Here is a 56,431-nt window from a genome sequence, read left to right as displayed (position 1 = left end):
CCTGATCCAGTCCCACACGGACCCGGACATAGGGTGGAAGCTTCGCCCAGATGGCACCGCCATGATGCGGGAAGCCGACGTTCGGGGCCGCTTCCAGGCGGGCACAGGAAGCAACCTGGTGGAGGTCGACCAAGGTGACGTCACCTATTTCTCTCCGATTGATAACGCCAACCGGACGCTGACCGGCATCCCCTATCTGCGCTTCTCCACGCCAGACGGTGCGGGAGGCACCACGGCACCGCTCATCGCGGCCAAGCCGACCGGGGGTTTGGTGATCGGCTCGGGGCGCAACTCACCAGAGTTCGGTCGGTCCGTCATCGAGATTGACGGCCACGTCAACGCCCTGGGTGCGGACTTCACGTCTCACACGAACACGACTTCGGTCTATGCGTCGGTCGGCATCACCGGGATCGGCACCAACAACCAGCAGCTCGGAGGACTCGTCTCCTCCGGTGTCCGCACCCGGCTCCAGGGCCGCACCGCAGATAGTCACAACGCCAGAGACATGTACGTCCGCGGCGTCTCCTCCGGGTTCACTCTGACTGGTTCGGACTCGATCATGCGGATGAACTTCACCTACGGCGAGCCGACCCCCACGGGGGACCGGGTGCCGCAGGTGACATCCACGTGCGGGCTCGCCGACAACACGTCTGGGCGGATCGCGGCACTGACCGTCGGGAACATCTCAGCCTCCGGTTTCCAGTGTGCTGCCCGCCCGGTCGGTGGCGGGTCGCCTGTGAGTTACAACATCGTCTACGACGCCCTTTGGAGGTAGCCATGCTCGGAGCTGTAGTCAAAGACGACCCTCACGGGGTGCCCATCCTGGAGATCTGGGAGGCCCCCGACCACTGCCGGGTGATCCCCATGCAGGCCCTCGCCACCTACTCGGAGCTGCTGGGGATCGAGGACCCCGCCGAGGTGGCGGAAGCTCTGGTGGAGGAACAGGACCAGGACAAGGCGGAAGGGTATGTGAATCCGTTCGCAGACGCCTACCTGCTGCTGACTCACCGGGAGAAGGTCCGGGAGGAGGAGGCTGCCAGGGTGCGGGCCAAGCAACAGGACAAGCTGGCCCCTGCTGATCCTCGCAGTGTCGTGCTCGCGTCCGCGCTGGCCGCGTACCGGGCGGTCCACGTGCCCATCACCGAGGGTGAAGAGTGCGCGATGGACAGGTGCCGACGCAGAGTCCGCGAACGACTGGGGTTGAGTTTCGAACCTACCACCAAGCCCGGCGCGGTCAGCAGGATCAAGGCCACCACGGTGCGGGCGCAGGAACACCCCCTCGTCGTGGAGATCGGGCCAGAGACCTACACCCAGTACCGGCAGGAACGGCGCGCCAAGCTCTCCGAACTCCTCGGCCAGGTCACCTGGTTGGTCGACCAGAACCGTCGAGATTTCCTCCACCGCCTCACCGGCAACACCGAGAACCCGCTGGGTGACGTGGTGGGGCCCGACGAGGCGGCCCCCGAACCGACTGCCGAGGAACTCGTCGGTCGCTACAGGAACGAGGTGGTCTCATGAACACCGAGATCCCCGACCCCGGCCCGATGCCAGTGACCCGCAGGAAACGGTTCTGGGACTTCCTCGAAGAGCCACGCTCCGTCACGGGAGTCCAGATCGTGTTCACCTATTGGGCGGCGATCATCTTCGGAATCCTCACCCTTGAGCAGCCACCACGGACCACCAGCGTGATCCTCGGCGACGGGCTGGTCGTCGCAATCGCCTGGCTGATGATCACCGCCGGAGTGGTGGGCACACTGACAGCAGCGTTCGGCTGGTGGTGGGTGGAGCGACTCCTAGGCATCGGGTTCCTGATCACCGCCTGGCTGGGCTACGCCTACTCCGTCGGTGAAGCCCAATGGTTCGGAGAAGGGAGCAGGTGGCTGCAGATCGGGTTCCTGAGCATCTCGCTTTCGGGAATGCTCACCCGGTTCATCCGGATCCGGCTCGACAAATACGGACCCGGTATCTACGGGGGATAAGGAGGACTCCCGTGGAGGAGAACGTAGGAGTCCTGATCACGATGTCAGGTGCGATCGCCACCCTGCTGGGGATCTTCCTCAAAGGCCTGTGGGACTTCATCATGGGCAAACACAAGAGGGACCTGGAACAGGCCAATCACCGCCGGGACTCGATCACCCGCTACAAGCAAGAAGCTCACGACGCTGACGAGCGAGCGAACCGGGAATGGAACAAGGCCCGGCAGTTCGCGGCTTACGCCCACGACGTGGAGCAGTTCTGCATGCGCGAGCATCGCACCACCTCGGATCAGTTCCCGCCCTGGCCGGGGTAACCAGCACGGAGCCTCTGAACACCGAATACCCACTCGGAGCCTCTGACACCAGTCGGGGCTCTTTTCTATGCCAGGAGGCAGCTATGGCTCTATCCAAGGCTGTGACTCGCAGAGTCCAGCTCTCCCCGAACTACACCACCGCGAATCGTTCTCTCGCCAGCATCCGGGCGATCCTCATCCACTGGTGGAACGTCCCCAGCGCGGGCGCCACCCACGGCGGTGTCGTCTCCTGGTTCATGAACAAGGACTCGAAGGTCAGCGCCCACTACGTGTGCTCGGCGAACCTGGTCACCCAGCAGGTCCGTGAGAAGGACATCGCCTGGCACGCCGGCCCCGCCAACCGAGACAGCATCGGACTGGAGCTCAGCCCCTACTGCACCGCGGGCGATTACCAGACGGCTGCGGAGCTGATCGCGGACATCTGGAAGCGTGCCGGCCGGATCATCACCCTCGAACCCCACCGGGCGCACATGGCGACCGCCTGCCCCGGTGACTGGGATCTCGGCCGTCTGCACCGGATGGCGCTGGCGATCTACCGGACTCCCGTCGTCACCACACCTGTTATCCCCCCACCCCCCGTGCTGCCGCCGGCAGTGATCATCCCCGAGAAGGAGAAGCCCATGTCACTCACCACCCAGAACGTTCAGCAGATCGCTGATGCCGTCCTCAACGATCGGCGTCACGACCTCAACGGCAACGCGAACACCCAGTCGTTCAAGATCGCGAACACCAACAACCAGGTCAACTTCCTGCGCGCTGAAGTCGCCGGGCTCCGTGGGGCACTCACTGGCCTGGTGGATGTGCTCGAGAAGGACCACGTGGGTCTGAAGGCGCACGTCTCGGATGAGATCGACCGGGCCGTCGCGGAGATCACCGACGTGGTCGAGGAGGCCTGAGCGATGGCGCAGAAAGTCCCGAACAAGGGCATCCATTCACCCCAGACCCGCAAGTACATTTACGGTGTGGTCGCGGCCGCGATCCCGCTGCTGGTGATCTTCGGTGTGATCGCTGAGGACCAGGTGCAGCTCTGGCTCACCGTCGCCGCCGCTGTGCTGGGCTTCGGCTCCTCTGCGCTGGCCGCACCGAACACCCCCAAGGAAGTCCCGGCCTCGGGCACCTCCGAACGACAGTCTTGAGAGGCGGCTCATCATGGTTGAACTGACAGATCCACCGGTTCTGGAGCATGGGTTCGTGCAGGGCCGGTTCGTGACCGCGGTGGCGGACACTCTGGATGATGAGGACCGCTACCCGGATCTGCGCGGCATCTCTGGGAATGTGAGGTTCACGGCAACCCAGCCGGTGAACCTTGTGTCTGCTGGCACTCCGGCGACGGTGGTGCAGCAGCCGGTGGTTCTGCCACTCAACGCGGACGGCTGGCTGGTCGACGCCCACAGTGAGGACGACCCGGCGCGGACCCCTGGCGTGTGGCTGGCGGTGGGCCGATATACGGTGCAGACGATCTTCCCGTCTGCGACCCCGGTGCCGCAGTTCAGCATTGAGGTGACCTCTGAGCACACCAAGGAATCGCCGCTGAACCTGACGTTGGCTGCGCCGATCATCCTGCCGCCTCGAACTACCGAGGTGACTCGGGTGATCGACCGGCAGCTCGCCCAGGAAGCGGCTGGGGAAGCGCAGAGCCACGCTGAGGCGGCGTCCCAGGCGGCGGCCATGGTCGATGAGATCGCAGGGGGAGTCGAAGCGGGAGGGTTCCTGCTTGATCAGCGCGGCAACGTCTCAGGCACGCTCGATCTGTCTGAGGTGGCGCGGAACCACTACGTCCATCTCACACTGACCGGGGATGTGACAGTGGCCCTGCCTGAGTCTCCGATCCCGGGCAGGATCATCACCCTGGTCATGGCCCAGGACGCCACTGGTGGGCGCTCGCTCACGATCCCTGACGCCCTGTCCGCCTATGGGGTGTTGCCGGTCCCGGCGCAGGGGGCGAACGCGGTCAGTGAGTGGCACCTGGTCTTTGACGGGGTGGACTGGAAGGTCCGCGTCTCAGGCACTGACGACATGACTCCCACGGAATGGAGCGTGTGATGCAGACACCTGAAGAGAGACGTGATGAAGCAGTCGCGGCGGTGATCGCCGCCGGTGGTGTGGTGCGAGGCTCCCAGCCGATGGCGCACCCCGATGACCCGCACACGGTGGTCGCCTACCGGGTGCTGGCGGGGTCGCCGTCGAACCGGGTCCGTGACGCGGTGGAAGCCGTGCGGGCCGAGACGGAGACGAACCTGACCGGGCTGGTCCCGTGGGCACCTGAGTATGTGGAGGAGGTGGAGGAAGATGAGGTCAGCAACGCTTGACGGCAGGCTGGAGGCGGTGGCAGGGACCCCTCTTGGGATTCTCTATGGGGGCAATCAGATGACCGGTGTCCTGGGGCCGGGGGGAGACTTCCCGGTGACTTGCTACGCCGCTTTTACGTTCTTCCCTACCGCTGACCTCAGTCTCTTCCCTACGCGACAGATTGCCAGTTGGGGCGCTGCCGGAAGCACCGCAAACTCCTCCGGACAAGGATTGGTCCTGCGGACTTCGGGTACCTCAGGTGCGCAGAACGTGATTGAAGGGCGACACCAGGAACAGGGTGGGGCAATTGCATTCATGGATGGAGGAGTCGCCGTACCTCTTGGTCAGACGTGGGCGGCGTGCTTCGCCTACGACGGCGACAACTTCTACACCCATGTTCTCGGGGGCATCACTTCTGTCCGCGCCACAACGGGAACAGGCCTCGTGAACTGGGGCCTCCGAACAGCACCAGACGGGCACTTCGGCGGTAACACGCATTCGGCTGTAGCGTACTCCGGACTTCACGACGAGAACACGCGTCTCTCAGTGATGCACTGGCTCGCCCGCCGATTCTCTCTCTCTCTCTCTCTCTCTCTTAGGCCTCGCTTTTGCTGTTCTGCGTGGGAGTTGGCGGCATGAGGGCCGCAGTGGTGGAACGTCGAGACATCGCAGGCTTTCACCCCGGAAATCCCACAGGCGGAGGAAGCTGGACCTCTCTACCAGGGGCGCCCGCCTCGAATGTCTGGGAAGCCAGTCGGACATTCGACCCGCACTGGGGTGCCTCCATGTTCCCCGCCCCAGAGGGGTCGTGGTGGCAGCTGAAGGGTTGGAGCTTCCGAGCGGAAGGCGACCCAGTGCGGCTGGGCGTAGCAGGGTGGCACGGAGACAGATACGCCAACGACGCGCTGAACGGTCATCGGTTGATATGGGTCCACCCGGATCGCATGAGAGGCGACTGGGTCCACTTTCAAGTGCCCTTCCGGGTGACCTACCCTCCGGGTGGAGCTCATCTGTTCATGCTCCGCGGGCAACGTTCAACAGCGGCGCAGGTGCCGGGCTACCTGGCAGGGTTGACCTTCACGCCGATCTAGCTGGGGCCTCCTCATGAGGGCGGCGGCGACGGATCACAGGGTGTTCCACCGAGTCAGCAACCCGGCACTGAATGCGGCATCCGTGAACGGCGTACCAGTCGGGTCGGGAGGCCTTACTGGCGAGCGTGGTCCTGATGGTCAACGGGTGTACCGCATCCAGTCGGCATACCCGACGCCTGAAAGCTGGTCGTGGGGATACTTCATGCAGTGGAACACCCCGCCAACTATGGCTGCGGGCACAGTCGTCAATATCACCTGGTCGCTAAGGGCCAGCAGGGATGTAGTCAGGCAACTGCAGCTCATTACCGGGCCCGGCGTCAACGGGACCACCTTGGGTAACCCCGTGGTCACCACCGAATGGCAGACCTTCACACTCCCTGGAGTGGTTCTTGCTCATGACGTAGCTGGCGCTCACAGGGTCCGCACGAGTGGTGTCGGTGAGCCGGGGTTCTGGATTGAGTCGACCGCGCCGCTCATCGAGATCGTCCGACCAGCGGGCTGAGCCCGCACACAAAAGCCGCCCACCTTGCCTATCGGGCAGGGTGGGCGGCTCTAGTGCGTTGATCTAGGCGACCGGCCTAGGAGGCAGCTCCGCTTGGGTGTCCCAGGTGAGCTGCGAGTTCGGGGCAAGGGCGACGAGAGTCTCCTCGATATGCCCTAGTTCGGAAGTCCACACCACTCCTTCGAGGATCCGTGAGGTCTCACCCGCATCTGACATCGTTTGGGGGTCAGTGGTGCCAGCGCAGAAGTAAGAGACGTCGTTGTCGACGGTGACTTTCTGCCGGCGCTTGATCATCTCCCGAACCTAGCAGGCTGCTTTCCCCCGGCTCTAGGACTCATCGTCCTATGGTCTCCCGGGGGCGAACCGTGTGCCGGAAGGTCAACACAGACCATGGCACGTTAAAGCTCGCTCATCTGGCGTTCTACTTCTGTGATCCGCTCCTCGAGCGTTTCCGTTCGTCGCGTCAGCTGCTCCATCGCGAGGACGATGGCCTCTCGGCGTCCGGCGAGGGTCACAATGTCCGCGACCGGCGCGTCGTCAGGAAGTGACTCTTCCGTCGACTCCACGACACCGAGATCATCGAGGAGTGTGCGCACTTCGGACTGGATCTGGCCAAGTTCCTCCTGCATACGACGCTGGTCGTTCGCACTCAGTTGGCTCGCTATCAGTGCGCTGACATCGCTGGTATCCATACGGCTATCCTAAGCACTAATACCCACGGCACCACACAGAACCGCCCCATCCTCAGTCGAGGGTGGGGCGGTTTTCACAACTTCGGAGTCTGTTCATTCTGCACGCGAGCCATGCGTAGGATCGTCGTCTACTTCGGCAGGAATGTCGATGTCGATAATGTGTTCGCGTTTAAAGCGGATCGGCTTCTCGTGCCATAAGTCAGGGATCGCGACTGGCGAATTGTGGAGAAGTCCTACATAGCCCCGTCGTGTTCGTTTGGTGACTCGGACCCACATTCTCTCCCCCCAGCCGGATCGAGTTTTGAAGCCCAGCTTCACTATGTCCCCGGGCTCAACATCGTTCTTCTCGTCATCCGTGGGGACGTAGAACTTACCGGGGTTCCTTCGATTCATCTTGACCCCGTCGGTGAGGGACCAACCCTCAGTTACTTTGCGGGTCCACAGCCATCGAATGCGTCCGCCAAAGCCTTCGATAAGGGCCACCTCGAACTGCTCGGCCACAAACAGGGGGCGGTCTTTGTACGGGACCGCGTCCAGTTCGCCCAGCACCTCGTCGCGACGAGGGTCGCCACGCGGGAAGGCGAGTACCAGGAGGCGCAGAATCAGGCGAGGAGCAAAGCCGAAAACCAAGAGCGCTAGGACCAGGAGTGGCCATGGTGTGGCAAGAAGGTCGAGGAGTTCCATCAGGCAGTAGCGGGGCGGAACCTAGGAGACGGGGCCAGGCGGGCCTGCGTCCGGTGTGCCCTAACGGCGGCACCCAGCTCAGATTTCCCTTGATCCGTCAATACGTAGTACCGACGAAATCGCCCCTTCGGCGCCCTAGGGGGCGTCTCGACCCAGCCATCTTCGAGATAACCGGCATTGAGCATGTCCCACAGAATGGGATAAAGGGCTCCGGAGCGCATGCGCAGTTCCGAGCGCAGATCGGCTACCCAGTGCTCCTTTTCCTGAGACGTGATGAGCTCCACGGCCACTCTCAAGTATTTCTTTGACCGCTTCATGCCTCCACTCTACCGATGCGCCGGGATTCGGACATAGCCTTTTGAGACACTAATCCCTGAGGTCGTATGGATCCTGCCATGAGGACTCTGCCCGGCTGATCCTGTTTACCCATTCTGCGGGCACCCACGCGCTGCGTCTGTCGTGCGCGGCGTCATCCCACACGATCATCACCCGGGTCGGAGTCCAGCGGCGGACCTTCGCGTCCACGGTGCCAAGGTCGGGGAGCTCCACTCGCACGTAGGGCTCGCGCCGGTACGGGGCCGACTGAACCTCGTCAGGCGTGATGTGGTGCTCGCCGTAGATCAGCAGGTCCGGTCTTGGTCGGGGTTCATTCACGGCACCAGGATGCCATGGGGCTATGACTCGACGGCCGGCATCACGGTGGTGGGATTGAACGCCATCTCCGCGAACTGGGCTGCAGCGTAGTGGGCGTCCGGCTTGAGGTGCGCGTAGTGCTTCTCGGTCACCGTGACGGACGAGTGGCCGAGGTGCCGGGAGAGCTGCCAGATCTCCATACCGGCGTCCAGCATCAGTGAGGCGTGAGTGTGCCGAAGCGAATACAGGTCCGGCTTCTTGTTCAGCGCGGGGGCCTTGCCGGCGACGGGCTCGCGGAGCTTGTTCACTTGGCGTTGCCAGCTCTGGTAGAGCCGTTTCCGCCGGAGCCTGACCCGTTCGGCGCTCTTACCTGGGCCGGATGCCTGGGTGAAAAGTGGCTCGGCAGGCCTGCGGCCCACGACATGAGCCCGCAGGACCTCGGCGGCGGACGGTGGGAGACCCACCGTGCGGATCGAGCGGGGAGACTTCGGCTCGCCGATGTAGTCGCCATTCACGAGGTCCTGCTTGATCGCCTTGGTGACACGGATGGATGGCTGCCGGGCGTCGAGGTAGGCGTCCGACACGTCGAGAGCGCAGAGCTCGGAGGGGCGCAGCCCGGTTGCCAGCATGATCTTGTACGGATCCGGGGCGGTTAGCCCGGAGATGATCAGATCAACCTCGGCCAGCGAGAGGAATTGGTCGCGCTCTACCTTCAAGGTTCGAGCGCGGGGGAGTAGCCGGTCGTCCCAGGGGCTGGCGGTGATCCAGTTGTAGGTCACAGCGTGGGAGAGGATCGGGGAGAGTGAGCCGACCACGTTCCGTATTGTCTTGGGTGCCCGCTTCTTCTCTTCCATGGTCCGGACGATGGAGCGGATGTCGTCGGCGGTGACCATCGAGACAGGGAGCGTGCCCAGCGCGGGGGAGAGGTGGTTCTCCCAATAGGACTGGTAGCTCTGCTTGGTGTAGGGCGTGCCGCGGTGGCGTTCAAGCCAGTGCTCGTAGACGTCGGCGACGGTGGGTCCGGTGCGCTTGACCTTTGCCAGGTCACGGCCGGCGGCGTTTTGGTCACCCTTGTGCAGCTCGATGAGGCGCTTCCACTGCTCGGCCTCGGCGCGAGTGGGGACGGTGACGGGCTTCTGGCGGACGCCCTGCTGATACCAGGTGACCTTGAAGGATGATCCCGTTTTGTTCTTGCGCTCCTGGATGACTGCCATGAGGGCATTCTATCTGTCACCAGGTGCGATTTTCTTTGCTTGTGGTGCGATCCCCGGAACATCGTCCGTACTGGCCCGGTATTCCGGGGATCTCATGGGGTGAGCGACGGGGCTTGAACCCGCGACCCTCGCGACCACAACGCGATGCTCTACCAGCTGAGCTACGCCCACCATGCGGAGCCGAAACCGACTCCCGTACCTGTTGCGGAACCGTCATAAACGGCTGAAAGCAACGCAGATCAGTCTACACAGGTTCTGGCCGGATGTGGAAATCGGCTCAGCTCTGCTTGAAGACGGTCCTGCGGTAGTGCCGCAGCTCCTCGATGGAGTCCTGGATGTCCCCGAGAGCGCGGTGGTTGCCGGTCTTGGCCGGCGCGGACTTCTTCGCCTCCGGATACCAGCGGGAGGAGAGCTCCTTGATGGTGGAGACATCGATGAGCCGATAGTGCAGGTGCTTCATCAGATCCGGCATGGCCACCCGGAGGAACGCCTTGTCCGCGTGGATCGAGTTTCCGGCCAGCGGCGCGACGCCAGCCTCCGGGATCCAGGCCTTGACGTAGTCCAGGACCCGCTGCTCGGCGACCTCCACGGAGACCCCGTTCTTGAGGTCCGCGAGCAGCCCCGAGGCGGTATGCATCTTCTGCACTATCGGTGCCATGGTCTCCAGCCGCTCGGCGGGGTCGGGAGTGATGACCACCTGGACCCCGTCACCGAGGATGTTCAGCTCAGCGTCGGTGACCAGCGCGGCGATCTCCACCAGCACGTCGTGATCAGGGTTCAGGCCGGTCATCTCGCAGTCGATCCAGACCATCCGGCCTGCCCAGGAGCCGCCGGGGCTCACCTGGGCTGGGGCGGTGGATGAGGCGTTGGTCTCAGTCTCTTGGGAAGTCACGGCTCTCACTCTACCGACAGCCCGCCAGCCGCCGGGGTGAGACCGACCAGTGGTGATAAATTCAAGGGCGATGAGCGCTGAGGCTGGAGCCGCCGAGAACAGCCCTGCACCGTCTGGTGCCGAGGGCGCCGTCGGGCTCGGCACCTCCGCCCAGACCGCCGAGGCTGAATCCGGACCGCGCCGGCCGCGCAAGCGAGACATCTGGCTGCATATCCTGCGCTCCTCCACGCGCCCCAAGAGCGTCTGGTCCCCGATGGTCGAAGGACTGCTCGGTTCGATGCTGGTGCTCCTGGGCTCCTTCGGAGTCGGATGGCTGGTCAGCGTCTCCCCGCTGTCGCGTCAGCCGTGGATCATCGCGTTCCGCACCGAGACGGTCGGCGTCGTCGTCGCCACCATCGCCCTGACCCTGGGCTGCTGGGTCATGCTGCGCGCCTGGCTGCGGCTCGGCCGGGTCCTGGAGAATCCTGACCCGAGCCAGCAATGGCCCACCCGGTCGCTGCGCACCGTCAACGCCGCCGTCGTCCTCTGGTCGCTGCCGCAGCTGATCGCGATCCCGATCTTCTCCCGCGACGTCTTCGCCTACCTCAACCAGGGCCGGCTGGTCCTGGCTGGTCAGGACCCCTACACCACCGGCGTCTCGACCCTGGACAACTGGTTCCAGCTGGGCACCGACATCCTCTGGGCCGAGTCGGAGACCCCCTACGGTCCGCTGTTCCTCTGGCTCGAGGCCGCGGTGATGGGCGTCGCCGTCGACAATCCTGACCTCGCGCTCTTCCTCTTCCGCCTCGCCTGCGTCGGCGGAGTGGTCATGATGATGGTCTTCGTGCCCAAGCTGGCCCGGATCCACGGGATCGACCCGGCTCGGGCGCAGTGGATCACGCTGGCGAACCCGCTGTTGATCATCAGCTTCATCTCCAGCGCGCACAACGACGCGATCATGGTCGGCTTCGCCCTCGCCGGCGTCTACGCCGCCGCTCACGGCAGGGGAGTCCTCGCCACCCTGCTGGTGGTGGTCTCCATTGGGATCAAGCCGATCACGATCGTGCTGCTGCCCTTCATCGGGCTGCTCTGGGCAGGTCCGGGGGCCTCCTGGTCGCGGAAGTTCAGCTACTGGTTCCTCACCGCCGGGATCGCCGCCGCCGTGATGATCACCATCGGCCTGGTGCAGGGCTACGGCTTCGGCTGGCTGGCCGTGCTGGCCGGCACCGGCACCGGCAGCGTCTTCTGGTCCCCGATCGGCATCGCCGACGGTTGGCTCGGCACGCTGCTGCGCTCCTTCGGCCTCGACAGCGGCTGGACGCTGGAGGTGTTCAAGGTTGCCGGCCGGATCCTCTCGGTGATCGTGGTGCTGTGGCTGATGTTCCGCGGCGATGAGAAGTTCATCGTCCAGCGGATGGTCTGGGCGTTCACCGCACTGGTGGTGCTCTCCCCGATCATCCAGCCGTGGTACCTGCTCTGGCTGCTGCCGCTGTTCGCGATCACCGGGATCCGCAAGGACTGGCAGTTCAAGTGGGTCGTCTTCACGATCATCTTCTTCCTGGCCTTCGGCGCCTCGGACCAGCTCTCGATCTACCAGTTCCTCGGCCTGGACCAGCAGATGCTCGCGCTCTCGATCACCGTGTCCTGGATCTGCATCATCTGGCTGACGCTGCTGGACCGGCAGACCCGCTGGGTGGTCTGGGACGGCTGGGGCCTGCCCGCGGTCCGCTGGGAGTGGCCCACGCTGCGCGGCCGCCGCGCTGCCGAGACCCCGAAGAACACCGACGACGACGCCGCCCCGGTCCAGCTGGCTGCGGGCGCACCGGCCAAGCCGACGACAAGGCAGGTCGCTGGGCAGGTCAGCGGGCCGATCTCAGGGCCAGTCTCAGACCCCGTCGCACGAGCGACCGCCGAGCCCGGGGGAGAGGAGACCACGCCAGGTGCGCGCTAATCTCGTCTCCCGCAACGCGCTGCGCGCCCGCTCGTTCCTTGGCCAGTGGCCGCCGACCGCCTGGCTCATCGGCGGGGAGGAGGCCGCGGCCTCGCACACCGCCCGGCAGGGACTGCTCGCCTCGATCATGATCATGCTCGGCTCCTGGGGGGTCGGCTGGCTGGCGATGACCCCGCAGTCGCTGCTGGCGCTGAACCCGGTGCTGCTGCCGCTGCGCACGACGACGGCCGGCGTGGTCACCTGCACGGTGCTGCTGGTCTTCGGTGCGCTGCTGCTCCTGCGGTCCTGGCTGCGTCTGTCCCAGCGGGTGGGGTCCTGGTCCGCCCGGGCGACCCCGGTGATGCTCCGGACGCTGCTGATGTGGGCCACCCCGCTGATGTTCACCCTGCCGATCTTCTCCCGCGACGTCTTCTCCTACCTGGCGCAGGGCCGCGTGCTGCACGCGGGACTGAACCCGTATGAGGACGGGGTCTCTGAGCTTCCCGGCTGGTTCATGGAGGGCGCCGACGGGCTCTGGGCCGAGTCCCCGTCGCCCTACGGCCCGCTGTTCCTGGTGCTCGCGCAGCTGGTCTGGTTCGTCTCCGGCGGGGTCCCGGAGATCGCCATCGCGCTGTTCCGCATGTTTTCCCTGCTCGGCATCGCGCTGATGCTCTACTGCATCCCGCGCCTGGCGAAGGCCTTCGGCTCGGAGCCCTCCTGGGCGCTGTGGGTGTGCCTGCTGAACCCGATGACCCTGCTGGTGTTCATCCCGGCGGCGCACAACGATGCGCTGATGATCGGCCTGATGCTCGCCGGCACGCTCGCCGGGCTCCGCCGCAGGCGGCTGCTGTGCACCGTGCTGGTGGTCTCGGCGATCGCGGTGAAGCCGATCGCCATCGTGGTGCTGCCGTTCATCCTGCTGCTCCCGCTGCGCAGCACCGCCGCGCTGCGCGATCGGTTCCGCGAGTGGGCGATCGGCGGCACGTCAGCAGCCGTGCTGCTGGTCGCCGGCGGCGCGGCGCTGGGCATCGGGCTGGGCTGGATCGCCGCCGCGCTCGGCGCCGGGGCCGCGGTGCTGCAGGCCGCACCGGTGGGCCTGATCGGGATCGGACTCGGCGCCGCCGCGCAGGCGCTGACCGGTGTGGAGGCCGCCGTGGTCACCGACTTCGTCTACACGCTGGCGCGCGCCGCGGCCGGCGGCGTGCTCGCGTGGATGCTGCTGCGACGCACCGTCGGGAACCCGGTCCTCTGGGCCGGCTACGGGCTCACCGTGGTGGTGCTGACCTCCTCGATCATCCAGCCCTGGTATCTGCTCTGGCTGCTGCCGTTCTACGCGGTGGTCCATGTCTACCGCGGACGCGTCCTGGTGCTGGTGACCACCGTCTTCACCGTGATGGTGCTGCTCTCCATGGTCGGTCAGCTCTCGGTGGCCCAGTGGATCAACGCCACGGCGATCAACACCATCGCGATCGCGGTGGTCACGCTGTATCTGATCTATGTGGTCTTCCTGGACCCCAACACCACTGAGTTCTTCGACATGCGGCGACGCTCCCAGCGCTGGAATGCGCAGCACGGGTGGCAGCGGCTGAGAGGATTGACCCCGCCGCGCACCTCCTGGGCGGCCGAGGACATCTACGAGAAGGACACCACGTGAAGCTCCCCGGCTCCCGACTGCTCTGGCTGCTGCTCGCCGCCACCACCCTCGGCGCCGCGCTGTCCGTCGTGGCCGTGCAGTGGTGCCGGATCAACGGCTGGACCGACCCCGACCAGCACATCCACATGTGCTACTCCGACTTCTCGCTGCTGTTCAGCCAGCGCGGGCTCGCCGAGGGGCTCTTCCCGTTCGTCGACGACGTCCCGGCGGATCAGGTCATGGAGTACCCGGTGCTGCTGGTGATGGTCGCCGGGGTGCTGGCGCTGCTGGTCCCCGGGGAGGGCATCACCGACGAGCGGATCCTGGCGTTCTACGACCTCAACCACCTCGCCGTGGTCCTCTGCTGGCTCGGCGTGGTGCTGGCGACCGCATACTCCACCGCGGGACATCGCCGCCAGGACGCACTGATGGTGGCCCTGGCGCCGGGGATCATCCTCTCGCTCTCGATCAACTGGGACATGTGGGCGGTGTTCCTCGGCGCGCTGGCGCTGCTGCTCTGGGGACGGTCCCATCCGGTCTGGGCCGGAGTGCTGATCGGGCTGGGCGCCGCGATGAAGCTCTACCCGCTGTTCTTCCTCGGCGCGATCCTGGTGCTGTGCCTGCGCAGCGGACGGCTGCGCTCCTTCGCCGCGACCACGCTCGCCGCGGTGATCACCTGGCTGGCGGTGAACCTGCCCTTCATGCTCCTGCAGTTCGAGCAGTGGTCCACCTTCTACCGATTCTCCTCCGAGCGCGACGTCAGCTTCTCCTCGGTCTGGCTGTTCTTCACCTGGCTGCCGCTGGACGGTGCCGGATTCTCGCTGCTCTCCAACGGCCTCTTCCTGCTGTGCTGCTTCGGCGTGGCCTACCTCGGCTGGGCCGCCCCGACCCGGCCGCGGATGGCGCAGCTGGCCTTCCTGATCGTCGCCAGCTTCCTGCTGCTGGGCAAGGTCTACTCCCCGCAGTTCGTGATGTGGCTGATCCCGCTGCTCGTGCTGGCCCGCCCGAAGGTCCGCGGCTACCTGGTCTGGCAGATCGCGGAGGTCTACCACTGGGTCTCGGTGTGGATGATGAGCGCCAAGATCACCTCCGGCGGGGAGTTCGCCGGCGGCACCGTCCTCATCGACTGGGCGTATCATCTCGGGATCCTGGGCCACATGGCCACGCTGATCTACCTGATGGTCCAGGTGGTCCGCGAGATCCTGGACCCCGAGAAGGACATCGTCCGAACCCGGACCCGAGACCTCGAGCGGGAGCGCGCTCGGGATCGTGAGCTTGAGCGCGCCGCCGCGAACCCCGGTGCACCCGAGGACGACGTACGCAGCCTCCCTCGGCTCACCTCCGCACCGGGCGACCCGGATCTGGGGGAGACCGACCCGCTGGCCGGTGTCACCCGCGGGCGGCCCGACACGTTCGCTCTGCCCGGCCTCGGCCGGCAGGCCTCATGGAAGCTGCGCTGGTGACGCCGGCGCCCGCCACGCCCGCCACACCGGCCATGACGTCCACCGTCACCCGCTGCCACACACGAGGTCCTGATGCTTGAGATGCTCGCCGTCATCGGCCCGATGTTCCTGGTGATCGGCGTCGGGTTCGCCGCCGGGTTCGTCCCGCGCTTCCTGGGCGCCCGGGATCAGCTCAACGGGTTCCTGTTCTACTTCGCGCTGCCCACCTTCATCTACACCGCGATGGTCACCGCTCCGCCCACCGCGGGCTTCCCGTGGCTCGCGGTGGCCGTCGTCGCCGTCGTCACGCCGCTGGTCTCCGTCGGGCTCTACTACGGCAGCCATCTGCTCGGCGCCCGGGGACGGGAGGGCGCGGCGTCGACCTCGCTGGCCGGAAGCTTCGGCAATGTCGGATACTTCGGGATCCCGGTGGCGATCAGCGTGTTCGGTCCCGAGGCAGGCCTTGCCGCGGGGATCGTGCACATGCTGCACAACCTGATCTACCTCAACGGCTACCCGCTGGTCCGCACCATCGTGGCCGCCCGCACCGAGCAGTCCAGCGCGGCCGAGCAGGCCGCCGCCGAAGAGTCGACGGACGTCCCCGCTGCGGCCGGCCGATCGGGGCGCGCGCCGAAGACCGGCGGCGTCGGGCATCTGCTGCGCACCCAGATCGGGCCGATCCTGAGGCGCGCGCTGCTGCTGAACCCGGTGTTCATCGCCATGGCGCTGGCACTGCTGGTGGTCTTCAGCCCGCTGGGACTCCCGGCGATGATCAATGAATCCGTGAGCCTGCTCGGTCAGACCGCGGTCCCGCTGGCGCTGTTCTGCGTGGGTCTGGCGCTGCATCCCGCGATCGAGGGGATCCGCAGCGGGGGCGTGCCCAAGCGTCTGATCGTGCTGGGCACGCTGGGCAAGATCCTGCTCCTGCCGGTGCTGACCTGGCTGGCCGTGCTGCCCTTCTATGACCAGCTGGGACCGATCTGGGCGGGCACCCTGATCATCATCGCCGCCATGCCCTCGTCCACCACGGTCTACGTCTTCGCCCAGCAGTATGAGGGCGACGGCCGACTCGCCGCGTCGATCCTGGTGACCAGCACGCTGGCCTGCCTGCTCACGCTCCCGCTGCTGGCAGAGCTGCTGCTCTGATCTTCCCGGCGTCGATCTCGTAGACGGCGTCCACGTGGCGCAGCACGGCGCTGCGGTGGGCGATCATGATCACCGTGGCGCTGGTGGCCTCGGGCATCCGGCGCAGGATCTCCGCCTGGGTGAGCGGATCCTGGGCCGAGGTGATCTCATCGAGGATCAGCACCGGGCTGCGCCGCAGGTACCCGCGGGCCAGCGCCAGCCGCTGTGCCTGACCGCCGGAGAGCCGCGCGCCCTCCGCGCCGAGCTGGGTGTCCAGGCCCTGGGGCATCGCGTCGATGTCGGCGGCCAGGCAGGCCGACCGGCAGGCGGCGAGGATCTGGTCCTCGGTGGCCCCCGGACTGCCCAGCACCAGGTTCTCGCGGATGCTGCCGCTGATCATCACGGGACGTTGCTCCACCACGGTGATGTGCGCGCGCAGCGAGGCCAGGGAGAGGTCGCGCACGTCGGTGCCGCCGAGCCGGACCTGACCGGCCTGCGGGTCCCAGACGCGGGCCAGCAGCGAGGCCAGGGTGGACTTGCCCGATCCGCTGACTCCGACGACGGCGGCCACCTGCCCCGGCTCGATGTGCAGGTCGACGTCGTGCAGCACCTCACGCTCGGTGCCGGGGTAGCCGAAGCTCACCGCTCGGAAGGACACCGAGGCGGCGCCGTCCTGCTCGGTGCGCACCTCAACCGGGGAGGTGGGCTCGGTGACCTCGGGGGCGCTCTCCTCGAGCTCGCGCAGGTTCGCCGCGGAGGCCAGGGCCGCCGGCAGCGAGATGCCCAGCGCCTCGATCGCGGCCAGCGCCGGGGCGGTGCCGGGCACCAGGGCCAGCACCAGCAGCAGCTCGGTGTAGCCGATCACGCCGTCCTGGGCCTGCGGCAGTCCGAGCAGCAGCAGCACGAACAGGGCGAGCACCTGCCAGCCCTGACCGGCCGCCGCACGGAGTCCCAGCAGCACCGAGGCGCCGCGGGAGCCTGCGCCGATCTGTGCGCCGAGACGGTCCACCCGTTGAGCGCGCTGCTCCTGTGCCCCGAAGATCGTGATCTCTTCACGGCCGCGCAGATCGTCGCTGATCTCCTGGGCCAGCGCACCGCGCGCGCGGACCTGGGCGGTGCTGGTCGCGCGTCCGCCCCGGCGTCCGATGCCGATCAACGTGGCCGCAGCGGTCAGATAGATGACCAGCAGCGCGCCTCCGAGCGCGGAGCCGGTCAGGCTCCAGGTCAGCACGACGGCGGCGGCTGGGATCAGCACCGCTGTCACCACCGGGGCCAGGGTGTGCGCGAAGAAGACCTCGACCCGGTCCACGTCGCGGGTGGCGGCCGAGAGCAGCCGGCCGCTGCCCCGTGAGGCGGTCACGGCGGGGGCGAGCGGGATCAGCTTCTCGTAGAGCCGGACGCGCAGCTGCTCCAGCAGCGCGAAGGCCGCGGTGTGCCCGGAGAGCTGCTCGGCGTAGCGGGTGAGCCCCTTGGCGGCGGCCAGGCCGATCATCACCGCGATGACGGTGCCCAGCGGCGGGATGTCCTGATCGTCGGCGAGACGTCCGACCAGCCAGGCCGGGAAGACCAGCAGCGCGGCGCCGCAGAGCAGGGTCAGCGTGCGCGCGAGCGCGGAGAGCCCCAGCAGCCCCGCCGAGCCCTTGGCCAGCTTCAACAGGTGAGCGATCATCGGTCTTCTCCTTCGCCTGCAGTGGCCTGCGCGTAGTAGCCGGTCTGGGCGAGCAGCTCGTCGGGAGTGCCCAGCGCCGCGGTGGATCCGGCCTCGAGCACCAGCACCTGGTCGGCCCAGCGGGTGGTCGCGAGCCGGTGCGCGATGATGACCAGCGTGTGATCTCCGGCGAGGCTGCGCAGGGACTCATCGACCAGGCGTTCGGCCCGGCGATCCAGGTCAGCGGTGGGCTCGTCGAGGATCAGCAGCTTCGCGCCGGAGAGCAGGGCACGGGCGATCGCGAGGCGGCGGATCTGCCCTCCGGAGAGCGAGCCGCCGTCCTCGCCGACCTGGGTGTCCAGGCCGTGCGGCTTCGCGGCGATCTCCGCGTCCAGGCGCGCCTGCGCGAGCGCCTCCCAGAGCTGGTCCTCGGAGGCCTCCGGGCGGGCCAGGCGGAGGTTCTCCGCCACGGTGCCGGAGAAGATGAACGGCTTCTGCGGCACCGTGACCGCGGCCTGCTGCAGCGCCGCGGAGTCGGCGGGGCGTCCTTCGAGCAGCAGCTGGCCCGACGCTGCGGGGAACAGCCCCTGGAGCACCGCGGCCAAGGTGGACTTGCCGGCACCGGAGGGGCCGACGACGGCGACCGCGGCGCCGCGCGGGACGCTGAGTGTGACCCCGCGCAGCACGCTGCGTCCGCCGCGCTCCACGCCGAGATCCTCCAGGCGCAGCAGCTCGGCACGTTCGGGGGCGGGTTCGTCCGACGTCAGGCTCGGTGTCACCGTCGGTGTCTCCGTCGGCGTCTCTGCCGCAGGAAGATCCGCCGAGGCGGCACCGGGCGACGTCGTCGAGGGTGTTGTCGATGTTGTCGACGTCGGCGTCGTGAGCGTCTGGGTGAACAGGCCCTGCTGAGTCCGCCCGGCCATGGCCACGTAGAAGGAGCGGCCGAGCTTGTCGATCGGTTCATAGAGCAGCGTGGCGAGCAGCACCACGGCGAGGAACCCGCCGGCGGTGATCATTCCGCCGTCGAAGCGCCACAGGGCCAGTGCCACGGCGGCGGTGATCATCACCAGGGAGAAGAGCGCATCGTTGACCAGGATCATCAGCTGGCTGCGCTTGAGCAGGGCCACCGCCTGGACCCGCAGGGCCGCGGCGGCTTCGGCCACGCTGCGCCGGCCGGCGTCCTCGGCTCCGAGCAGCACCAGGCCGCCGAGCGAGCGCAGCACCTCCTGGAACTTCGCCGTGGCCTGCCCCGCGAGACGGCGGTAGGCCGCGGTGGGTCCGCGGAAGCGCGCGAGGAAGAACCGGACCAGCACCGGGACCAGCAGCACCAGCACCAGCAGCACGACGGCGATCACCGGGTCCACGAAGATCCCCAGCATCAGCAGCACCAGCGCCGGGGCGGTGAACGCCGCCAGTGCCGGACCCAGGAACTCCGCGCGGTATTCCGCGATCCGCTCCACGCCGCCGGTGAGCAGGTCGGCCTCACCCGTGCCGGGTCGTCCGCCACCAGGGGGCCCGCCACCGGGTCGGCCGCCACTGGGGCCGGCACCAGGTCGGGCACCGTCGGTGCGACCGTGCGGAGGCCCACCGACTGCGGCGGCGTGACCGGGGGAAGTGGGCCGCGCGGGGCCAGTGGAGGCGCCAGAGGCTGCGGCCGCCGGATCACGGTCAAGTGCTGCCCGGATGCCGCTGCCGCGCCAGCGCTGCTCCTCCACCGCCCGGAGCCGCGGCGGCACGGCCGCGGCGATGCCCGAGCAGGTCACCGCCACTGCACCTGCGACCGCACCGAGGATCAGCGCGCCGGTGGTGTCGGCTTCGTCGAGCGCGGCATCCAGGACCCGGCCGAGCGCGAGGAACAGGGTGGTCAGCGCGATTGTGCGGACCCATTGCAGGGCGGTGGTGATCCAGGCGCGCGGAGGCATGTCTTGCAGAAGCACGCCTCCGATCATCCCAGGTTCAGCGGCCCCCCGGGGGCGAGTGCAACATTCGCGAAGCGCCGCCCGATGCGCAGCTGCGCCTCGGTGTCGGGATGCAGCTGATCACTCATCGGCAGCTCGGCCTCGTCGGCCTCCCCGAAGAGCTCGAGGCCGTCGAGGAAGTGCAGCCCCGGATCATCCTCACGGCGCACCTCGACGATCTCGCGCAGCGTGCGGCGGATCACCTGCAGGGTGAGCTTGCCGGAGGCCACGTCCTCCGAGCTTCCCATCGAGGTGAAGCGACGCCCGGATTCCAGCAGCTCCATCTGCAGCGGGCCGGGCCGGGTCTCCTGGATCGCGCAGTGGAGCGGGGAGATCAGCAGCAGCGGGGTCTGCGCGTGGCGGCCCTCGCGGATGGTGTCGAGGAAGCCGTGCACCGCCGGGATGAAGGTGCGCAGCCGCATGGTGTCTCCGTTGGTGATGTTGATCCCCAGCTTGAGACTGATCACGTCGGCCTCCGCCGCGCGGATGGTCCGGGCCGTGAACGGGTCCAGCATCGCCTGACCGGCGAGCCCGAGGTTGGTCAGCCGGACCCCGGCCGTGCGGGCGGCGACCACGGGCTAGGTGCCGGTCGGGTGGGAGACCGCGAAGCCGTGGCTGATCGAGCTGCCGTGGTGCAGCCAGCGGGTCTTCCCCGCAGCGACGCTGGGGCTCAGCTCGGCGTCGGTCTCGAGCCCGATGAGCTCGGTCCGCTCCTCGTGCGGCAGCCAGATCTGCACGTCGTGGGTGCCCGGAGGCAGCGGCAGCAGCTCGATCCGGGCGTCCGCGCCGCCGGTGCTGGCGACCTCGCCGGTGATCGGGTCCCCGCGCCGGGTGGTGCCGACGCCCTGGACCGGCGCGCGGAGCTGGGCATAGAGCTCCCCGTCGACGACCACGTCGTAGACGGCGGCGTCGACGGCCTCGTCGCCGGTGAGCTCCCGCGTCGGGTGGGTGAGGAGCACGATATCGGTGGCCTCGGTGCGGAAGTCGAGGTGCACCCCGCTGGGCTCCGCCGCGACGCGCGCGACTCCAGGGTCGGTGGTCTGTCGCCGGGCGGCGGCGGGCAGCCGCCAGGGCAGCAGGCCCCGCGAGGTGACCTCGTGCTCCAGCGCGCCGTGCAGCAGCGGAGCCAGAGCCTCGGCAGAGAGTCGCATAGATGTCCCCATTCCCAAGAGTCGCGTGGGCTGAACAGTACCAACCGGTCCACCCGGTCTGTTCAACTGCTGTTAACCTTCCTGCCCGAGTGTGTGCGCTGATGACTGAGCATTCAACGGACGACGCCGGCCCCGCCGCCTCCCGACATCCCGGCACCGTCGCAGAGGTGTTCCTGGTCTTCCTCCGACTCGGACTGACCTCCTTCGGCGGCCCCGTGGCGCACCTGGCCTACTTCCGCGACGCCTTCGTCACCCGGCGTCGCTGGCTCACCGAGAAGGCCTACGCCGATCTCGTGGGCCTGTGTCAGTTCCTGCCCGGCCCGGCGTCGAGCCAGGTGGGCATGGCTCTGGGGCTGCAGCGCGCCGGGTACCCCGGGATGATCGCCGCCTGGTTCGCCTTCACCATGCCCTCGGTCGTGCTGCTGGTGGCCTTCGCGCTGGGGGTCCAGCATGCCGGCAATCTCGCCGAGGCGGGCTGGATCGACGGGCTTAAGGCCGCGGCAGTGGCGGTGGTGGCCCATGCGGTGCTCTCGATGGCGAAGACCCTGACCCCGGACGCCCCGCGCGCGTCCATCGCCGCCGCCGCGATGGTCCTGGTGCTGCTGGTGCCGAACCCCTTCATCACCGTGGGCGCGATCCTGCTCGCCGGCGTGATCGGGTTCTTCTGGCTGCGCAGCCCGGAGGCCGGACCCGAGCCGAAGGATGCCTTCCCGGTGCGGGTCTCCCGGGGCGCCTCCTGGACCGCCCTGAGCCTGTTCTTCGCGCTGCTGGCCGGTCTGCCGGTGCTTGCCGCGCTCACCGGAGCGGGATGGGCGGCGATGGTCGACTCCTTCTACCGGGCCGGGTCGCTGGTCTTCGGCGGCGGACACGTCGTGCTGCCGCTGCTGCAGGCCGAGACCGTGCCGAACCTGGTGGACCCGGAGGTCTTCCTCGCCGGGTACGGGGCCGCCCAGGCCGTGCCGGGCCCGCTGTTCACCTTCGCCGGGTTCCTGGGCGCCTCCAGCACCGGCGAGCCCTCCGGCCTGATCGGCGCCGCCGTCGCGGTGCTGGCCATCTTCCTGCCCGCCGGGCTGCTGGTCATCGCGGCGCTGCCCTTCTGGGAACGGCTGCGCGGGAACTCCTCGGCGCAGAAGGCGCTGATGGGAGTCAACGCCGGCGTCGTCGGAATCCTGGCCGCTGCGCTCTACACCCCGGTCTTCACCTCCGGGGTGCTCGAGGTGGGGATCGAGGCGCTGGTGCTCGCCGTGCTCGCCTTCGTGGCGCTGAACAGCTGGCGCGTCCCGGCCTGGGCCGTGGTGATCGCGGCCGGCCTGATCGGCGCCGTGCTGCTCTGAGGCCCGACTGGCCGGAGAGCAGACCTCAAGCCGATGGACAGGACCGAGAGGTACAGTTCTGAGGTACTTGACCGCTTTGGCGAGGAGGACCCTGCCGCATGCTGAGCTCCCAAGCTCGCGGACTGAGTCGTCTGTATGCCCTCGACGTGGCGCGCGCCGCCGCCGTGTTCGGCATGATCATCGTCAACGTCGGTCCTTATAACGACGACGGCTGGGCCTCCTGGATCGTGCGGGCGCTCAACGGCCGGGCCTCGATCCTCTTCGTGGTCCTCGCCGGGATCGGGGTGACCTTCCTGGCCCGCCGCTCGCTGACCAAGGGCATCACCCGACGCAGCACGCTGCTCTGGCGCGGCCTGCTGCTGCTGGGACTGGGGCTGGGACTCCAGACCCTGGAGCACGGGGTCAACGTGATCCTCTCCACCTACGCGGCGCTGTTCTTCCTGGCCGCGTTCATGGTCAAGATGTCCACCCGGTGGCTGTTCTGGTCCGCCACCGCCTCCGCGCTGCTGGGCCCGGTGCTCTGGATCCTGGCGCGGCAGCGCACCGATTTCCACATCGAGCCGGCCCAGATCGGGGACTCTCCGTTCGAGATCCTCGGCGCCATCCTGATCTCAGGCCCCTACCCGCTGGTGGTCTGGATCGCCCCGTTCTTCCTCGGGGTCTGGCTGGGCCGCCAGCCGCTGGGCAACGCCAAGGTGCAGCGGCGGCTGGTCTATGTGGGCGCCATCGCCGGGTTCGGCGCCTTCGGAGCCTCCGAGGTGCTGGTGCGGGTGCTCGGCGAGCCAGACACCACGGAGGTCGGATTCGACCGGATGATCTCTGCCGTCGGGCACTCCCAGATGCCGCTGTGGCTGATCAGCGCCAGCGGCACCGCGGTGATGGTGCTGGGGATCCTGCTCATCGTCGTGCCCTACTTCAACCAGCGGATCCGGCTGCTGGTCGCGGTGGGACAGATGCCGCTCACGGCCTACACCGCGCACCTGGTGGTCATCGCGCTCTTCATCTACCCCGGACCCCAGGAGCCGCTGCAGGGCTTCCTGATCAGCTGCGCGATCATGCTGGGCCTGATCCTCTTCGCCGTCGTCTGGATGGCGAACTTCCGCTACGGCCCACTGGAGGCGCTGCTGCGCAAGACCCCAGCGTTCCTGCGGGTCAGCTACCGCGTCCCCGAACGTCACCGCCGCCGGAAGCTCGCCCGCCCCTACCCCCGCCGGGCCAAGCCCGGATCATCCATGGAACAGAAGCCGACGCCTTCCTGAGGGAGACGAAACATGCAGCCGAAGAACCGCCCGCCGCACACCCACGCGCCGAGACACCACCAGAGCGGCCCGCCGTCCACCCGTCGCGCGATGGTCGCGCGGCGAGCCGCGCAGACCACCGCGCTGCTGGCCACCTTCGGGCTGCTGGCCGCCTGCGCCACCGAGGAGGAGCCGCCTCCGCCCCCGCCGCCGGCGCCCAGCGAAGAGCTGCAGGAGCCCACCAGCACCCCTGAACCGGTGGAGGACACGCTCACCCAGCAGGGGGTCAGCGCCGGGCACCCGCTCGCCGTCGAGGCCGGAGAACAGGTCCTCACCGACGGCGGAAACTCCATCGATGCCGCCATCGCCGCGGCCTTCGCGATGTCGGTGGTCGAGCCCTTCGCCTCGGGCCTCGGCGGCGGCGGCTCAGTGGTCATCGCCGGACAGAACGGCGAACCGCTGTTCTACGACTACCGCGAGATGGTGGGCGTGGACGGAGAGATCCCCGAGACCGGCATCGGAGCACCAGGCTTCGTCGCCGGCATGGGACGCCTGCACCAGGAGCACGGAAGCCTGGAATGGGATCGGCTGATCCAGCCCGCACAGCAGCTCGCGTCCGAGGGCTTCGAGGTCTATGACTTCCTGGCCAGCCGGATGACCGAGGACCTCGGCCCGGAGGCCATCGACGGGGTGGAACCCTTCGAGGTCGACGGCGAGCCCCTGGCCAGCGGAGAACAGCTGGTCCAGACCGAGCTCGCCAGCACGCTGGAGACCCTGGCCGCGGAAGGCTGGGAGTCCTTCTACACCGGCAGCCTCGCCGAGCAGCTGACCCAGGTCGAGGGCATCGACGCCGAGACCCTCGCCGACTACGAGGTCACCGCGTCTGAGCCGGTGTCCGGAGAGTTCGGCGATTACGAGGTGCTCGCCGCCGCGCCCGCGCTGCCCGGCCCGGCCCTGGTGCAGCTGCTCCAGATCGCCGAGTCTCAGGGCATCGCGGAGCTGGAACCGGGCTCCGCGGAGTACATCCAGACCCTCTCCGAGGCCTGGCTGGTCGCGGAGGAGACCGTGCTCACCGAGATCGGCGACCCCGCCTTCGTGGAGGTCCCCGTGGAGGAGATCACCGACGCGGAGTCCAACGCCGCGATCGAGATCTCCACGCAGTCCGCGCCGCAGGATCCCGACGCAGGCTCCGCCCAGGGCTCCGCGGAGCAGCAGCCCGCACCAGCTGAGGGTGATGCCCCGCGGGACGCCAACACCACGCACATCTCGGTGATCGACGACGAGGGCATCATGGTCTCGATGACCAACACCCTGACCAACTTCTGGGGCGCAGGCGAGGTCAGCGGAGGGTTCTTCCTGAACAACCAGCTCAGCCGTTTCGAGGCCGTGGACTCCCCGGCGAACCGACCAGAGGCCGGCCGGAAGTCGGTGACCTGGTCGATGCCCACCATCGTCCTCGACGACGAGCAGCGCCCGGTGCTGGGCATCGGCACCCCCGGTGGTCACCAGATCCTGAACATCATGGGCACCGTGCTCACCCAGTGGGGGCTGCAGGACGCGCCGCTGCAGGAGGCCGTGGACGGGCTGCGCTTCCGCCTCATCGCGGAGGACGAGCTTCTGGTCCTCGACGATGAGCCCGACGACGAGACCAGGGAGGCGCTCGAGGACCTCGGCTGGGAGCTGCAGGTCTGGCCCGACGAGTGGGGCGGCTTCGGCTCGGTCCAGGCGCTCGAGGTGGATTATGAGACCGGTGAGGTCACCGGTGCCGACGATGACCGGCGCGTGGGCAGCCACACCGTGATCGACTGACCTGGCACCACCCGTGGATGACCCCGTGCGGGCTCGCCGACGGTAGAGCCCGATGGGAGCCGTGCGGACCGATTAGCATGGAGCCATGAGCACCACGTCACCGCGCAGCATCCCCAACATCCTCTCGATCGCCGGCACCGACCCCACAGGTGGGGCCGGGATCCAGGCGGACCTGAAGAGCTTCGCGGCGCACCGGGGATACGGGATGTGTGTGGTGACCGCACTGGTGGCGCAGAACACCCGGGGCGTGCGAGAGATCCACCTGCCCCCGGTGAGCTTCCTGCGCGCCCAGCTGGACGCCGTCTCCGACGATGTGGCGCTGGACGCCATCAAGATCGGGATGCTCGGCACCGAGGAGATCATCACCACCGTGGCGGAGTGGGTGGATTCTCTCGGCCACGGCAGGCATGGTGACGGCGAAGATGGTGACGGCGGGGATGCGCAGGACGACGTCGACGGCTCCGGGCCCGTGCTGGTGCTGGACCCGGTCATGATCGCCACCTCGGGGGACCGGCTGCTCGACGCCGCCGCCGAGTCCGCGCTGATCGCGTTCCTGCACCGGGCGGACCTGATCACGCCCAACGTGCCAGAACTCGCCCTGCTGGCCGGGGCCGAGCCTGCCAGCGATCCCACGGGGCTGATCTCCCAGTCCCGCGCCGTCGCCGATGAGCATCAGGTCGTGGTGCTGGCCAAGGGAGGACATCTCGACGATGCCACGGCGCAGGAACACGTCGTCGACACCCTGGTCTACCCGCAGCGCGCAGGCGTGCGTCCCGCGGAGGAGCAGTTCCTCTCACCCCGGATCCACACGCAGAACACCCACGGGACCGGATGCTCGGTCTCGGCGGCGCTGGCCACCCTCGCCGCGCGCGGGCACAGCTGGTCCACCGCGCTTCCGGTGGTCAAGGACTGGATGACTTCAGCGCTTCAGGACTCTGAGCGCCTCGACGTCGGCCAGGGCCACGGCCCGATCCAGCACTTCGCGCAGCTCTGGGACTGACCTGCTTCGGAGTGACGCGCTCGGTCCGCGGGGCCGCGGCGGCCGATCCGGCGGTACGGGCCAGGTGATGCTGGGCCCGTCGATGCTGGGCCCGCGCGGATGCCTCAGCTCTGCGGGGCCTCGTGCGGCCCGCCGGCGTGCTTGGCGATGTCCTCCCACTTCCAGGTGGTCCCCATCGCGTCATCGGAGGGGAACCAGGCCCCCGTGGTCGCCCGGTCCCGAGGGGTCGGTCCGGTGGCGCCCTGTCCCGAGACCGGGGCCTGATCCTTCAGTGCGGTGACCCGGTCCCGGATCGAGGCCATCTGCTGGTCCAGCGCCGCGGCCTGGACGGCGGCGTCGCGCAGCTCGTCGAGGATGTCGCCGGGCACCTCGCCGTCATAGGTGTAGTAGATCTTGTGCTCCAGCGAGGCCCAGAAGTCCATCGCCACAGTGCGGATCTGGACCTCCACGTAGACGAACTCGGTGCGGTTGGAGAGGAAGACCGGGACCTGCACGATCACGTGCAGGCTCTGGTAGCCGTTGACCTTGGGCGTGCGGATGTAGTCCTTGACCTCGACCACCCGGAGATCGGGCTGGCTGCACAGCATCTCCGCGACCCAGTACGCGTCAGAGACGAAGGAGCAGGTGATCCGGATCCCGGCGATGTCCCGGATGGAATGGCGGATGCTTTCCAGCGTGGGCTCGGCGCCGTAGCGCTGTACCTTGTCCAGGATCCGATCCAGGGACTTCAGCCGGTAGTTCACGTGCTCGATGGGGGAGTAGTCGCGGGTGTGCTCGAACTCCTCACGCAGCACGTTGATCTTGGTCAGCACCTCATCCATGCCGAACTTGTAGTGCAGCTGGAACTCGGTGAGCTGCCGCCGGATGTCAGCCATCCGCACCGCCATGCCCGCGCCCTCCTCGCCGGCGCTGCTGTGCAGCTCCGAGAGCAGCTGACGGTAGACGTCGGACTCGCTGCGCTGGACCTTCTTCTCCGCCTGCCGGGCCAGGTCCTTGCTGGGCGGTACCCGTACCCCTGTGCTCGGCGAGATCCCCTCATCGGTGTCGAAGGGAAGAAACTGACTGTCAGTGGCAGGAGCGCGTCCAGCGGACATGGGGGAAGTTCTCCTAGGGGTTTCCGGGGCTCGCAGCCCGAGGCTGCAAGTCGGCGGTCAGGGGACCGCTGCTTCGATTCTCGACCCTAGGTGCAGTGTCTGTGAAGTCCCTCTATGCAATCGTTGTGATCACCGCGACCGCGGCACTATGGCCGGGATGAGCCGCGTCGGGCACGGAGACAGAGGCCCGTGGCCACCGAGCGCCGCTCCGGTCCAGAATGAGACCCCAAACACAACATCTGGGGAATAATGGGGCATGTAGACGCAACATCTGCCGATGTCCCGGGGCAGACACGCCGAGACACGCGGTGCTCGAAGAAACTTCTCCTTGGGAGTATCGGAGTCCACAGCTGTGGAGGAAGACCCGGCAAGGGGTCCACTTCCCCGCCATTCCAGGGGACCCGCGCTCCACAGGCCCTGTGGACGGCCGGTGGAGAACTACACGCGTGCAAGTACAGCATCTAGTGTCCGCTGACATCCGCGAACCCAAGATGTAGTATTGGAGCAACGCCTGAACGTCACGTTTGAATCGGAGATCCTCATGTCTGTCACTGTCTACACCAAGCCCGCATGCGTCCAGTGCAACGCCACTTACCGCGCCCTGGACAAGAACGGCGTGACCTACGAGACCGTCGACATCACCCAGGATGCCGAGGCCCTCGAGCGGCTGCGCGGCCTGGGCTACATGCAGGCTCCCGTGGTCATCACCGAGTCCGACCACTGGTCCGGATTCCGCCCCGACAAGATCTCCGAGCTGGCCGTTCAGCACGCTGCGATCAGCTCGGTCGCCTGATGCAGCCGTGAACACCACGGCACGGCTGATCTACTTCTCCTCGGTGTCGAACAACACGCACCGGTTCGTGGAGAAGCTTCAGCGCGGGGCAGGAGAGATCGCGAGACTCCCGCTGCGCACCAAGGATGAGACCCTCGCGGCGGAGCAGCCCTTCGTCCTGGTCCTTCCCTCCTACGGCGCCGACGGCGGAGAAGGCTCGGTGCCGAAGCAGGTCATCAAGTTCCTCAACGTCGAGTCCAACAGGAACCTCCTGCGCGGAGTGATCGGCGCGGGCAACACGAATTTTCACGAGAGCTACTGCATCGCCGGTGACATCGTCGCCGCCAAGTGCCGAGTCCCTCACCTATACAGATTTGAACTGATGGGCACACCCGAAGACGTGGCCACGGTCGAGACGGGATTGGAAGAGTTTTGGAAACAGCAATCAAGCCGCTGAACGCGGCGAGCAGCGCACAGACCCAGCACGGCAGGGACTCCATGGACGCACCGCTGGCCAAAGTCATGCCTGCCCAGTGGCAGGGTCTGAGCTACCACGAGCTCAATGCCATGCTCAACCTCTACGGCCCCGATGGTGAGATCCAGTTCGAGGCCGACCAGCTCGCGGCCCGTCAGTACTTCTTGGACCACGTGAACACCAACACCGTGTTCTTCCACAACCTGGAAGAGAAGCTGGGCTACCTGGTCGAGAACGACTACTACGAGGCCGAGACCCTGGAGCAGTACTCCAAGGAGTTCATCAGCACCATCTTCGACCGTGCCTACGCCGCGAAGTTCCGCTTCCCGACCTTCCTGGGCGCCTTCAAGTTCTACACCTCCTACGCGCTGAAGACCTTCGACGGTGACCGCTACCTGGAGCGCTACGAGGATCGGGTCACCATGGTCGCGCTGCACCTGGCCCGCGGCGACGAGCAGCTGGCGACGAAGATGGTCGATGAGATGATCTCCGGCCGGTTCCAGCCCGCGACCCCGACCTTCCTGAACTCGGGCAAGAAGCAGCGCGGCGAGCTGGTCTCCTGCTTCCTGCTGCGCATCGAGGACAACATGGAGTCCATCGCGCGCGCCATCAACTCCTCCCTGCAGCTCTCCAAGCGCGGGGGAGGTGTGGCCCTCTCGCTGACCAACATCCGCGAGAACGGCGCCCCGATCAAGCACATCCAGAACCAGTCCTCCGGTGTGATCCCGGTGATGAAGCTTCTGGAAGACTCCTTCTCCTACGCCAACCAGCTCGGCGCACGCCAGGGCGCCGGCGCGGTCTACCTCAACGCCCACCACCCGGACATCTTCCGCTTCCTCGACACCAAGCGCGAGAACGCGGACGAGAAGATCCGGATCAAGACGCTCTCGCTCGGCGTCGTCGTCCCCGACATCACCTTCGAGCTCGCCAAGAAGAACGAGCCGATGTACCTGTTCAGCCCCTACGACGTCCAGCGCGTCTACGGCAAGGCGTTCAGCGAGATCTCGGTGACCGAGAAGTACCACGAGATGGTCGACGACGCGCGGATCCGCAAGACCAAGATCAACGCCCGCGAGTTCTTCCAGACCCTGGCCGAGATCCAGTTCGAGTCCGGCTACCCGTATGTGATGTTCGAAGACACGGTGAACCGGGCCAACCCGATCGCCGGACGGATCTCCATGTCCAACCTCTGCTCCGAGATCCTGCAGGTCTCAGAGCCCAGCGAGTACGCAGACGACCTGAGCTACTCCGAGATCGGCAAGGACATCTCCTGCAACCTGGGGTCGATGAACATCGCCAAGGCGATGGACTCCCCGGACTTCGGGCAGACCATCGAGACCGCGATCCGCACGCTGACCGCCGTCTCGGACATGTCCTACATCAACTCGGTCCCCTCCATCGCTGAGGGCAACCGGCGCTCACACGCCATCGGGCTGGGCCAGATGAACCTGCACGGCTACCTGGCGCGGGAACGCGTCTTCTACGGCTCCGACGAGGGCATCGACTTCACCAACATCTACTTCTACACGGTGCTCTACCACGCGCTGCGCTCCTCGAACCAGATCTCCATCGAGACCGGTCAGCGGTTCGACGGCTTCGAGAACTCGCAGTACGCGAGCGGTGAGTTCTTCGAGAAGTACACCGAGCAGGAGTGGGCTCCGGCCACCGAGAAGGTCCGTACGCTGTTCAGCCACGTGGCCATCCCGACCCAGGCCGACTGGCTTCAGCTCAAGGCCTCGGTCATGGCCCACGGCATCTACAACCAGAACCTGCAGGCGGTGCCGCCCACCGGTTCGATCTCCTACATCAACAACTCGACCTCCTCGATCCACCCGGTGGCCTCGAAGATCGAGATCCGCAAGGAGGGCAAGCTCGGGCGCGTCTACTATCCGGCCCCCTACCTGACCAATGACAACCTGGAGTACTACCAGGATGCCTATGAGATCGGGTACGAGAAGATCATCGACACCTACGCCGCTGCGACCCAGCACGTGGATCAGGGCCTGTCCCTGACGCTGTTCTTCAAGGACACCGCCAGCACCCGTGACATCAACAAGGCGCAGATCTACGCGTGGCGCAAGGGCATCAAGACCCTGTACTACATCCGCCTGCGTCAGCTCGCGCTGGAAGGCACCGAGGTCGACGGCTGCGTCTCCTGCATGCTCTGACCCTCGGTCCCATCGGGGCTGTGATCATCACCGCCCGTCCCGGAAGCCCCTTCCTCTAGAAAGAGACTCCTGACGTTGACACCATCTAAAGCGCTCCTCGAGCACGTCGAGGCGATCAACTGGAACCGCCTCGAAGACGAGAAGGACAGCGAGGTCTGGAACCGGCTGGTCAACAACTTCTGGCTGCCGGAGAAGATCCCGCTCTCCAACGACGTCCAGTCCTGGGCCACCCTGACCGAGGAGGAGAAGACCCTCACCATGCGGGTCTTCACCGGACTCACACTGCTGGACACCATCCAGGGCACCGTCGGCGCGGTCGCGCTGATCCCGCACGCGCTGACCCAGCACGAGGAGGCGGTGATGACCAACATCTCCTTCATGGAATCGGTCCACGCCAAGTCCTACTCGCAGATCTTCTCCACGCTGTGCTCCACCAAGGAGATCGACGAGGCCTTCCGCTGGTCCAAGGAGAACGCGAACCTGCAGCGCAAGGCCCAGATCGTCATGGACTACTACCACGGCGATGACGGACTGAAGAAGCGGGTGGCCTCCACCATCTTGGAGTCCTTCCTGTTCTACTCCGGCTTCTACCTGCCGATGCACTGGTCCTCACGGGCGAAGCTGACCAACACCGCAGACATCATCCGGCTGATCATCCGCGACGAGGCCGTGCACGGCTACTACATCGGATACAAGTACCAGCGCGCCCTGGAGCGTGAGACTCCGGAGCGTCAGCAGGAGCTCAAGGACTACACCTACGAGCTGATGTACGAGCTCTACGAGAACGAGCTGCAGTACACCCACGACCTCTACGACGGCGTGGGCCTCAGCGAGGACGTGAAGAAGTTCCTGCACTACAACGCCAACAAGGCCCTGATGAACCTGGGCTATGAGGCGATGTTCCCCAAGGAGCTGACCGACGTGAACCCGGCCATCCTTTCCGCGCTGAGCCCGAACGCCGATGAGAATCACGACTTCTTCTCCGGCTCCGGGTCCTCCTACGTGATCGGCAAGGCCGAAGAGACCGAAGACGACGACTGGGACTTCTGAGCGCTTCTCTCTAGGTCCGGAGAACTTCTGGTCAGAGGCCCGGATCCGCGAAATATCGCGGATCCGGGCCTCTTCTGTGTTCACTGCGACGGGACCGGCGGGCGGGGGCACGTTCGCGGTCCAGAACAGCTTCCCGCCGGCTCTGACCTTCAGGTGACCCCGGAATCGATCCCCACCCCACTCCTGTTCCGCCGGTTAGGTGACTTTCACCGACGCGAGACTCATCTCGCCGATGCGATCCTGTGGTCATCGCCCACGACCGTGCAGAACGGTCTGCCCCGGAGGAGACCACGCATGAGCGAGTATCTGGACATCACGAGAATCCGCCCGGTCTCGACCTCCGCTGCGAGTTCGGAACGAAGGCCGCCCGGTGCCTCGGGCGCGAATCATGACTCCCCGGCGAACGGCGTCACTGCGGCCGCCGCGCTTGGCTGCCTGATCATCGGCCTCCAGGTCGAGGGCGTCACGACGCGACACACCTGAGAGGGAGACTCACTGTGGCATGGAGCACGAGCGAGATCGCGGACATGGCGTCGACGACCGTGAACACGGTCCGGCACTATCACCGCCTCGGGCTTCTCGACGAACCCGAGCGGAGAACCAACGGATACAAGCAGTACGGGGTGAGACACCTCGTGCAGCTGCTCCAGATCCGGCGGCTCGTCGGCCTCGGTCTGCCGCTGGGGCGGATCGGTGCTGTGCAGGCCGGCCGTGAGGACGGCCAGGAGGTTCTGCACCAGTTGGACGCGGAGCTGATGGCCGGCATCGAGCGGCTCCAGCAGGCGCGGACGGACCTCGCCGCGATTCTGCGCGAGGACGCTCCCGCCGATGCACCGGCCGGGTTCGAATCGGTGGCATCTCGGCTGTCGGAGTCGGATCGATCGATCCTGCACATCTCCGGCCAGCTCTACGACGCACAGGCCATGGCTGACCTGCGACGCATGGTGGAGGTCGACGAGGCGATCGACCGTCTCGGCGCGCAGATAGACCGCCTCCCGCCGGACGCCGACGAGACGAGCAGGGAAGGTCTCGTGCAGCTTCTCGCGCCGGTCCTCGCGCAGAATCTCGCCGACTACCCCTGGCTGCTGAATCAGTCCGAGCGTCTGTCGAGGAGTGAATCCGTCGTCCGGCAGACGATCTCGGAGGCGATCGCCGATCTCTACAACCCGGCGCAGCTGGACGTGCTCTTCCGTGCAAGTCTGATCGCGTGCGAACGGGTGGAGGCTCGGTTCGATGCCGCGGACGACGAACGCCTGAGCATTCCAGAGAGAACTCATGTCTGATCTGGACGAAGGCCCCCAGCGATCCGCGGAATCCACCCATGCCGGTTGACGTCGCGGAGTTCCTGCTCGCCGTCTCCGGGGTCTCGGCGACTCTGCTCGGCACGTTCATCGTCGGGGTCTTCTTCTATCTCGACCTGTCCCACTACCGGTCGGCCACGAGCACCACGATCCCGATCGACCGCTATATGCGCGTCGCCGTGCGGTGGGTCTTCGTCGCCTACTCGCTTCCGCTGCTCCTGCCGCTGGTGCTGGTCTTCGCCGAGCCGATCTGGGGTGCGCTGACGTTTCTCGCGCTGATCGCCATGCTGCTCGCCGCCACGGTCGGGACAGTGCGGCAGGTCCTGACTCGGGGCGGAGCCGGCTCATCGATGCCGCTGATCCTCAACGAATGGATCACGACCGCCGCGGTGCTCATCGCCTTCGTCCTGCCGTGGCTCATCGGCGGATGGCCGCCGGAGCCATCTGCGTACATCCCCTCACTGGTCATCGCCATCGCCGCCAGCTTCGCGAGCACTGCCGCTCTGGTGATCAGCGAATTCGACTCGACGATCGCGCTGCCGCGGCCACGTGAAGAAGCTCCCAGATCCCGGCGCGGCACCCGCCGTCGCTATGCGGAGGAATCGCGGGACACTCGCGTGCGCGCGGACCAGACCCTCGGTTGACCGGGGCACCCACCCCGGGGCGTCAGGACAGCGGAAACTCCCTCAGCTCGCGACGCGATCTGATCCCGAGCTTGCGGTAGATGCTCCGCAGGTGCGCCTCGATCGTGCGGGGGCTCAGGAACAGCTGCGCACCCACTTCCCGGGAGGTGGCTCCGGTGGCCACCTGCCGCGCAACCTGCAGCTCCTGGGCGGTGAGCTCACCGGTCGATGGCGTCGTGCGACGACGTGGGTGCTCACCGGTCGCCCGGAGCTCCTTCGCCGCTCGCGCGGCGAACGCGTCCGCGCCGATGCGCGAGAGGAGATCGTGCGCCATCCGCAGCTCCTTCCGGGCCTCCTGACGGCGGCCCTGGCGCCGCAGCCATTCGCCGTAGACCAGGTGGGCCCGCGCAGACTCGCCGGTCAGCCGTGAGTCTTCAAGATGCGTGATCGCGGCGCGGTAGTGTGCCTCGGCCGAGGGGCCGGAGAGCGTCAATGCACGCGAGCGCGCCTGAAGTCCCCGGGCCCACGGCGTCCCGCAGGCATCGGCACGGGTGCTCAGCTCCTCGAGGGCCCGGGCGGCGCTGGGCGGATCACCGGTGCGGGTGGATGCCTCGATCAGCTCCGCCAGGCCCACGCTGCTCAGTGACAGTGCGACACACTCGCAGGTCATAGTGGCGGCTCGCTGCGCCTTCTCGTAGTCGCCCAGGGCGTTGGACACCACAGCGCTGGCGTAGGCTGCCAGCGCGACCTCCGCTCCTTCCGGAGGATTGCCGCGATCCCGCACGGTGAGCTCCTGGAGCCTCGCGACGGTGTCAGCGTCACCACGCCAGGCGGCGACGATGGTTTCGGCGTGACGCATCGGCACGCCGCCGATGGATTCCGAGATGGCGATCGACCGCCCTGCCATCTCACCGGCGCGGGTGAGCTCACCGCCGAGCGCAAGGATGTTGGCGTGGAAGTTGAGCGCGCTGGCGAGTCCCGACAGCGCTCCTTCCGCCCGCGCCGATCGGACGTTCGCCTCCGCGAGTCGATAGGCCAGGTCATCGTCCAGGATGCCGACGGCAGCACGTGCCGCGAGCCAGAGCCAGGAGGGGTACTGCCCTGCCGGGGCACCGGAGGGATCGGCATCGCACACCGCTCGCAGTGCGTCGCGGAGCACAGGAACACCCTCGGCGAATCCCCGGACCATCGTGGCTGACAGTGCGCGCAGCAGCCGATCGACCGGTCGGCCGACGAGTGTGAGGGAGGAATCCGCGAGGGCCGCCTCGGCGACGATCCGCGACGTCGGACCACCGATGACCAGAGCCGCATCGAGGGCGTGGAGATGTGACTCGTGAGCCAGGTCCGGATCAAAGGCGGCCACATCGCGTGCGGCACCCAGGAGCATCTCCGGAACCGTCTGATCCCGGCTCAGATGGAAGCTGATCTGCGCGCGCAGCAGGGAAAGCCGTGCGCGCTGAGCGGGATCGAGCGGGCCCGCTTCCGCCGTCGTGAGAAGATCCAGCGCGGTGTCGGAGGCACCCGACTCGTGCACGGCGTGCGCCGCCTCCAGGGCGCGTGCTGCCCGGACGGCCGGATTCGGGGTCAGCTGGGTCGATCGCAGCAGGAACGCTCCCGCGGCGGCATAGCCTCCACGCGCCCTGGCGCGGGTGGCTGATCGCTCGAGGTCCCCGGCGACGCGCTCGTCGACCCCGGAGGTCGCCTGGGCCGCGTGCCAAGCCCGACGATCCGGCTCCGAGGTCGGATCGGTGACAGCCGCCAGAGCCGCGTGCGCGCGGCGACGATCGGCCGGGTCCGCCGCCCGATAGACGGCCGATCGCACGAGGGGATGCCGGAAGCGCACCCGGGGACCGATCTCGAAGAGCCCCGCCGACTCGGCGGGAAACGCCGAGCCTTCCCCGATCCCGGAATGCTCGGCGGCGCGCTGGAGCAGGGTGGGATCCCCGGTCGGATCGGCCGCGGCGAGCAGCAGCAGCCGCTGACTCTCCTCAGGGAGCCCCTGCGACCGATTTCGATACTCGGTCTGCACCCGACTGGAGACGTCCGAGAGGTCCGGCTGCTGGAACCCGCCGGCAAGTCGGGCCGGCGGGGTGTGGGAGGGAAGCTCGACCAGGGCGAGCGGATGTCCGCGAGTCTCCGCGATGATCCGTTCCCGGACCTCGTCGTCGAGGGGAACCGGGACGACCGAGTCCAGCAGCAGACGGGCATCCGTGTCGCCGAGTCTCCTCAGAGGCAGTTCGGGCAGGCCGGCGAAGACCGCGCCTCCGGGCTCGTCGTCGCGAACGCCGAACACCATGGCCACCCGTTCGGCCCCGATCCGGCGTGCGACGAAGGCGAGCACCTCGGCCGACGCGGGATCGAGCCACTGGGCGTCATCGACGAGACACAGCAGCCCGTGCTTCTCGGCCGCCTCGGAGAACAGCCCCAGAGCTGCCAGGCCGACCAGGAATCTATCGGGCGTGGACCCGGCCTCGCGACCGAGCGCGACGCCGAGGGCCAGCTGCTGCGGCTCCGGCAGCGAGGGCATCTGGTCGAGCAGGGGAGCACACAGCTGATGCAGACCCGCGTACGCGAACTGCGTCTCCGCCTCGATGCCTGTGGAGGTATCGATGCGGAAGCCGAGCTCCTCGGCGCTGGTGTGCAGGTGCTCCAAGAGGGCCGTCTTGCCGACGCCGGCCTCGCCGCGCACCACAAGCGCGCCGCTGCGCCCGGCTCTCGCCTCACCCAGCAGCTGCTCGACCCGACGGCACTCGGCGTGCCGACCTAGAAGCAACGGTCGTCTCCTTCCTCTCAGGAACGACCCGCATCAAACCCTGTGCCTACAACAGTCATTATGACCGGTCTGACGGAACCCGGCTCAGAAATCTCTCTGGTCTGCCTTCAGCCTCGCGGGGATGAAGCAGCGCGTCACCCAGATGCGTCCGCTCATGTCGGACCTCAACTTCAGCATCGAGGTGGGCCCCATCGTCGACGGCGACCTGGTCGTGGTGCGCTGGGCGGCCACCGGACACTACGGCGGAGGAGTACCTGGGGCCGCCGCCCCGGGGGGCACGGCAGTGCTGTTCCACGGCACGGACCTTCTGCGAGTCGCAGATCATCTGATCGTCGAGTACTGGCTCAACGCCGACAGCCTTTCGCTCATGACCCAGCTGCAGGTCGGCGCCGGCTGAGGTTCGTCCGGTCGAGTAAACTGGCATGTCCTCCCAGTTCACGACCCCCAAGCGACTGACACCCACCATGACGAACCTGACATGACCATGCCGGAGCAGCTCCAGGTCTATCGGCAGCACACGAGCCGCGGCGCCGAGGCTGATCTCGAGCGGGCACTGGCTCTGCTGAACCGCACTCGGGCCGCAGCACGCTCCCGGGATGCTGAGCGCCCGGCCGACGCTGGGGTCGCCCCGCTGCTGCGGCTCTACCGGCCGGAACCCACGGTGGCCTTCGGACAGCGGGATGAACGGCTGCCGGGCTTCGCGGCCGCGGCTGCGGTCTGTCGGGAAGAAGGCTTCACCCCGCTGGTGCGCCGCGCCGGAGGCCGCGCGGCGGCCTATCATCGGGGCTCCCTGGTCATCGACCACATCGAGCCGGACCCGGATCCGATCCGGCACTCCCAGGCCAGGTTCACCGAGTTCGGCGAGCTGCTGCGCGAGGCGCTGGAGATCGCGGGCGTCTCGGCCCGTCTGGGTCCCATCCCCGGGGAGTACTGCCCGGGGGATCATTCGATCCACGGAGTCTCGCGAGCGGATCCTGATCTGCGGATCAAGCTCATCGGAACCGCCCAGCGGGTGATCAGCTCGGGCTGGCTCTTCTCCTCCTCGATCATCGTCGAAGACGGCGCACCGATACGCCGGGTGCTCTCCCGGGCCTACGCTGCGCTGGGAATCCCCTGGGACCCGCTCACCGCCGGTTCGATCACCGACCTGGGCGTGGACACCACCGTGGAGAAGATCGAAGCGGCCGTGCTTGAGGTCTACCGTCGCCGCCGGACGGTGGAAGGGATCGACGAACCCTCGCCGATCCCTTCCACCGTCGCTGCACGCGGCTGATCACCTCATCAGCTGGTCACTCGCCGCGGTCGATCCATTCCTGCAGCTGCGGCGACTCGGTCCCGATCGAGGTCGACGGGCCGTGCCCGGTGTTGACCACGGTCTCGGCGGGCAGCTCCTGGAACAGTCGAGTCCGGATCGACTCGATGATGGTCTCGAAGCTGGAGTAGGACCGCCCGGTGGCCCCGGGGCCGCCGGAGAACAGCGTGTCCCCGGAGAACAGCACCGGCCGCGTGGTCCCGTCAGGGCTGGCCAGTGCCTCGGAATAGAAGCAGGTGGACCCGGGGGAGTGGCCCGGAGTGTGGATCGCCACCAGGGTGGCGTCACCCACGGTGAACACGTCGCCGTCGCCGATGTGGACATCCGGCACGGTGCCCTCATGGACCGAGTCCCAGAGCATCTGGTCCTCAGGGTTGAGGTGGATCCGGCCGCCGAGGCGCTTCTGCACCTCGAGGGCCTGACTGATGTGGTCGTCATGTCCGTGGGTCAGCAGGATCGCGCTCACGGCACGTTCCCCGACCGCCTTGGCCACGGCGTCGGCGTCGTGGGCCGGATCGATGATGATGACCTCGTGCTCGTCACCGATGATCCAGACGTTGTTGTCCACATCCCAGGTTCCGCCGTCGAGCGAGAACGTTCCGGAGGTGACGAGATTCTCGAAGCTGGTGCTCATGGGGCTCCTCAATTCTGCGGGGAGGACTGCAGCTCGACGACCGAGCGCAGCACCTCGCCGCGGTTCATCGTGTCGAATGCTTCCTGGACCTGGTCGAGGCTCACCCGTTCGGTGACGAAGGCGTCGAGGTCGAGGTTGCCGCTGCGATAGTGGCTGACCAGCATGGGGAAGTCCCGGGAGGGCAGGCAGTCGCCGTACCAGGAGGACTTCAGCGAGCCGCCGCGGCCGAAGACATCGGCCAGCGGAAGCTCCAGGGTGAGGGAGGGATCGGGCACCCCGACCAGCACCACGCGTCCGGCGAGATCCCTGGCGTAGAACGCCTGCTTATAGGTCTCCGGCCGGCCCACGGCGTCGATGACCAGATCGGCGCCGAAGCCGCCGGTCAGCTCGCGGATGGTCTCCACCGCGTCGGACTCGCTGGAGTTGATCGTGTGGGTGGCGCCGAGCTCGGCGGCCTTGGCGAGCTTTCGCTCATCCAGGTCCACCGCGATGATCGTCGTCGCTCCGGCCAGCTTCGCGCCCAGCACCGCGGCGGTGCCGACCCCGCCGGCGCCGATCACGGCGACGGACTCGCCGAGCTTGACCTCACCGGTGTTGATCGCGGCACCGATGCCGGCCATGATCCCGCAGCCGAGCAGGCCGACGGCGGCGTATGACTCTGCGGGGACATCCTCGATCACGGTGCACTGTCCTGCGGCGACCAGGGTCTTCTCGGCGAAGGCTCCGATGCCCAGGGCCGCCTCGAGCGGAGTGCCGTCGGTCAGCGTCATCTGCTGCTCGGCGTTGTGGGTGTCGAAGCAGTACTTCGGCTCACCCCTGCGGCAGGCGCGGCATTCGCCGCAGACTGCGCGCCAGTTCAGGATCACGGTGTCGCCGACCTTCACGTTGGTCACACCCTCACCGATCTTCGAGACCCGGCCGGTGGCTTCGTGGCCCAGCAGGTAGGGGAAGTTGTCGCCCACCTCACCCTGCTGGTAGTGCTGATCGGTCTGGCACACGCCGCAGGTGAGGACATCGACCACGACCTCACCAGCGATCGGGTCCGGCACGATGATCTGCTCGAGAACGGCGGGACCGTTCTTCTCTTTGACGACGACGGCACTTACGGTCTGGGACATTGCCAGCTCCTAAATATCTGCAGGTCACACGTTCGGCGAGTCTTGCACGCCGGTTTCCACGATATCTCAGGAGGGCCGGTCGGCGCCTCAGCCGGTGAAGGCCTGAGGGAACTGCACGATGATGCTGCCCAGCACCACCAGGTAGATCAGCACGATGAACACCCACCACCAGTCAGCAGAGAACTTCTGCAGCCCGGGACCGGCCGGCAGCGCGCCGGTGGCGATGTTGCGAGCCGTGACGATGACGAACATCGGGATGACCGCCGCCCACACGACCATGCAGTAGGGGCAGAGCGCGCCGATGACGAACACCGCCTGGGACCACAGCCAGATGCAGAAGGCCAGTGCGAAGGTGACGCCGGCCTGCAGTCCCAGCCAGTACCAGCGCGGCAGCTGCACCCGGCCCAGGATGGTCACTGCGACCAGGATCGCCATCGGGAACCCGATGACGCCCAAGAAGATGTTCGGGAAGCCGAAGCTCGACGCCTGCCAGGAGTCCATCACGAGCCCGCAGGAGACCCATGGGTTGATGTCACAGGCCGTGGTGTAGTCAGCGTCCTGCCAGAGCTGGATGCGCTCATACATGAGCAGTCCGCTGGCCACCGCGCCGATCACGGAGGTCAGCAGCAGCCAGAGTCCCACCGATCGCGTGGAGGCGACGCGGGGGCGAATCAGCTGATCAGTTGGGTGTAGGGCCATGCGGGGATTCTACGCAAGATAACTGGAGGGGTATGCGATACTGAGTTGCATCGGCGAGCGGACCACACCCGCAGACCGAGAAGGCTTGCATGACGTCACCCCAGCCTCAGAGACGCCGCCGTGAGAAACGTTCACAGCATGAGGACAGGGGAGCGATGAGCATCCACTGGAAGGCCGCGCAGAGCGCGCTCCGAGAAGCATCGGAGCAGCGCCCGGAAAGCCGGTGGAGCTTGGAACATAGGTTTAAGACAAACACCAATACGTGGAACGAGCAGGTCGCACCCTTTGTGAGAGCCAGGGTCAACGCGACCGGCTGAATCCACCTAAGCAGAGCCGCAGACGCGGTGAGTGTGGCACCGTGGGAGCGGTCAGGAGCAATTCCATAATGTCCCACCCCGAGACCCCCGAAGACGACGCCGCGGGCAGCAACGACATCTTCAATCCGTTCAGTGCTCCGCAGCCGTCGAAGGAGAGCTCCGAGCCCTCCCGCGGCGACGCTGATGCCAAACAGCCCGACGCCAAAGATGCAGAGGCCCCCCGGGCAGCCGTCCAGGACGACGCCGTGAGCGTCCTCTTCCAGGCGCCGGATCTGGCCACCGTGAAGGCCCGGACGCCGTCGAAGCGTCGCAGCGCCGACACCGACGACTCTGCTGATCAGAACGACGACGAGCCCGAGTCCGGATCGCGACGTCGCGGTTCGCGGCGCAGCGGCTCCGCCGCCGGCAGCCCGTCCAAGGGCGACGCGGCAGGCTCCGACACGCAGAACAGCGACTCCCGGAACAGCGACACCCGGAGCAGCGACTCCGATGGCGGCAGCTTCGGTGATCAGGATGCCGAAGACGAGGATTCCCAGGGTTGGGACTCACAGTCCGAGGATGACCAGGACGGTGACGGCCCGGGCCGTCGCTCGCGCCGGAAGCGTCGGCGCGGCGGGCGGAACAAGAACCGCAGCTCCGATGACTCCCAGGACGGCGATTCCGGGTCCTCTGACTCCCAGTCCTCCGGCGGGAACGGAGACTCCCGAAACGCTGACTCCAAGAACGATGACTCCGAGGACGCCGACTCCAGCGCCTCGGCGAAGAACGGATCCAACTCGGAGAACCGCGCCGAGCGCCGGTCCAGCTCCGCCGATGATGACGAGCCGGTGATCCGCAAGCGCCGCCGTCGTCGTCGCGGCAGCGCCGATCTCGAGGTCGAGTCCAACGAGGACGACGCCCACACGGTCACTCGGGTGCGCGCCCCGCGCGAATCCGCCGAGGCCCCGGTCTCGGACAAGGTCACCGGGCTCAAGGGCTCCACCCGGCTCGAGGCCAAGCGCCAGCGCCGTCGGTCCTCCCGGGACACCGGTCGCCGCCGCCAGGTCATCACCGAGGCCGAGTTCCTGGCCCGCCGTGAATCTGTGGACCGCAAGATGATCGTGCGCCAGCGCGGCGAGCGGATCCAGATCGGCGTGCTCGAAGACGGCGTGCTCGCCGAGCACTACGTCTCGCACACCACCCAGGATTCGCTGATCGGCAACGTCTACCTCGGCAAGGTCCAGAACGTGCTGCCCTCCATGGAGGCCGCGTTCGTGGACATCGGTCGCGGCCGCAACGCCGTGCTCTACGCCGGTGAGGTCGACTGGGCCGCATCCCGTCTCGGCGGTGGTCCGCGCAAGATCGAGAACGCCCTGAAATCCGGGGACTCCGTGCTCGTCCAGGTCACCAAGGACCCGGTCGGACACAAGGGAGCCCGGCTGACCAGCCAGATCTCGCTTCCCGGGCGCTACCTGGTCTTCGTCCCCGGCGGTTCCATGACCGGCATCTCGCGGAAGCTGCCCGACACCGAGCGCGCCCGGCTCAAGAAGGTCCTGAAGGACCACATGCCGGACAACGCCGGCGTGATCGTGCGCACCGCCGCGGAGGGCGCCTCCGAGGAGGAGCTGACCAACGACATCAACCGGCTGCGTGCGCTCTGGGCCCAGATCCAGCGCCAGTCCGATGACAAGAAGGTGCTCGCCCCCGAGCTCTTCTACGCCGAACCTGACCTGACCATCAAGGTGGTCCGCGACGTCTTCAACGAAGACTTCTCCTCCATGGAGGTCCAGGGCGAAGAGACCTGGGACAACATCGAGGCCTATGTCACCTACGTGGCGCCGCACCTGCTCGACCGGCTCCAGCAGTGGATCCCGGAGGAGCAGCAGACCAACGACATCTTCTCCCACCACCGGATCGACGAGCAGCTGAACAAGGCGCTGGAGCGCAAGGTCAACCTGCCCTCCGGCGGCTCGCTGGTCTTCGACCGCACCGAGGCCATGACCGTGGTCGACGTCAACACCGGCAAGTTCGTCGGCTCGGGCGGCAACCTCGAGGAGACCGTCACCAAGAACAACCTCGAGGCCGCCGAGGAGCTCGTCCGGCAGCTGCGGCTGCGCGACATCGGCGGCATCATCGTGGTCGACTTCATCGACATGGTCCTCGAGGTCAACCGGGATCTGGTGCTGCGCCGGCTGGTCGAGTGCCTGGGGCGTGACCGCACCAAGCACCAGGTCGCCGAGGTCACCTCGCTGGGTCTGATCCAGATGACCCGTAAGCGGATGGGCACCGGCCTGCTCGAGGTCTTCTCGGAGGACTGCGAGCACTGTGCCGGACGCGGCGTGATCACCCACGCCGAGCCGATCGAGCACGGCGCCTCCTTCACCTCCCACGGCGACCCGCAGAAGGCCCGGGCGCCGAAGAAGCGCCGCAGCAAGGCCAAGGGTCGGCGCCCCGAGGACGAGAACGACTCCCAGCAGTCCACCCCCGAGGTCAGCGCCGAGGAGAAGGAGCGCCAGGAGAAGGCTCGCCAGGCTCTCGCCCAGGTCGCAGCCGCCACCGCGTCGAAGCACGCCGAGGAGGAGCAGCGCTCCGCCAGCGGCGACACTGCCCAGGGCACCGCGCGGGACGACGACGGCGACAGCTCCCGCGAGGACGCCCAGGCGGGCGCCGCCACCGGGTCCGGCTCCGGCTCAGGGTCACGCCCGGCACGCCGTCGAGGCCGCCGCAGCGCCAGCCAGCCCGCCGGCAGCGCGGGTCAGAACGCGGCTCAGGGCACAGCCCAGAGCACTAAAGGCCAGACCGAGACCGCCGGCTCGGCCGGCAACTCGGGCTCAGGTTCGAGCTCTGCCAAGCAGGGGTCCGGCACATCCGACGCGACGGCTCCGGCCGGTGCCCCCGCCGAGCAGGTGCTCACCATCGGCGGCGAGGAGGTGCCGCTGCCACGCGCCGAGAAGCGCGAGCAGAAAGCACCGTCCTCGGCGGGCGCTTCAGGCCAGGACAAGCAGGCCTCACTGGACACCCTGGGCCAGGCGCTGGACTCGCGTGAACCGCGCAGCCCGGCACCGACCCGTCGCCGTCGTCGTGCCGCTGGATCCGTCCAGGGCGCCTCCGGTGAGGTTCAGCAGATCGCCGCGGCGCAGAAGCCAGAAGGCAAGACCTTCTCCTCGGCCCAGGCCGAGCAGGGCGCTGGCGAGACGCGCACGAAGAAGCCGGCGAGCGAGCCGGTGATGTTCGGCGTAGGGGTCAAGGCCGAGGAGATCGTCCGCCCCGAGTAGCCGGCTGGCCGAGCCCGTCACCCCCGCCGGGGGAGCGGGTTCGGCCAACTTGCTGTACCAGGGGTCCTCGCGTAAGGTTGACCCTTGGTGTTATAGGCACCAACATGTCTTCCGCGCAGATCGGCGGGAATCTCCCGTGAGGAGGATTCACCGTATACATGCGCGATTGGTTTAGTCCGTAATGATCATCGAGAGAAGTGAGTCCCAAGTGGTGTACGCGATTGTCCGCGCTGGCGGCCGCCAGGAAAAGGTTTCCGTCGGAGACCTTGTGACCGTTGACCGTCTTCCGGGCGCGGCAGGCAGCACCATTAAGCTGCCGGCAGTGATGCTGGTGGACGGGGACAAGGTCACTACCGCAGCAGATGAGCTCGCCAAGATCACGGTTGAGGCCGAGGTCCTGGAGAACCTGCGCGGTAAGAAGATCGTCATTGAGAAGTTCAAGAACAAGACCGGCTACCGCAAGCGCCAGGGTCACCGTTCTGAGCTCACCCGCATCAAGGTGACCTCGATCGCCTGAGGCGATCAAGGTTCGCAGATTCCCCGTTCTTCCCGAGAGGTAGGCAGACCCAATGGCACATAAAAAAGGTGCGAGCTCGACTCGCAACGGCCGCGATTCCAACGCACAGTACCTGGGCGTGAAGCGCTTCGGCGGCCAGAACGTCTCCGCTGGTGAGATCCTGATCCGCCAGCGCGGCACCAAGTTCCACCCCGGCGTCAACGTCGGACGCGGTGGCGATGACACCCTCTTCGCACTGGCAGAAGGCGCCGTCGAGTTCGGCAGCCGTCGCGGTCGGAAGGTCGTCAACATCGTCCCAGCAGCCTGATCCAGGCCTGCACAGACGTTTCGCACGTAAAGTCGAGGGTGGGCCCACTTGATGGGCCCACCCTCGACTTGTCTTAAGTCAGAATATTCTTCAAGGAGTCTCCAGCCATGGCACATTTCGTCGACCGAGTGGTCCTCCACACCACGGGCGGTAACGGTGGCCACGGCTGCGTCTCCGTGCACCGCGAGAAGTTCAAGCCCCTCGGCGGGCCCGACGGCGGCAACGGCGGTGACGGCGGTTCCGTGGTCCTCGTGGTCGACCCGCAGACCACCACGCTGCTGGAATACCACCACCGGCCCCACCGGCACGGCGAGAACGGGGGAGTGGGTCAGGGCGATCTCCGCCACGGCACCCGCGGCCCCGTGCTCGAGCTGCCCGTCCCCGAGGGCACCGTGGTCAAGGACCGCGACGGCCGCGTCCTGGCCGACCTGGTCGAGCCCGGCGCCCGCTACACCGTCTCCGAGGGCGGACAGGGCGGCCTCGGCAATGCCTCGCTCGCCTCGAAGAAGCGCAAGGCCCCCGGCTTCGCGCTGCTGGGCACCCCCGGCGAGGCCAATGACATCGTCCTGGAGCTGAAGTCCGTCGCGGACATCGCCCTGGTCGGCTTCCCCTCCGCCGGCAAGTCCAGCCTGATCGCCGCGATGAGCGCCGCGCGGCCCAAGATCGCTGACTACCCCTTCACGACCCTGGTGCCCAACCTGGGCGTCGTCGAAGCCGGCGACACCCGCTTCACCGTCGCCGATGTGCCCGGGCTCATCCCCGGCGCCGCCGAGGGCAAGGGTCTGGGCCACGAGTTCCTGCGCCACGTGGAGCGCTGCGCCGCCCTGGTGCATGTGCTCGACTGCGCCTCGCTGGAGAGCGACCGCGATCCGCTCGGTGATCTCGACGCCATCGAGGCCGAGCTCGCGGCCTACGCGCCGGACAAGGTCGAAGGAGCCGGCGGCACCGAGGACAACTCCTCCAACGCCGTCCCGCTCAACGAGCGGCCCCGCCTGATCGCGCTGAACAAGACCGACCTGCCCGACGGCGCCGCGATGGCCGAGATGGTCCGCGCCGACCTCACCGACCGCGGCTATCGGGTCTTCGACGTCTCTGCGCTGAACCGCGACGGACTGCGCGACCTCGGCTTCGCCATGGCCGAACTGGTCCTCGAGGCCCGCGCCCAGCGCGAGATCGAGCCGGCTCCGGTGCCGGTCACCGTGCGGCCCCGCTCGGTCAACCGCAAGCAGTTCACCGTCACCGCCGAGTCCAAGGGCGGCGAGCCGCTCTGGCGCGTGCGCGGAGACAAGCCCGAGCGTTGGATCCTGCAGACCGACTTCGGCAACGACGAAGCGGTGGGCTACCTCGCCGACCGGCTCGTCGCCGTGGGCATCGAGGACGAGCTCTTCAAGCAGGGCGCCAAGCCGGGCGAGGCCGTGGTCATCGGCTCCGAGGAGGACGGCGTGGTCTTCGACTGGGAGCCCACGATGGCCGCCGGCGCCGAGCACCTCGGCGGTCCTCGTGGCACCGACCTGCGCCTGGACGACCACTCCCGCCCCACCCGCGCGGAGAAGAAGCAGGAGCAGGCCGACCGCCGCGCCGCGAAGGTCGCCACCCGCGCCGAGATGGATGTGGAGTACCGCACCCAGAACGGCGTGCCGACCAAGCGCAAGGACGACGGGGCGCCCACCAGCGTCACCGACGAGGACGGCGTGGAGATCTTCTACCCGCACGGCAACCCTGATGATCTGCAGGACGAGGGCTTCGGCACCGATGAGGCGGAGGCCGACCGGCCATGAGCACGCCGCGGCTGACCGAGTCGATGGTCACCTCTCGCGCCGATCTGGTCAACGCCAGGCGCGTGGTGGTGAAGATCGGGTCCTCCTCGCTGACCACCCTTGACGGGGGGATCTCCGTGGATGCGCTGAACCGGCTGGTCGCTGACCTGCAGGTGCTGCGCGACCGCGGCACCGAGGTCGTGCTGGTCTCCTCCGGCGCGATCGCCGCCGGGCTCGCGCCGCTGGGTCTGGGCACCCGCCCGGCCGACCTCGCCACCCAGCAGGCCGCGGCCGCCGTCGGCCAGGGGCTGCTGCTGGCGCACTACACCCGGGCCTTCGCGCAGTACCGGACCACGGTCTCGCAGGTGCTGCTGACCGTGGAGGACCTGATGCGGCGCACCCAGTACACCAACGCGCTGCGCACCCTGGAGAAGCTGCTCAGCCTCGGTGCGGTCCCCGTGGTCAACGAGAACGACGCGGTGGCCACCCATGAGATCCGGTTCGGCGACAACGACCGGCTCGCGGCGCTGACCGCGAACCTGCTGCGCGCCGACGCGCTGATCCTGCTCTCCGACGTGGACGCGCTCTACGACGGCCCCCCGGAGAAGGGCGGCTCACCGGTCTCCCACGTCTCCGGCCCGGAGGACCTCACCGGGGTGACCCTGGGCCGCCGCGGCAAGGCCGGGGTCGGCACCGGGGGCATGGTGACCAAGGTCGAAGCCGCGCAGATCGTCGCCTCCAGCGGCATCCCAGCGCTGCTGACCTCCGCACCGAACGCCCGCCGGCTCTTCCACGGCGAAGACGTGGGCACCTTCTTCGAAGCCCGTGGACGACGCCGCGGCGCCCGGTCCGCCTGGATCGCGCACCTCGCCCACCCCAAGGGTCAGCTGAGCATCGACGACGGGGCGGTCGCCGCCGTCGTCGAGGGACGCCGTTCCCTGCTCCCGGCGGGGATCCTCTCGCTCAGCGGAGACTTCGAAGCCTCCGACCCGGTGGAGATCATCGACCGGGCAGGCGCCGTCCGGGCCAGGGGACTGGTGGGGTATTCCTCCACCGAGCTTCCGCAGATGCTGGGCCGGTCCACCGCGGAGCTGGGCACCGACCTGGGTCCGGAATATGAACGTGCAGTGATTCACGCAGATGACATCGTCCGCATCGAGACTAGGCTGTGAGCATGGCAGAAGATCAGCAGACCCAGCAGACCGAGAACGCCTCGACCGAGACCTCCTCCACGGAGGACGTCGCCGAGGGCATCCGCAAGGTCGCCGAGCGCGCCCGCGAAGCCTCCCGGGGGCTCCGCGGCCTTGACCGCGAGCACAAGGACCGGACGCTCGCCGCTGTGGCCTTCGGCCTGCGCGAATCCGTCGCCTCGCTCACGGCGGCCAATCAGGAGGACCTCGACCGAGGCCGTGAAGCGGGTCTCAGCCGATCGCTGCTGGACCGGCTGGCGCTCAGCGAGGACCGCATCGAGGCTCTCGCCGCCGCCGTCGAAGAGATCATGGGTCTCAGCGACCCGGTCGGCCGAGTGCTGCAGGGCCGGACCCTGCCCAACGGGCTGCGCCTGACCCAGGTCAGCGTTCCGCTCGGCGTCATGGGCGTCATCTACGAGGCCCGCCCCAATGTCACCGTGGACATCGCCGCGCTCGGGCTGAAGTCCGGCAACGCCGTCATCCTGCGCGGTGGATCTGCCGCCCAGAAGACCAACGAGATGTTGCTGGCGATCATCCGCGAGGCGCTGCGCACCACTGCGGTGCCCGTGGACGCGGTCCAGTCCATCGACGGCTTCGGACGTGAGGGCGCGACCGCCCTGATGACCCAGCGTGGATCCGTGGACGTGCTGATCCCGCGCGGGGGCCACGAGCTCATCCAGCACGTGGTGCAGAACTCCCGGGTGCCGGTCATCGAGACCGGTGAGGGCAACGTCCACATCTACATCGACGCCCACGCCGACGCCGAGACCGCACGCAACATCGTGGTCAACGCGAAGACCTCCCGACCCAGCGTCTGCAACGCCGCCGAGACGCTGCTGCTCCACGCCGACGCCGCCGACGCCGGCCAGGAGGTGCTGCGCGGGCTGCTGCGCAGCGGCGTGAACCTGCATGTCGACGCGCGCGCCCGGGAATGGCTGCCCGCCACCCAGCCCGAGAGCCTCACCGAGGACCCGGTGAAGTTCGGCACCGTCACCGAGGTCACCGAGGACGACTACGCCACCGAATACCACGATCTCGAGATCGCGGTCGGAGTGGTGGACTCACTCGATGACGCCATCGCCCACATCACCCGATTCTCCACCGGCCACACCGAAGCCATCGTCACCGACTCGGTCACCAACGCCGACCGCTTCGTCGCCGAGGTGGACGCGGCCGCCGTGATCGTCAACGCCTCCACCCGCTTCACCGACGGCGGGCAGTTCGGACTCGGTGCCGAGGTCGGCATCTCCACGCAGAAGATGCACGCCCGAGGCCCCATGGGCATGGCGGAGCTGACCACCACCAAGTGGGTCGTGCGCGGCGAAGGCCAGGTCCGCGCCTGATCCGGCGTACACTGGGGACCGATAAATCCACGTTCATCCCATATGAGGGAGAAGCATGCTCAACCTGCACGTCATCGCCACCGTCCTGGGCGCAGAAGCCGAGGAGACCAGCGCGCTGCCCATCGATGCGCTCTGGTTCGGACTGATCATGTTCGCGCTCCTGATGTTCCTGCTGCTGATCACCGTGAGCTTCGCCAATAAGGGCCGCGAGCTTCCCGCCGCACCCCACAGCGATCACTGACCCTCTTGGCTGAACGTCACCCGCGCGCCGCCGCGACCTCAGAGCGTGCATCAGGTCGGCTGCGACTGGGAATCATGGGTGGCACCTTCGACCCGATCCACCACGGGCACCTGGTCGCGGCCAGCGAGGTGGCCACCGAGTTCGCCCTCGACGAGGTCATCTTCGTCCCCACCGGTGAGCCCTGGCAGAAGGTCGGACGCGAGGTCGCTCCCGCCGAGCATCGCTACCTGCTGACCGTCGTCGCCACGGCGGCGAACCCGCGCTTCACCGTCTCCCGGGTGGACATCGACCGCGGGGGAGCGACCTACACCATCGACACGCTGCGCGACTTCCGTGAGATGTATCCGGATGCCGAACTGTTCTTCATCACCGGCGCCGATGCGATGGCTCAGATCATGTCCTGGAAGAACGTCGATGAGCTCTGGGAGCTCGCGCACTTCGTCTCGGTGACCCGTCCCGGCTACGTCTCCGAGGATTTCGGCCGGACCAAGGAGATCTCCCTGATGGAGATCCCGGCGATGGCGATCTCCTCCACCGACTGCCGGGAGCGCGTCCGCGAGGAGAAGCCCGTCTGGTACCTCGTGCCCGACGGCGTCGTGCAGTACATCGCCAAGCACCGGCTGTACCAACCAGATTCTGCTGACTCAGCGCGTTGAGTGCTTCGCACCCTCGCGCCGCGGCATACGATGGACACCGGTGCTCCATCGTCGAGACCGAATTGATTCAGGGACATGTTCCGACTCGGACAGCTTTGTCTGACCAGGAACTTCAGGAGGCTGCACGATGACCGCAGAGAACACCGAGCCGAACGACGCGCCAGGTGGCGATGATCTGCGCGCCCGCTACCTTCCGGTCTCGCGCAAGGAGCTGCGTCGCCGCCGGGAAGCCGAACTCGGCCAGCTGCGCCGCGGGAAGTCCAAGAAGGCCGCGGCCCAGGAGGTCGACCAGCCGTCCGTCGATGAGGCGACCGCGGATGAGCCGAGCGCCGATGAGCCGATGCTGGATGACTCGGTCCTGACTGGCAGCGCAGCTGATCAGGAGACCGCCGCGGAAGACGATGCCGCTGCTGACACGGTGGATGCTGACGCGTCCTCGCCGGGCTCAGAAGCTGCCCACGGCTCGCGCAACCCCCTTTCGTTCAACGCCTTCCCCGCATTCACCACCGGCTCGGAGTCCAGCAGCGGATCCACCTCCAGCAGCGCACCGGTCGCACCCTGGGGGTTCTCGCTGCCAAGCTCGGCCGCGGACCCGTCGGCGGCCTCGGCCCCCGTGGCCGCCGCCGAGGCAGACCTGACGCACTCCCAGGAGGCTGAAGAGTCGGAGTCCATCGCTGCCCAGCAGGGCGGAGAGCGCGACGCCGCGACCGAGGCTGACTTCACCGACGCGGACCGCCCTGAGGCTGACCTGGACGACGCTGACTCCACCGACGCTGATCTGGCCGAGGCCGATGTCGCCGCCGAATCGGCAGAGCAGAACCTCACCGAGACGCCGGGCCTCACAGAGCCGACCGACGACCAGCCAGGACCCGAGTCCGAAGACTCCTCCATCGAGGAGATCGATGCCGAGGCGTCCTGGACCGACGAGTCGGAGACCGAAGAGCCGGTGGCAGAAGGCCCCGCGACCGAGCTCGATGACGTTGAAGACTCAGAGGTCGACGATTCCGACACCGACGGCGTCGACTCGGAGGAGCCTGAGTCGCGGTCCTCCGAAGCTGACGCTCTCGATGATCACGTTCTTGCAGACCAGACCCCAGATGATCAGACCCTTGAAGCCGAGGCCCTCGAGGATCACGGTCCTGAGGATGAAGTTCCGGAAGAACAGACGCTCGACGGCGAGGCTGCCGAGGATCAGGATCTGGACGGCGAGGACACCTCTGCCGCCGGCGCGCATGTGAGCCTGCCGGAGCCCCCGCGGATGAGCTCTCCCGACACGTCCTCGCGTCCCCAGGACCTGCCGGGCACCGAACGTGATGACCAGGACGACGCCCCGGTCCCCGCGTCACGGAAATCACGCCGTGGGCTGCGGGTCACCGAGAACATCGCGGTGCTCTCCGATGACAAGCTCGCCGAGCTTCAGGAGCTCAACGCGGCCGTGGCCGCCGCGGATGATCCGCACCGCGTGGACCCCGAGCTGCTGAAGAAGCAGCAGGCGCTTGCCGCACGGGCGATGCAGGCGAATCAGGAACGGCTGCGCAAGGAACAGGTCGAAGCGGACCGGGACGCGAAGGAACGACGCCGTCGTCTGCGCCCCGAGTCCGAGATCATCACCCGCAAGGCTCTGCGGGCCCACATGGAATCTGACGAGACCCCCGAGCCCTCCGACTACGCCACCGGTTCCATCGAACCGATCCAGGCGCGCGGAGCTCACGGTCTCGAAATCGACGCGATGGTCGAACACAGCACGCGTCAGGGAGCGCGCCAGTCCATGATGGGCTGGCTCGTGATGATCCTTGCCCTGCTGCTGATCATCGCCGTCGGCGTTGTACTCTCATTCATCCTCTAAGCTTGGACGTCATGGCTATCACCGAACTTGTGCTCTCTGAACTCCGCACCGCGGCCTCCGCGGCCGCGGACAAACTCGCGACGAACATCGTCGGGCTGGACGTGGGCGAGCGACTCGGCATCACCGATGCCTTCCTGGTCTGCTCCGCCCCTTCTGAACGGCAGATCGGCGCCATCGTCGATGAGGTCGAGCGCCAGCTCAAGGAGGTCCACGACTCCTCGCCGCTGCGACGTGAAGGCCGCGGCACCGGCACCTGGGTGCTGCTGGACTATGGACATATGGTCGTCCACGTCCAGCACGAGGAGGAGCGCGCCGTCTACGGACTCGACCGGCTCTACGCGGACGTCGACAAGGTCGATCTGCAGCTTCCCGACGCACCCTGAAGCCGGCCGTATAGCTCCAGGTCAGCGACTGGGCCGGGCGATTCTCCTGCAGCTGGACGCCGATTTGCGCAGCGATTCGGGTTCACAGTACAGTAGGGGAGTTGCCGCGGCGCAGATGCTGAGCCGGGGTGATGATCTGGGGGTATGGCGCAGCTGGTAGCGCGTCCGCATGGCATGCGGAAGGTCAGGGGTTCGAATCCCCTTACCTCCACAGATAGCCCGTATTCACGGTTTTACCCCGTGAATACGGGCTTTTTTGTGCCCTGAACTGCTACACAGAGTGCTACATTGCGAGCATGGGTGAGAAGGGCAAGAAGAAGAAGCCGCAGTTCCTGGGCTATGGCGGCGGTTCGCTCTACAAGGTGCGCGACGCCAACACAGGAAAGTTCCTCTACTGGCGGTATGCGAAGTTCGAAGAGGTTCATGGGCAACCGAAGCGCATCACCGCCACGAGCAAGCAAAAGAAGAAGCAAGCTGCGTTCGCAGATGCCTTGCCGCGCTTCCACAAGAACTTGGAACGCGCACGAGGCGCTGCACCCGCCGTGAGAGGGCGCGCGGGACTTACCTTGGAGGAGTACAGCAAGCACTGGCTCCAAGAGCGCTCACAGGGCAAGGAGGCGCTCTCAGAGACGCAGCAGCGAAAATACCGGCAGATACTCCGAGACCACGTGTGGGCGGAGATTGACGGCGATAGCGGCAAGCCGTTCGGGGAGCTTGCGGTCGGTGCTATCACCACTGGTCAGGTGCGCAAGCTCTTCACGCTGAACCTTTGGGACAAGGAGAACGACATCGGAAAACGGCTTCTGGGAGACCACGCGCGCTACAACGTGCTTGCTGTGCTGCGCCAGGTGTTCAAGTGGTCAATAGACCGCGAGGAACCGCCGTTGAGAGGGAATAATCCCGTGCTCTCTGAGTTTGCGCCGAAGAACACCAGGGGAGATGCCGCCGAGATTGAAACTGTGCCTCAGAGAGTGAAACTCGCTCTGGCAATGCTTCGCAAGGAGAGCGAGGGAGACCCCTTCACCTATGTGTGGCTTTTGATGAACTTCGTTATAGGGCTCAGGAGAGGCGAACGCGGGGGCGCACTATGGAGCAACGTTGTGAACCTTACGAAGCCGGGAGAGGCTCGCTTGAAGGTGCGCACGCAGTATGTGTGGGACGCGGGGAAGGGCTACCACCTGAAAGATACGCTGAAAACTTCGCACGGACGGCGAGATATACCGCTGGATGAGGATTTCCGGAAGGCTCTGCTCGCGTGGAAGAAGCAACAGGAACAGTGGCAGAAGGAACACGGCTGGGAGTTTGAAGAGGGGCAGGATTTCATCCTCACTCACGAGAACGGCAAGCCCTACACCGGCAACGACGACACCCAGTTCTGGCACGACTACCGCGAGAGCTTCTTCACCGCTGAAAAAGACCTGCACCACCGGGAAAAATGGCGAGGGCACCTGAACCGCTGGATATGCGCAACGCTCCTCCACCTGAACGGCATAGGCTTGGAACAGGCGAAAATGGTGCTTGGGCACGGCAGCGCAGAGATGAGCCGGTACTACACGGTTTCGAGCTACAAGGCGATCCAGCACCCTATGTTGAAAATGGGGGAGTGGCGCACGCTCACGCCGAAACAACAGAAGGAACTTGAAGTGGAGGCACGGAAGTTCACGGATGGCGCGAAGGCTCAGGCGTAGAGCTTCCCCGCGTTCACCGCCAGCACGAGGGCATAAAAATAGCCCCTGCTGATTTTTCACCATCAACAGGGGTTATTTCGTGGTTATTGCGCTCATGGCGCTTCTCCTACCGTGGGAGGGTGTGAACGTTCCTCAGAAAGACGCTAAGACGCGCTTGAAAGCTTCCTCGCGGTCGTAGCTGCCAGTGTCGCGGTAGACCTGACCGAGCGTCATCGACGCTTCGTAGGAAGCAGTTTTCCACCCTGCTCCAAGCTCCTCTACCGCTTTCAACAGCGCATCGCCGGTATTCAACTCCGGGAACTCCATTGCCCAGCTCAGCACGTCAGCAACCGATATCAGCTGATGGAGCCGGTCGTTCTTCCAAGTGCCGGGGTGAGCAGCAAGCATCATCGATTTCTGACGCATAAGAATGCCCTGAGGGACATTTACTCCCCAAGAGCGAAGATTAGCGTGATGCTGTTCCTGTGCACTCTGCTTCTTCTCTCGGTTTGCCTTGTTCTTGTGGTTGCTTCGCTTTCCCATGATTTTCTCTTTTCTCCGGCAGTGCCGGTGTTTAGTGTTGCGTTAGCTTTTCCTCTCGGTTCGGAATGGCTGTGACACAAACATAGCACACGCGTTCAATCAATGTCAACATGAAACGGCATATTCTTCAATATTCTTTTCTGTGGTCTTTCGAGCGTGGAGAAGCCCCCCTTCCAACATAGGCGTGAATGAATGCTGAAAGAGGGGCGTTTAGAGGCGGCGGCTCAATGCCCACAGGAGCGCCGCCAATGGGAGAGCGGTAGTCAAGCGCTCAGGCTTTTAGAAGGCGCTTAGAAGCAAGAGGGTGGGTTGCAAGCCTCACTGCTGGCGTCGTGGACTTCAAGCCCGCAGTGAGGGCAGGGCTTGTGAACCTCGCTGAGTGCGGCGTTGTGTGCGGCTTCTTTCGCTCCACCAGCGTTCCTACATGAAAATAAATCTTGTTGAATAGCTTGGTTGTTGTTCACGGTTGTTTCTCCTGTTTGGGGTTGTGCTGAGTTTTCTAACAGGGAGGGGCTGGGAGCGGCTGTGGGCGGTGTTCAGGGCTCAGGCGTTGTGGTTGCTGGGTGCGGGTGCCAGGGGCGCTTAGAACGGCTCTCACGGGTTCTCTGTGAGGGGAGGAATGAGGCTGAGGCTCTGCGCCGATGCTCTCAGCACTGTTTCAAGCGGTATAGGGAAGGGCTGAGACGGGCTCTCAGGGCTCAGGAGCAGGAGAGGGAATCTGAGGGGAGCTGTTGACAGGTGCTCTCAGTGCCTCCAAGAGCGTGGCGGCAGTGGTGGCAACTGTTAGCAGTGGTGCTTGGGGAGAGTGCGTGAGAGGGAGGAGAGGGGAGTACGGGCTTTCCCTTTGGAATACCCCCCCTACCCCCCAGAGAACCTGGGGTGCTGCGCTTTGCCAAGCAGCTCGCTAACCCTTGCGGGTTGGGGATTCCTCTCCCCGGTGCTTCATGGGGGTTTGACGCCCGTCAGCGGTGTTGGCTCCTGAGAGCCCCCGGCATACCTGTATTTCCCCCTTAGGGCTCCCGCTGCCTCCGGTAATCACTTTTCGCCTCTTCGGATGAGGGCTGGCGCTACCAGCACGGCTTATTATTGGCGTTTGCTTCGCGTTCCCCAGCATTGTATTTATGCTCTGTACGTGGTGTTCAAGAGGGTTGGTTTCTTTTCAGCCTGTGTTATTACTCCAACAAACCGCAGGCACTTTTTCTTTTCAACACTGGCAAGTGGTTCCAGCGCTCAGCGGTTTTAGCTTCTGTTGAGCGAAGCGGTTTAGTTTCACTTCGCGGGGTTGCTCCCGCGCTCTTCGGTTGAACTGCTCTGCTCGTTCAGCCGGTTGGTTTCCGGCTTACCTTGTGCGGAGGCTTGCGCTCGTTCCTTGCCTCATTTTCTAACAAGGGCACGACGCTGAACTTCTTGCGCTCTTCTAAACGGTCGCTGAGTGAACCTTCCCGGAGTTCTGAGAGCCTGCCGAACTCGGGGTTCTCAGCCTGTTTGAAGCGCTCCCACTCGCTGCGCATGTCGCTCATGAGTATTCGGAGGTTTGGGAGCCACCCAATATTGCCTCGGGGGGCCAGTGATATTGCCGGTGGGGGCCAGCGGCCGTCGCTGTGGAAGCCACCGGCTCCCACCGGCATCTGCTCACTACTGGTTCATGGTGGAGTGCTCCCGCATGTTGTGGCTGCCTGTATCGACCCAGACGGTGTTGTGCACGATGCGGTCCATGATCGCGTCAGCATGAACCCCGGATCCGAGTCGCTGGTGCCAATCCTTCTTAGCGTACTGGGTGCAGAACACCGTCGAAGCGGTGTCGTAGCGGCGCTCTAAGAGCTCCAACAACATGCTGCGCATGGACTCATCGGGATG

General features: G+C 66.7%; 53 protein-coding genes, 2 tRNA genes and 1 pseudogene (1 of these 56 cut by a window edge). 37 read left to right on the top strand and 19 right to left on the bottom strand.

Annotated elements, in window-relative coordinates:
• The 8 genes from BCL67_RS08725 to BCL67_RS08690 all read left to right on the top strand — a co-directional run.
• Positions 1-775 carry the 3' portion of a hypothetical protein gene (locus tag BCL67_RS08725; protein ID WP_106123061.1) on the top strand. The gene continues 1,598 nt to the left of window position 1, outside the view, so the window shows 775 of its 2,373 coding nt (coding positions 1,599-2,373); its start codon lies beyond the left edge, outside the window; its stop codon occupies positions 773-775.
• Positions 776-777: 2 nt separating this feature from the next.
• Positions 778-1,518 (top strand): hypothetical protein, encoded by a 741-nt coding sequence (locus BCL67_RS08720; RefSeq protein WP_106123060.1) that lies wholly within the window; start codon positions 778-780, stop codon positions 1,516-1,518.
• A complete protein-coding gene (locus tag BCL67_RS08715) occupies positions 1,515-1,979 on the top strand; it encodes a hypothetical protein (RefSeq protein WP_106123059.1) in 465 nt (154 codons plus the stop codon). Before BCL67_RS08720 ends, BCL67_RS08715 begins: the two co-directional genes overlap by 4 nt.
• Positions 1,980-1,990: 11 nt before the next feature.
• Positions 1,991-2,290, top strand: a complete 300-nt coding sequence (locus BCL67_RS08710) for a hypothetical protein (RefSeq protein ID WP_106123058.1) — start codon at positions 1,991-1,993, stop codon at positions 2,288-2,290.
• An 83-nt stretch (positions 2,291-2,373) separates the two neighbouring features.
• On the top strand, positions 2,374-3,186 hold the full coding sequence (locus BCL67_RS08705) for an N-acetylmuramoyl-L-alanine amidase (RefSeq protein WP_181255949.1): 813 nt from the start codon (positions 2,374-2,376) through the stop codon (positions 3,184-3,186).
• A 3-nt stretch (positions 3,187-3,189) separates the two neighbouring features.
• Entirely contained in the window at positions 3,190-3,426 is a 237-nt protein-coding gene (locus tag BCL67_RS08700; protein WP_106123056.1) for a phage holin, read from the top strand.
• A 13-nt stretch (positions 3,427-3,439) separates the two neighbouring features.
• Positions 3,440-4,333 carry a hypothetical protein gene (locus tag BCL67_RS08695; protein WP_106123055.1) on the top strand — a complete coding sequence of 298 codons (894 nt, stop codon included), beginning with the start codon at positions 3,440-3,442 and terminating at the stop codon, positions 4,331-4,333.
• Positions 4,333-4,599 carry a hypothetical protein gene (locus BCL67_RS08690; RefSeq protein WP_106123054.1) on the top strand — a complete coding sequence of 89 codons (267 nt, stop codon included), beginning with the start codon at positions 4,333-4,335 and terminating at the stop codon, positions 4,597-4,599. Before BCL67_RS08695 ends, BCL67_RS08690 begins: the two co-directional genes overlap by 1 nt.
• Positions 4,600-6,570: 1,971 nt before the next feature.
• Here the strand turns inward: BCL67_RS08690 and BCL67_RS08675 are convergent.
• The 7 genes from BCL67_RS08675 to orn all read right to left on the bottom strand — a co-directional run bounded on the left by BCL67_RS08675 (position 6,571) and on the right by orn (position 10,206).
• The gene (locus BCL67_RS08675) at positions 6,571-6,864 is read right to left on the bottom strand and encodes a hypothetical protein (RefSeq protein WP_106123051.1); all 294 of its coding nucleotides are present in this window, start codon (positions 6,862-6,864) and stop codon (positions 6,571-6,573) included.
• A gap of 93 nt (positions 6,865-6,957) precedes the next feature.
• Entirely contained in the window at positions 6,958-7,548 is a 591-nt protein-coding gene (locus BCL67_RS08670) for a hypothetical protein (protein WP_106123050.1), read from the bottom strand.
• Positions 7,548-7,769, bottom strand: coding sequence for a helix-turn-helix transcriptional regulator (locus BCL67_RS15975; protein WP_374955639.1), 222 nt, complete (start codon positions 7,767-7,769; stop codon positions 7,548-7,550). The genes BCL67_RS08670 and BCL67_RS15975 overlap by 1 nt, the downstream gene beginning before the upstream one ends.
• A gap of 145 nt (positions 7,770-7,914) precedes the next feature.
• Entirely contained in the window at positions 7,915-8,202 is a 288-nt protein-coding gene (locus tag BCL67_RS08660; protein ID WP_106123048.1) for a hypothetical protein, read from the bottom strand.
• Between the two features lie 20 nt (positions 8,203-8,222).
• The gene (locus BCL67_RS08655) at positions 8,223-9,395 is read right to left on the bottom strand and encodes a tyrosine-type recombinase/integrase (RefSeq protein WP_106123047.1); all 1,173 of its coding nucleotides are present in this window, start codon (positions 9,393-9,395) and stop codon (positions 8,223-8,225) included.
• A gap of 95 nt (positions 9,396-9,490) precedes the next feature.
• Positions 9,491-9,566 (bottom strand) — tRNA-His (locus BCL67_RS08650).
• A 106-nt stretch (positions 9,567-9,672) separates the two neighbouring features.
• On the bottom strand, positions 9,673-10,206 hold the full coding sequence (gene orn, locus BCL67_RS08645; protein ID WP_106123186.1) for an oligoribonuclease: 534 nt from the start codon (positions 10,204-10,206) through the stop codon (positions 9,673-9,675).
• A gap of 151 nt (positions 10,207-10,357) precedes the next feature.
• Here orn and mptB (BCL67_RS08640) point away from each other — a divergent pair, with 151 nt between their 5' ends.
• The 4 genes from mptB (BCL67_RS08640) (at position 10,358) to BCL67_RS08625 (ending at position 16,417) form a co-directional block, all read left to right on the top strand.
• Positions 10,358-12,217, top strand: coding sequence for a polyprenol phosphomannose-dependent alpha 1,6 mannosyltransferase MptB (mptB, locus tag BCL67_RS08640; RefSeq protein WP_181255948.1), 1,860 nt, complete (start codon positions 10,358-10,360; stop codon positions 12,215-12,217).
• The gene (mptB, locus tag BCL67_RS08635) at positions 12,207-13,850 is read left to right on the top strand and encodes a polyprenol phosphomannose-dependent alpha 1,6 mannosyltransferase MptB (RefSeq protein WP_106123046.1); all 1,644 of its coding nucleotides are present in this window, start codon (positions 12,207-12,209) and stop codon (positions 13,848-13,850) included. Before mptB (BCL67_RS08640) ends, mptB (BCL67_RS08635) begins: the two co-directional genes overlap by 11 nt.
• Positions 13,847-15,292: a glycosyltransferase family 87 protein gene (locus BCL67_RS08630; protein WP_258174911.1), complete on the top strand. Its 1,446-nt coding sequence runs from the start codon at positions 13,847-13,849 to the stop codon at positions 15,290-15,292. Before mptB (BCL67_RS08635) ends, BCL67_RS08630 begins: the two co-directional genes overlap by 4 nt.
• Before the next feature lie 72 nt (positions 15,293-15,364).
• Entirely contained in the window at positions 15,365-16,417 is a 1,053-nt protein-coding gene (locus BCL67_RS08625; RefSeq protein ID WP_106123044.1) for an AEC family transporter, read from the top strand.
• Here the strand turns inward: BCL67_RS08625 and BCL67_RS08620 are convergent.
• The 4 genes from BCL67_RS08620 to BCL67_RS15615 are packed head-to-tail and all read right to left on the bottom strand — an operon-like array spanning position 16,383 to position 21,153.
• Entirely contained in the window at positions 16,383-18,065 is a 1,683-nt protein-coding gene (locus BCL67_RS08620; RefSeq protein ID WP_106123043.1) for an amino acid ABC transporter ATP-binding/permease protein, read from the bottom strand. The genes BCL67_RS08625 and BCL67_RS08620 overlap by 35 nt on opposite strands.
• Entirely contained in the window at positions 18,062-19,981 is a 1,920-nt protein-coding gene (locus BCL67_RS08615) for an ABC transporter ATP-binding protein (RefSeq protein WP_146131117.1), read from the bottom strand. Before BCL67_RS08615 ends, BCL67_RS08620 begins: the two co-directional genes overlap by 4 nt.
• A gap of 8 nt (positions 19,982-19,989) precedes the next feature.
• The gene (locus BCL67_RS15620) at positions 19,990-20,577 is read right to left on the bottom strand and encodes a hypothetical protein (RefSeq protein WP_219886466.1); all 588 of its coding nucleotides are present in this window, start codon (positions 20,575-20,577) and stop codon (positions 19,990-19,992) included.
• A 3-nt stretch (positions 20,578-20,580) separates the two neighbouring features.
• Positions 20,581-21,153, bottom strand: coding sequence for a hypothetical protein (locus BCL67_RS15615; RefSeq protein ID WP_219886464.1), 573 nt, complete (start codon positions 21,151-21,153; stop codon positions 20,581-20,583).
• Between the two features lie 101 nt (positions 21,154-21,254).
• On the opposite strand from BCL67_RS15615, the gene chrA reads away from it, so the two are divergent.
• The 4 genes from chrA to BCL67_RS08590 all read left to right on the top strand — a co-directional run bounded on the left by chrA (position 21,255) and on the right by BCL67_RS08590 (position 26,534).
• On the top strand, positions 21,255-22,487 hold the full coding sequence (chrA, locus tag BCL67_RS08605) for a chromate efflux transporter (RefSeq protein WP_106123041.1): 1,233 nt from the start codon (positions 21,255-21,257) through the stop codon (positions 22,485-22,487).
• Between the two features lie 98 nt (positions 22,488-22,585).
• The gene (locus BCL67_RS08600; protein ID WP_106123040.1) at positions 22,586-23,746 is read left to right on the top strand and encodes a DUF418 domain-containing protein; all 1,161 of its coding nucleotides are present in this window, start codon (positions 22,586-22,588) and stop codon (positions 23,744-23,746) included.
• A 12-nt stretch (positions 23,747-23,758) separates the two neighbouring features.
• Entirely contained in the window at positions 23,759-25,534 is a 1,776-nt protein-coding gene (locus BCL67_RS08595; protein WP_106123039.1) for a gamma-glutamyltransferase, read from the top strand.
• Between the two features lie 85 nt (positions 25,535-25,619).
• Entirely contained in the window at positions 25,620-26,534 is a 915-nt protein-coding gene (locus BCL67_RS08590) for a bifunctional hydroxymethylpyrimidine kinase/phosphomethylpyrimidine kinase (RefSeq protein WP_106123038.1), read from the top strand.
• Positions 26,535-26,638: 104 nt separating this feature from the next.
• Here BCL67_RS08590 and BCL67_RS08585 read toward each other — a convergent pair whose 3' ends face one another.
• Positions 26,639-27,628: a GTP pyrophosphokinase gene (locus tag BCL67_RS08585; RefSeq protein WP_258174909.1), complete on the bottom strand. Its 990-nt coding sequence runs from the start codon at positions 27,626-27,628 to the stop codon at positions 26,639-26,641.
• 541 nt (positions 27,629-28,169) lie between these two features.
• On the opposite strand from BCL67_RS08585, the gene nrdH reads away from it, so the two are divergent.
• From nrdH to BCL67_RS08550, 7 genes are all read left to right on the top strand, one after another.
• Positions 28,170-28,421 (top strand): glutaredoxin-like protein NrdH, encoded by a 252-nt coding sequence (nrdH, locus tag BCL67_RS15610; RefSeq protein ID WP_146131116.1) that lies wholly within the window; start codon positions 28,170-28,172, stop codon positions 28,419-28,421.
• A 7-nt stretch (positions 28,422-28,428) separates the two neighbouring features.
• Positions 28,429-28,857 carry a class Ib ribonucleoside-diphosphate reductase assembly flavoprotein NrdI gene (nrdI, locus tag BCL67_RS08575; protein ID WP_258174907.1) on the top strand — a complete coding sequence of 143 codons (429 nt, stop codon included), beginning with the start codon at positions 28,429-28,431 and terminating at the stop codon, positions 28,855-28,857.
• Between the two features lie 41 nt (positions 28,858-28,898).
• Complete coding sequence (gene nrdE, locus BCL67_RS08570) at positions 28,899-31,043, top strand: class 1b ribonucleoside-diphosphate reductase subunit alpha (RefSeq protein WP_106123035.1); 2,145 nt, start codon at positions 28,899-28,901, stop codon at positions 31,041-31,043.
• Between the two features lie 75 nt (positions 31,044-31,118).
• Positions 31,119-32,093: a class 1b ribonucleoside-diphosphate reductase subunit beta gene (gene nrdF, locus BCL67_RS08565; protein ID WP_106123034.1), complete on the top strand. Its 975-nt coding sequence runs from the start codon at positions 31,119-31,121 to the stop codon at positions 32,091-32,093.
• 294 nt (positions 32,094-32,387) lie between these two features.
• Entirely contained in the window at positions 32,388-32,576 is a 189-nt protein-coding gene (locus BCL67_RS08560) for a hypothetical protein (RefSeq protein ID WP_106123033.1), read from the top strand.
• Positions 32,577-32,590: 14 nt separating this feature from the next.
• Complete coding sequence (locus BCL67_RS08555) at positions 32,591-33,376, top strand: MerR family transcriptional regulator (protein WP_106123032.1); 786 nt, start codon at positions 32,591-32,593, stop codon at positions 33,374-33,376.
• A 38-nt stretch (positions 33,377-33,414) separates the two neighbouring features.
• Positions 33,415-34,038 (top strand): hypothetical protein, encoded by a 624-nt coding sequence (locus BCL67_RS08550; protein WP_106123031.1) that lies wholly within the window; start codon positions 33,415-33,417, stop codon positions 34,036-34,038.
• Positions 34,039-34,060: 22 nt separating this feature from the next.
• Here BCL67_RS08550 and BCL67_RS08545 read toward each other — a convergent pair whose 3' ends face one another.
• Complete coding sequence (locus tag BCL67_RS08545) at positions 34,061-36,790, bottom strand: AAA family ATPase (protein WP_106123030.1); 2,730 nt, start codon at positions 36,788-36,790, stop codon at positions 34,061-34,063.
• Positions 36,791-36,902: 112 nt separating this feature from the next.
• Here BCL67_RS08545 and BCL67_RS08540 point away from each other — a divergent pair.
• Positions 36,903-37,187: pseudogene (locus tag BCL67_RS08540) on the top strand (ester cyclase); the annotation flags it as partial.
• An 81-nt stretch (positions 37,188-37,268) separates the two neighbouring features.
• A complete protein-coding gene (locus BCL67_RS08535) occupies positions 37,269-38,063 on the top strand; it encodes a lipoate--protein ligase family protein (RefSeq protein WP_106123028.1) in 795 nt (264 codons plus the stop codon).
• Between the two features lie 16 nt (positions 38,064-38,079).
• Here the strand turns inward: BCL67_RS08535 and BCL67_RS08530 are convergent, their stop codons facing one another.
• The 3 genes from BCL67_RS08530 to BCL67_RS08520 all read right to left on the bottom strand — a co-directional run bounded on the left by BCL67_RS08530 (position 38,080) and on the right by BCL67_RS08520 (position 40,553).
• A complete protein-coding gene (locus BCL67_RS08530; RefSeq protein WP_106123027.1) occupies positions 38,080-38,736 on the bottom strand; it encodes an MBL fold metallo-hydrolase in 657 nt (218 codons plus the stop codon).
• Positions 38,737-38,744: 8 nt separating this feature from the next.
• Positions 38,745-39,854 carry an S-(hydroxymethyl)mycothiol dehydrogenase gene (locus BCL67_RS08525; protein ID WP_106123026.1) on the bottom strand — a complete coding sequence of 370 codons (1,110 nt, stop codon included), beginning with the start codon at positions 39,852-39,854 and terminating at the stop codon, positions 38,745-38,747.
• Positions 39,855-39,941: 87 nt separating this feature from the next.
• A complete protein-coding gene (locus tag BCL67_RS08520) occupies positions 39,942-40,553 on the bottom strand; it encodes a vitamin K epoxide reductase family protein (protein ID WP_106123025.1) in 612 nt (203 codons plus the stop codon).
• Positions 40,554-40,938: 385 nt separating this feature from the next.
• Between BCL67_RS08520 and BCL67_RS08515 the strand changes: the two genes are divergently transcribed.
• The 12 genes from BCL67_RS08515 to BCL67_RS08460 all read left to right on the top strand — a co-directional run bounded on the left by BCL67_RS08515 (position 40,939) and on the right by BCL67_RS08460 (position 54,052).
• Positions 40,939-44,124, top strand: a complete 3,186-nt coding sequence (locus BCL67_RS08515; RefSeq protein WP_106123024.1) for an Rne/Rng family ribonuclease — start codon at positions 40,939-40,941, stop codon at positions 44,122-44,124.
• 208 nt (positions 44,125-44,332) lie between these two features.
• Entirely contained in the window at positions 44,333-44,641 is a 309-nt protein-coding gene (gene rplU, locus BCL67_RS08510; protein ID WP_106123184.1) for a 50S ribosomal protein L21, read from the top strand.
• Between the two features lie 52 nt (positions 44,642-44,693).
• Entirely contained in the window at positions 44,694-44,948 is a 255-nt protein-coding gene (gene rpmA / locus BCL67_RS08505; RefSeq protein WP_036475435.1) for a 50S ribosomal protein L27, read from the top strand.
• Positions 44,949-45,055: 107 nt separating this feature from the next.
• On the top strand, positions 45,056-46,726 hold the full coding sequence (gene obgE, locus BCL67_RS08500) for a GTPase ObgE (protein ID WP_106123023.1): 1,671 nt from the start codon (positions 45,056-45,058) through the stop codon (positions 46,724-46,726).
• Positions 46,723-47,877 carry a glutamate 5-kinase gene (gene proB, locus BCL67_RS08495; protein WP_106123022.1) on the top strand — a complete coding sequence of 385 codons (1,155 nt, stop codon included), beginning with the start codon at positions 46,723-46,725 and terminating at the stop codon, positions 47,875-47,877. Before obgE ends, proB begins: the two co-directional genes overlap by 4 nt.
• 2 nt (positions 47,878-47,879) lie before the next feature.
• A complete protein-coding gene (locus tag BCL67_RS08490) occupies positions 47,880-49,238 on the top strand; it encodes a glutamate-5-semialdehyde dehydrogenase (RefSeq protein WP_106123021.1) in 1,359 nt (452 codons plus the stop codon).
• 55 nt (positions 49,239-49,293) lie between these two features.
• Complete coding sequence (locus tag BCL67_RS08485) at positions 49,294-49,479, top strand: hypothetical protein (RefSeq protein WP_106123020.1); 186 nt, start codon at positions 49,294-49,296, stop codon at positions 49,477-49,479.
• 5 nt (positions 49,480-49,484) lie between these two features.
• A complete protein-coding gene (gene nadD, locus BCL67_RS08480; RefSeq protein WP_106123019.1) occupies positions 49,485-50,135 on the top strand; it encodes a nicotinate-nucleotide adenylyltransferase in 651 nt (216 codons plus the stop codon).
• A 127-nt stretch (positions 50,136-50,262) separates the two neighbouring features.
• Positions 50,263-51,981: a hypothetical protein gene (locus BCL67_RS08475; RefSeq protein WP_106123018.1), complete on the top strand. Its 1,719-nt coding sequence runs from the start codon at positions 50,263-50,265 to the stop codon at positions 51,979-51,981.
• Between the two features lie 11 nt (positions 51,982-51,992).
• On the top strand, positions 51,993-52,364 hold the full coding sequence (gene rsfS / locus BCL67_RS08470) for a ribosome silencing factor (protein WP_106123183.1): 372 nt from the start codon (positions 51,993-51,995) through the stop codon (positions 52,362-52,364).
• A gap of 138 nt (positions 52,365-52,502) precedes the next feature.
• Positions 52,503-52,575, top strand: a tRNA-Ala gene (locus BCL67_RS08465).
• Positions 52,576-52,660: 85 nt separating this feature from the next.
• Positions 52,661-54,052 carry a tyrosine-type recombinase/integrase gene (locus tag BCL67_RS08460; protein ID WP_106123017.1) on the top strand — a complete coding sequence of 464 codons (1,392 nt, stop codon included), beginning with the start codon at positions 52,661-52,663 and terminating at the stop codon, positions 54,050-54,052.
• 132 nt (positions 54,053-54,184) lie between these two features.
• On the opposite strand, the gene BCL67_RS08455 is transcribed toward BCL67_RS08460, so the two are convergent.
• The 3 genes from BCL67_RS08455 to BCL67_RS08445 form a co-directional block, all read right to left on the bottom strand.
• Complete coding sequence (locus BCL67_RS08455) at positions 54,185-54,574, bottom strand: hypothetical protein (protein ID WP_146131115.1); 390 nt, start codon at positions 54,572-54,574, stop codon at positions 54,185-54,187.
• A gap of 1,319 nt (positions 54,575-55,893) precedes the next feature.
• On the bottom strand, positions 55,894-56,094 hold the full coding sequence (locus BCL67_RS08450) for a hypothetical protein (RefSeq protein WP_146131114.1): 201 nt from the start codon (positions 56,092-56,094) through the stop codon (positions 55,894-55,896).
• A 115-nt stretch (positions 56,095-56,209) separates the two neighbouring features.
• On the bottom strand, positions 56,210-56,431 hold a 222-nt coding region (locus BCL67_RS08445; RefSeq protein WP_181255946.1), incomplete at its 5' end, for an ATP-binding protein.

Source organism: Nesterenkonia sandarakina, assembly GCF_003003175.1.
Taxonomy (GTDB): domain Bacteria; phylum Actinomycetota; class Actinomycetes; order Actinomycetales; family Micrococcaceae; genus Nesterenkonia; species Nesterenkonia sandarakina_A.
This window is presented reverse-complemented; position numbering and strand designations above follow the sequence as displayed.

What these genes read in the sequence shown, in the direction of transcription:
- BCL67_RS08720 (WP_106123060.1), top strand. Translation starts at nt 778, where the DNA reads ATGCTCGGAGCTGTAGTCAAAGACGACCCTCACGGGGTGCCCATCCTG.
- BCL67_RS08715 (WP_106123059.1), top strand. Translation starts at nt 1,515, where the DNA reads ATGAACACCGAGATCCCCGACCCCGGCCCGATGCCAGTGACCCGCAGG.
- BCL67_RS08705 (WP_181255949.1), top strand. Translation starts at nt 2,374, where the DNA reads ATGGCTCTATCCAAGGCTGTGACTCGCAGAGTCCAGCTCTCCCCGAAC.
- BCL67_RS08700 (WP_106123056.1), top strand. Translation starts at nt 3,190, where the DNA reads ATGGCGCAGAAAGTCCCGAACAAGGGCATCCATTCACCCCAGACCCGC.
- BCL67_RS08695 (WP_106123055.1), top strand. Translation starts at nt 3,440, where the DNA reads ATGGTTGAACTGACAGATCCACCGGTTCTGGAGCATGGGTTCGTGCAG.
- BCL67_RS08690 (WP_106123054.1), top strand. Translation starts at nt 4,333, where the DNA reads ATGCAGACACCTGAAGAGAGACGTGATGAAGCAGTCGCGGCGGTGATC.
- BCL67_RS08675 (WP_106123051.1), bottom strand. Translation starts at nt 6,864, where the DNA reads ATGGATACCAGCGATGTCAGCGCACTGATAGCGAGCCAACTGAGTGCG.
- BCL67_RS08670 (WP_106123050.1), bottom strand. Translation starts at nt 7,548, where the DNA reads ATGGAACTCCTCGACCTTCTTGCCACACCATGGCCACTCCTGGTCCTA.
- BCL67_RS15975 (WP_374955639.1), bottom strand. Translation starts at nt 7,769, where the DNA reads ATGCGCTCCGGAGCCCTTTATCCCATTCTGTGGGACATGCTCAATGCC.
- BCL67_RS08655 (WP_106123047.1), bottom strand. Translation starts at nt 9,395, where the DNA reads ATGGCAGTCATCCAGGAGCGCAAGAACAAAACGGGATCATCCTTCAAG.
- orn (WP_106123186.1), bottom strand. Translation starts at nt 10,206, where the DNA reads ATGGTCTGGATCGACTGCGAGATGACCGGCCTGAACCCTGATCACGAC.
- mptB (WP_181255948.1), top strand. Translation starts at nt 10,358, where the DNA reads ATGAGCGCTGAGGCTGGAGCCGCCGAGAACAGCCCTGCACCGTCTGGT.
- BCL67_RS08625 (WP_106123044.1), top strand. Translation starts at nt 15,365, where the DNA reads ATGCTTGAGATGCTCGCCGTCATCGGCCCGATGTTCCTGGTGATCGGC.
- BCL67_RS08620 (WP_106123043.1), bottom strand. Translation starts at nt 18,065, where the DNA reads ATGATCGCTCACCTGTTGAAGCTGGCCAAGGGCTCGGCGGGGCTGCTG.
- BCL67_RS15615 (WP_219886464.1), bottom strand. Translation starts at nt 21,153, where the DNA reads ATGCGACTCTCTGCCGAGGCTCTGGCTCCGCTGCTGCACGGCGCGCTG.
- chrA (WP_106123041.1), top strand. Translation starts at nt 21,255, where the DNA reads ATGACTGAGCATTCAACGGACGACGCCGGCCCCGCCGCCTCCCGACAT.
- BCL67_RS08600 (WP_106123040.1), top strand. Translation starts at nt 22,586, where the DNA reads ATGCTGAGCTCCCAAGCTCGCGGACTGAGTCGTCTGTATGCCCTCGAC.
- BCL67_RS08595 (WP_106123039.1), top strand. Translation starts at nt 23,759, where the DNA reads ATGCAGCCGAAGAACCGCCCGCCGCACACCCACGCGCCGAGACACCAC.
- BCL67_RS08590 (WP_106123038.1), top strand. Translation starts at nt 25,620, where the DNA reads ATGAGCACCACGTCACCGCGCAGCATCCCCAACATCCTCTCGATCGCC.
- BCL67_RS08585 (WP_258174909.1), bottom strand. Translation starts at nt 27,628, where the DNA reads ATGTCCGCTGGACGCGCTCCTGCCACTGACAGTCAGTTTCTTCCCTTC.
- nrdH (WP_146131116.1), top strand. Translation starts at nt 28,170, where the DNA reads ATGTCTGTCACTGTCTACACCAAGCCCGCATGCGTCCAGTGCAACGCC.
- nrdE (WP_106123035.1), top strand. Translation starts at nt 28,899, where the DNA reads ATGGACGCACCGCTGGCCAAAGTCATGCCTGCCCAGTGGCAGGGTCTG.
- BCL67_RS08560 (WP_106123033.1), top strand. Translation starts at nt 32,388, where the DNA reads ATGAGCGAGTATCTGGACATCACGAGAATCCGCCCGGTCTCGACCTCC.
- BCL67_RS08550 (WP_106123031.1), top strand. Translation starts at nt 33,415, where the DNA reads ATGCCGGTTGACGTCGCGGAGTTCCTGCTCGCCGTCTCCGGGGTCTCG.
- BCL67_RS08535 (WP_106123028.1), top strand. Translation starts at nt 37,269, where the DNA reads ATGACCATGCCGGAGCAGCTCCAGGTCTATCGGCAGCACACGAGCCGC.
- BCL67_RS08530 (WP_106123027.1), bottom strand. Translation starts at nt 38,736, where the DNA reads ATGAGCACCAGCTTCGAGAATCTCGTCACCTCCGGAACGTTCTCGCTC.
- BCL67_RS08525 (WP_106123026.1), bottom strand. Translation starts at nt 39,854, where the DNA reads ATGTCCCAGACCGTAAGTGCCGTCGTCGTCAAAGAGAAGAACGGTCCC.
- BCL67_RS08520 (WP_106123025.1), bottom strand. Translation starts at nt 40,553, where the DNA reads ATGGCCCTACACCCAACTGATCAGCTGATTCGCCCCCGCGTCGCCTCC.
- BCL67_RS08515 (WP_106123024.1), top strand. Translation starts at nt 40,939, where the DNA reads ATGTCCCACCCCGAGACCCCCGAAGACGACGCCGCGGGCAGCAACGAC.
- rpmA (WP_036475435.1), top strand. Translation starts at nt 44,694, where the DNA reads ATGGCACATAAAAAAGGTGCGAGCTCGACTCGCAACGGCCGCGATTCC.
- obgE (WP_106123023.1), top strand. Translation starts at nt 45,056, where the DNA reads ATGGCACATTTCGTCGACCGAGTGGTCCTCCACACCACGGGCGGTAAC.
- proB (WP_106123022.1), top strand. Translation starts at nt 46,723, where the DNA reads ATGAGCACGCCGCGGCTGACCGAGTCGATGGTCACCTCTCGCGCCGAT.
- BCL67_RS08490 (WP_106123021.1), top strand. Translation starts at nt 47,880, where the DNA reads ATGGCAGAAGATCAGCAGACCCAGCAGACCGAGAACGCCTCGACCGAG.
- BCL67_RS08485 (WP_106123020.1), top strand. Translation starts at nt 49,294, where the DNA reads ATGCTCAACCTGCACGTCATCGCCACCGTCCTGGGCGCAGAAGCCGAG.
- BCL67_RS08475 (WP_106123018.1), top strand. Translation starts at nt 50,263, where the DNA reads ATGACCGCAGAGAACACCGAGCCGAACGACGCGCCAGGTGGCGATGAT.
- rsfS (WP_106123183.1), top strand. Translation starts at nt 51,993, where the DNA reads ATGGCTATCACCGAACTTGTGCTCTCTGAACTCCGCACCGCGGCCTCC.
- BCL67_RS08460 (WP_106123017.1), top strand. Translation starts at nt 52,661, where the DNA reads ATGGGTGAGAAGGGCAAGAAGAAGAAGCCGCAGTTCCTGGGCTATGGC.
- BCL67_RS08455 (WP_146131115.1), bottom strand. Translation starts at nt 54,574, where the DNA reads ATGGGAAAGCGAAGCAACCACAAGAACAAGGCAAACCGAGAGAAGAAG.
- BCL67_RS08450 (WP_146131114.1), bottom strand. Translation starts at nt 56,094, where the DNA reads ATGAGCGACATGCGCAGCGAGTGGGAGCGCTTCAAACAGGCTGAGAAC.